The sequence below is a fragment of the Ramlibacter albus genome, assembly GCF_014297445.1.
Taxonomy (GTDB): Bacteria; Pseudomonadota; Gammaproteobacteria; order Burkholderiales; family Burkholderiaceae_C; genus Ramlibacter; species Ramlibacter albus.
On sequence record NZ_JACORU010000006.1, the window covers coordinates 220,387 to 276,958 of the forward strand.

Consider the following 56,572-nt stretch of genomic DNA (forward strand, 5'->3'; position numbering starts at 1 on the left):
GTGGGCACGGGCGCCGACATCGGCATCCACCCGAAAAGCGAGTGGAACAACCCGGAGCCGGAGATCGTGCTCGCGGTGAACAGCCGGGGCGAAACGAAAGGCGCGACGCTCGGCAACGACGTGAACCTGCGCGACTTCGAAGGCCGCAGCGCGCTGCTGCTCGGCAAGGCCAAGGACAACAACGCGAGCTGCGCGATCGGGCCCTTCATCCGCCTGTTCGATGCGCACTTCGGCATCGACGACGTGCGCCGCTGCGACCTGGCGATGAAGGTCGAGGGAACGGATGGGTTCGTGATGAATGGGTCGAGCTCGATTTCGAAGATCAGCCGCGACCCGCTCGACCTCGTCTCGCAGGCCATCGGCCCCAACCACCAGTACCCGGACGGCTTCGTGCTCTTCCTCGGCACGATGTTCGCGCCGGTGCAGGACCGCCGCGGCCCCGGCCAGGGTTTCACGCACGAAGTGGGCGACGTCGTCACCGTCACCACGCCGCTGCTGGGTACACTGGCAAACCGCGTCGACACCAGCGACCGCATCGCGCCATGGACGTATGGCACCTCCGCGCTCATGCGCGACCTCGCGCGCCGCGGCCTGCTCAACTGAAGGATCTTTTCATCATGACCACCACCCCCAGCGGCCTGCAATACGAAGACGAACTCATCGGCAGCGGCCCCGAAGCCAAGGCCGGCCAGAGCGTGCGCGTGCACTACACGGGGTGGCTGTGGGACAACGGCAAGCAGGGCGCCAAGTTCGATTCCAGCCGCGACCGCAACGACGCCTTCGAGTTCTCGCTCGGTGCGGGCATGGTCATCAAGGGCTGGGACGAAGGCGTGGCGGGCATGAAGGTGGGCGGCAAGCGCACGCTGATCATCCCGCCGCAGCTGGGCTACGGCGCGCGCGGCGCGGGTGGCGTGATTCCGCCGAATGCGACGCTGAAGTTCGACGTCGAGCTGCTCGAGACGCGCTGATCACATGCGCTGGAAGAGCGGCAGGTAGCTGCGGCTCACGACGAGTTTCTCGTCGCGGCCCTTGAGCTGCACTTCCCCGGCGTCGTCACGTTGCGTGAACTGCGCGACGCTGCGCAGGTTGACGATGGTGCTGCGGTGGATCTGGGCGAACTGCTGCTCGTCCAGCTCGTCGGCCAGCTCCTTGATCGACTTGCGGATCACCGCCTCGCCGCCCTGCCACACCACGAGCGTGTACTTGGCGTCGGACTTGAAGTAGACAACCTCGTCCACCGGGATCAGCCGCACGTTGCTGCCCACCGAAGCCTTGATCCACTTGAGGCTCTCGCGCGCCGCGCCGCCCATCCTCTCGCGCAACTGGCGCGCGATGGCTTCGAGCGTCGCGTCGAGGTCGCCCTTGTCGGCAGGCGCCGCGAGCCGCGTGCGCAAGCGCTGCACGGTCTCGGACAGGCGCTCCGGGTCGAGCGGCTTCACGAGGTAGTCCACCGCGCCGCGCGCAAAAGCTTCCACCGCATAGCGGTCGTACGCGGTGACGAACACGAGTTCCGCGCCCTTGCCGATCGCACGCGCCACGTCGATGCCGCTCATGCCGGGCATGTGCACGTCGAGAAACGCGATCTTCGGCTGGTGCTGCTCGAACAGCTGCAGCGCCTCCGAGCCGTTGCGTGCCTGCGCCACCACCTGCAGCTCGGGCCACAAGCGGCCGAGCAAGCCCGCGAGCCGCTCGCGCAGCAGCGGCTCGTCGTCGGCGATGAGGGCGGTGGGTGCTTGCATCACGCAGGCTGCGGGATCACGAGCTCGGCACGCAGGCCACGCGGCGAATGCTCGCTCAGCTCCAGCCGCGCCGTCTCACCGAAGAAAGCGCGCATGCGCGCGCGCAGGTTGGTCAGCCCCGTACCTTCGCTGGCCTTCTCGGACATGCCCACGCCGGTGTCGATCACGGCGATGCGCAGCACGCCGCCCTCGCCCGGCCCGGCGCGCACCTCGACGCGGCTCGCATCGACGTGCGGGTCCACGCCATGGTGGATGGCGTTCTCCACCAGCGTGAGCAGCGCCATCGGGGGAAACCTCATCGTGCGCAAGGCGGGGTCGATCTCCACGCTGAACGCCAGCCGGTCGGGCATGCGCATCTGCATCAGCTCGAGGTAAGCGCGCACGAGCTGCTCCTCGTCGGCCAAGGTCGCGTCGCCCTGCTGCAGGTGCGGCATCGCGGCGCGCAGGTAGGCAATCAAGCTGCGAAAGAGCGGCACCGCGCGCGGCGAGCCGCTCTCCACCAGCTCCTGCACGTTAGCCAGCGTGTTGAGCAGGAAGTGCGGCTGGATCTGCGCCGTGAGCAGTTGCAGGCGCGCGTCGGTGGCCTGCCGCTCCAGCGTTTCGCGCAGCAGCGCGATCTGCAGGGCCTGCGACTCGGCCTCGGCCTCGCGTTCGCGGTAGAGCGACCCCAGCGCCACCAGCAGGCCGATCACCATCGCCACCAAGGTCACGAGCACATACCCACGGACGTGGCTGTGCGAGCCGATGAATCGTTCGAAGCTGCCCCCGGCGGTGAAGAGCTGCACGAAGAGCGGCGCCAACACGGCGGCAACCGCAACGCCGACCACCTGCGCCACCCAGCGCGGCACTTTCTTCGGGTTGGTCGCGCCGGCGCCCTGGAAGGCCAGCAGCAGCGCCATGCCGACGAAGAGCGTCTCCCCGAACAGCTCGAGATAGGTGTTCTTGGTCAGCGGAATGAAAAGTACGGCCACCAGCGCGGCCGCAACCACCACCAGCGCGATGCGCCTGGGCGAAGGCAACCAGCGCCGGGGCCGCGAAGTCAAGACCGGGTTGGTCTTGGAGAAGATGGCTGCGGCATCGGCCATGGGTTGCACGATAAGTTGCTGGGCGGTTGGGGAAACCTGGATTGCGACGGAATGCGGATGGGTGCGATGAGTTGCGGCACGTTGGCATGGACCCCGGGTCAAGCCCGGGGTGACAGCCTGGCGGTCACCTCGATTTCGATTCGCATCCGCGGGTCGGCCAGGCCTGCCGAAATCATCATCGCGGCGGGGCGAACGTCGCCGAAGTACTTCTTCAGCACCGGCCAGGTCTCCGGGAACTCGTCGGCCTTGGGCACGACGTAGGTGACGCGCACCACGTCCGCCATCGAGGCGCCGGCCTGCGCCAGGGCCGAGTCGATGTTCTTCAGGCACTGCTCGGCCTGCGCCACGATGCCCTCGGGGATCGTCATCGTCGAATAGTCGAAGCCGGTCGTGCCCGAGACGAACACCCATTCGCCGTCGACCACGGCCCGCGAGTAGCCGATGTCCGCCTCGAAAGTCGACCCGCTGCTGATCAGACGCCTTGTCACCTCTGCCACCTCCTGGCCCACGACTCTAGCGGTACCCGGGCCGCATTGCACACATAACTGATGGCGTGGTACCAGCCGGCCAGCATGAGCAGCTCCACCAGCTGCGGCTCGCTCCAGTGGGCGGCGAGCTGCGCCCAGAGCTCGTCACCGACATGGGCGGTGTCGTGCAGCTCGTCCACCATTTGCACCAGCAGGCGGTCGCGCTCGGTGAGTGCGGTGTCGTCGGCGTCCGGGTCGGCAACCGCTTCGACCTGCGCGGCCGTGAAGCCGGACGCCTCCGCGAAGGCAGCGACATGCACGCCCCACTCGTACTCGGCGCCGCAGCGGGCACAGACGCGGTCGATCACGACCTCGCGGTCGCGCAGCGGCAGCGTCGCCTTGCGCGAAAGCAGGTAGCCGCCCCATCCAGCGCTGCGTTCGGCCAGCACCGGGTTCTTCGCGAGCACGCGGAAGAGCGCGAGGATGTTGGGCGCGCCGGGCGGCGTCATCTTCGCCAGGAGTGCCTGCAGCTCGGTGTCGAAGGGCGGCTCGAGCGGTGCGATGCGGGGGGTCGGGTCCATGGGGGTCCTCTCGGTGGCTGTGGGTGGCGCTACGGATTGCGTAGCGTTCGGCCAGTCTATCGCTACGCAATCCGTAGCGGCAGTCGCAGCCGCGACAACGCCTGCGCCTACAATCGCGGCCGATGACTTCCCCCCCCTTGCCCGGCAAGCCGGTGCGCGGTTCACGCACCGGCCGCCCTGTGATGGCGCTGCTGGACCTGCTCGGCCGCCGCGGCACGCTGCGCCTGCTCTGGGAGCTGCGCGACGGCCACGGGCAGAGCTTCCGGCTGCTGCGGGACAGCGCCGACGGCATGTCGCCCTCGGTGCTGAACGACCGGCTCAAGGAGCTGCGGGAAGCGGGCATCGTCGAGCTGGGCGAGAGCGGCTACGGGCTCACCCCCGCCGGGCTCGAACTCGTGAAGCACCTCAAGCCCCTGAACCGCTGGGCCGAAGCCTGGCAAGCCCAACCCAAGCAGTAGCGCGCGCGATTACGCCGGAAACGAATTCCCTGCCTTGAAAAGGGCTACGGCGCCCCCACGTCTTCGCCGGACCCGAGATTCCCAAGACAAAAGATGGCAGATACCCCCCAGAACGACACCGCTCCGCTGCAGGCGGAAGACGCGCCCCCCTCCGTCCCTGAGCTGGAGGCCGGCCTGGCCCAGACGCAGGCCGAGCTCGCCGAGGCGCAAGCCAAGGTCACGGAGCTCAACGACCAGTACCTTCGCTCGCAGGCCGAGATGCAGAACATCCGCCGTCGTGCGGAAGACGAAGTGGCCAAGGCGCGCAAGTTCGCCGTGGAAAGCTTCGCCGAGAGCCTGCTGCCCGTGTGCGACAGCCTCGAAGCCGGCCTTGCGATCAAGGACGCCACGCCCGAGCAGATCCGCGAAGGCGCCGAAGCGACGCTGCGGCAACTGAAGAGCGCGCTGGAGCGCAACCGCGTGGTCGAGATCAACCCGGCCGCGGGCACGAAGTTCGACCCGCACCAGCACCAGGCCATCTCGATGGTCCCTGCCGAGCAGGAGGCCAACACGGTCGTGAGCGTGCTGCAGAAGGGCTACCTGATTGCCGACCGTGTGCTGCGCCCCGCGCTGGTCACGGTCTCGTCCGGCAAGGCTTGAAAGCCAACAGCTTATCCACAAGTAACGAACAACATTCCCCAGGAGAAATCAACATGGCCAAGATCATCGGCATCGACCTCGGCACGACCAACTCGTGCGTTGCCATCATGGAAGGCAACAACGTCAAGGTGATCGAGAACAGCGAAGGCGCGCGCACCACGCCTTCCATCGTGGCGTACCAGGAAGACGGCGAGATCCTCGTCGGCGCTTCCGCCAAGCGCCAGGCAGTCACCAACCCCAAGCACACCTTCTACGCCGTCAAGCGCCTCATCGGCCGCAAGTTCACCGAGAAGGAAGTGCAGAAGGACATCGAGCTGATGCCCTACAAGATCGTCGCCGCCGACAACGGCGACGCGTGGGTGGAAGAGCGCGGCAAGAAGCTCGCGCCCCCGCAGATTTCCGCCGAGACGCTGCGCAAGATGAAGAAGACCGCCGAGGACTACCTCGGCGAGGAAGTGACGGAAGCCGTCATCACGGTGCCCGCGTACTTCAACGACAGCCAGCGGCAAGCCACCAAGGACGCCGGCCGCATCGCGGGCCTGGACGTCAAGCGCATCATCAACGAGCCCACCGCGGCGGCCCTGGCCTTCGGCCTGGACAAGCACGGCAAGGGCGACCGCAAGATCGCGGTGTATGACCTCGGCGGCGGCACGTTCGACATCTCGATCATCGAGATCGCCGACGTCGACGGCGAGAAGCAGTTCGAAGTGCTGTCCACCAACGGCGACACCTTCCTCGGCGGCGAGGACTTCGACCAGCGCATCATCGACTACATCGTCACCGAGTTCAAGAAAGAGCAAGGCGTCGACCTGAAGAACGACGTGCTCGCCCTGCAGCGCCTGAAAGAGGCCGCCGAGAAGGCGAAGATCGAGCTGTCCAACAGCACGCAGACCGACATCAACCTGCCGTACATCACGGCCGATGCGTCGGGCCCGAAGCACCTGAACATCAAGCTCACGCGCGCCAAGCTGGAGTCGCTGGTCGAAGAGCTCATCGCCCGCACCATCGAGCCGTGCCGCATCGCCATCAAGGACGCCGGCGTGTCGGTCAACGACATCCAGGACGTGATCCTGGTGGGCGGCATGACGCGCATGCCCAAGGTGCAGGAGAAGGTCAAGGAGTTCTTCGGCAAGGAGCCGCGCAAGGACGTCAACCCCGACGAGGCCGTGGCCGTCGGCGCCGCCATCCAGGGCCAGGTGCTCTCCGGTGAGCGCAAGGACGTGCTGCTGCTCGACGTCACCCCGCTGTCGCTCGGCATCGAGACGCTCGGCGGCGTGATGACGAAGATGATCAAGAAGAACACCACGATCCCGACCAAGTTCGCGCAGACGTTCTCCACGGCCGACGACAACCAGCCGGCCGTGACGATCAAGGTGTTCCAGGGCGAGCGCGACATGGCCACCGGCAACAAGCTGCTGGGCGAGTTCAACCTCGAGGGCATCCCGCCCGCCCCGCGCGGCCTGCCGCAGATCGAAGTGACCTTCGACATCGACGCCAACGGCATCCTGCACGTGAGCGCCAAGGACAAGGGCACCGGCAAGGAGAACAAGATCACCATCAAGGCGAACTCGGGCCTTTCCGAAGCCGAGATCGAGAAGATGGTGAAGGACGCCGAGCTCAACGCGGCCGACGACAAGAAGAAGCTGGAACTCGTGCAGGCGCGCAACCAGGGCGAAGCGATGGTTCACCAGATCCGCAAGAGCCTGACCGAGTACGGCGACAAGCTCGATGCCGGCGAGAAGGACAAGATCGAGGCCGCGGCCAAGGAGCTGGAAGAGACGCTCAAGTCCGAGGACAAGGAAGCGATCGAGGCCAAGACCACCGCGCTGATGACGGCGAGCCAGAAGCTTGGCGAGAAGATGTACGAGGCGCAGCAAGGTGCTGCGGGCGCCGCCGGTGCGGCGCCGGGCGGCGACGCGGGCGCCCAGGCACAGTCGAAACCGCAGGACGACAACGTCGTCGATGCGGAAGTGAAGGAAGTCAAGAAGGGCTAAGGGCGAACGCTCCAGCCGGCCGCGTTCAGCCCGAAAGGGTTGGCGCGGCTTTGTCGCTCATGGTGTACTGAACAACGATGGCCACGAAAAGAGACTACTACGAGGTTCTCGGCGTCCCGAAGAACGCTTCGGAAGACGAGATCAAGAAGGCTTATCGCAAGCTCGCGATGAAGCACCACCCTGACCGCAACCAGGGTGATTCTGCCAAGGACGCCGAGGCGAAATTCAAGGAAGCGAAAGAGGCGTACGAGATGCTCTCGGACGCCGAGAAGCGCGCCGCGTACGACCAGTTCGGCCACGCCGGCGTGGACCCCAACATGCGCGGCGGCGGCGGCCCCGGCGCGGAAGGCTTCGGCGGATTCGCGGAGGCCTTCGGCGACATCTTCGGCGACATCTTCGGCCAGGGCCGTGCGGGCGGCGGCGGCCGTGGCGGCCGGCAGGTCTACCGCGGCGCGGACCTCTCGTACGCGATGGAAGTCACGCTGGAGGAAGCGGCCAAGGGCAAGGACGCGCAGATCCGCATCCCCTCGTGGGACGAGTGCGAGACGTGCCACGGCACGGGCGCCAAGCCCGGCACGCAGGCCAAGACCTGCACGACCTGCCACGGGCAAGGCGTGGTGCAGATGCGCCAGGGCTTCTTCAGCGTGCAGCAGACCTGCCCGCACTGCCGCGGCACCGGCAAGATCATCCCGGAGCCCTGCACCACGTGCCACGGCCAGGGCCGCGTGAAGAAGCAGAAGACGCTGGAGGTGAAGATCCCCGCGGGCATCGACGACGGCATGCGCATCCGCAGCGCCGGCAACGGCGAGCCCGGCACCAACGGCGGGCCGCCCGGCGACCTGTACATCGAGATCCGGCTGAAGAAGCACCCGATCTTCGAGCGCGACGGCGACGACCTGCACGTCGTGGTGCCCGTGAGCATCGCGCGCGCGGCGCTCGGCGGCGAGATCGACGTGCCCACGCTCGACGGCAAGGCCGCCATCGACATCCCCGAAGGCACGCAGGCGGGCAAGCAGTTCCGGCTGCGCGGCAAGGGGATCAAGGGCGTACGGTCGAGCTATCCGGGCGACCTGTATTGCCACATCTCGGTCGAGACGCCGGTCAAGCTCACCGAACACCAGCGCAAGCTGCTGCGCGAGCTGGACGAGTCGCTCAAGAAGGGCGGGGCGAAGCACTCGCCGGGTGAGGAGAGCTGGGCGGACAAACTGAAGAGCTTCTTCAACGCGTGATTACAAGAAGAAACCACGACTGACAAATCCGGGTTACCTGCGGCCCCGACAATCCCTCCCCTAGGCCGGCGTATTAAGAACAAATGCCGGCGGCGGTGAGCCTGCGGCTCGTTGCGACTGTTACCGCAGTCGCTCTGGGAGCCAGCGCGCAGGCCTGGAGGACCCATGAAGCAGCAGTTTCGCCCGAGCGCGATGGCGCTCGCGCTCGGCGCCGCGATGGCGGCGCTGGGCTGGCACGGGCATGCCCGGTCGCAGCCTGCAGGCGCGACCGCCGTGCACGGCCAGGCCAACATCCAGCAGCAGGGCAGCAACCTGCTCGTGACCACGCGCAATGGCGTGGGCACGCAGCACTCGGTGATCGACTGGCGCAGTTTCTCCGTGCCGGCGAACAGCACCACGCGATTCGAGCAGCCGAACGCGGCGAGCACGTCGATCAACCGCGTCACGGGCGCGGACCCCTCCTCCATCCACGGGCGCCTCAGCTCCAACGGGCGCGTCGTGCTCGTCAACCCGAACGGCGTGACGGTCGGTGCGGGTGCGGTGGTGGACACCGCAGGCTTCACGGCGTCCACGTTGTCGATGTCCGATGCGGACGCGCGTGCGGGGCGCATGCGCTTTACGAACAACGGGTCCGCCGGTGGCATCGACGTCGAAGGCCAGGTGCTCGCGCGCGGCGGCGACGTGGTGCTGGTTGCACCGCGCGTGTCGACGGGCGCGCAGGCGCTCGTGCGTGCGGACGACGGTGCCGTGATCCTCGCCGCGGGGCAGAAAGTCGAAGTCACCGGGCGCGGCCTCGAAGGGATTCGCCTCGAACTGAAGGCACCCGCGGACCGCGTGGTGAACCTCGGCACGCTGCAGGGCGATGCGGTGGCGATCTTCGCGTCGCAGCTGCAGCACAGCGGCTTCGTGCGCGCGACGCGCTTCGAGATCAATGGCACGTTGCAGCTTGCCGCGCCGCTGCCGCTGGAGCAGGGGAACTCGGGTGGCAACTCCGGGGGCAGCAACTCGGGCGGCGGCAACTCGGGCGGCAACTCCGGCGGGAACAATGCAGGTGGCAACGGGAACGGCGGCGGCAACAGCGCCGCGCCTGCGCCCGCGCCTACAGCGGCACCGACACCGGCACCGACACCGGCACCAACGCCGGCACCTACTCCCGCCCCCACGAATGCACCGGCGCCGAACACGGTCATCCCGGTGGGCGGCTCCGAGTCCGGGGACGCGAGCAACACGAGCGTCATCCTGATCGTGCACGGCAATGGAAACGGTAACGGTGGCAACGTTGCCAACGGCAATGGCGGCAATGGCGGCAATGGCGGCAATGCCGGCGGTGGCGGCAACGGCAACGCCAACGGCAATGGCAATTCCGCGTCGCCATCGCCCGCGCCGACACCTGCGCCGGCCCCCTCCCCGGCACCCGCGCCTGCAACCGCACCCGCGCCGACGCCGGGTGGAGGTAACGGGAATGGCAACGGGAATGGCAACTCCGGCACGACAACCACGACCGGAAACGGGAATGGCAACGGCAACGGCAACGGCAACGGCAACGGCAACGGCAACGGCAACTCGGGCAATTCGGGCAATTCGGGCAACTCGGGCAATTCGGGCAATTCGGGCAATTCGGGCAATTCGGGCAATTCGGGCAATTCGGGCAATTCGGGCAATTCGGGCAATTCGGGCAATTCGGGCAATTCGGGCAATTCGGGCAACTCGGGCAACTCGGGCAACTCGGGCAACTCGGGTAACAGCAACGCGGGCGGCAACGGCAACAGCAACTCTGGCAATGGAAACGCCGGTGGCAATGGCAGCGGCAACTCTGGGAACAGCAACGCTGGCGGCAACGGCAACTCTGGCAACGGCAACGGCAACTCTGGCAACAGCAACGCCGGCGGCAACGGCAGCGGCAACTCTGGGAACAGCAACGCTGGCGGCAACGGCAACGGCAACGGCAACGGCAACGGCAACGGCAACGGCAACTCCGGCAACAGCAACGCCGGTGGCAACGGCAGCGGCAACTCGGGCAACAGCAACGCCGGTGGCGCCTCGAGCACACCGGTCGTAGCCGCTTCGACGCCTGCACCGGCGCCGGTCGCCGTCGCGCCCGCGCCCGCTGCAACACCTGCCGCAGCGCCAGCGCCCGTCGCTTCGCCGAGCCCGGCACCCTCTGCTGCGCCCAGTCCCGCCGTTTCCACGCCGACGCCCGCGCCCGCGCCGGCACCAACGGTCACGGTGGTCATTCCCGCAACGAACATCACGCCATCGATGCTCGCAGCCGCAGTGAAGGCCGTCGACGTCTCGCAGATGGTTGCGCCCGCGATCACGCCGGCGCAGGTGATGGACCTGTCGCGGCAGCAGGAGCGCTTCGCGTCCGCGGCCTTCACCGCAACGAGTGAGCTGGCGAAGAAGAAGAGCGAGGACGACAAGGCAACGCAGTCGGGCACGTCGCCGACCGGGCTGCCGAACATCTGCGTCGTGCGCTGACGCGGCCGAACGTCCGCCGCAGGAGGGGGGAACCGTTTCCTCCCCTTTTGTCACATACGGCCAAGGGATAACCTTTTTATTCAAGGAAAGGCTCTCGCGCTGCCTTGCTGTCGGCCCGCGCGGGAGGTGTCCGATGGCTGTAGCGAGTCTCGAAGAGCTGTGCGCGGGCTTGTGCGAAATCCTCGGTGTGCCGCCGCCGCGGCTGGGCATCGACGAGCACGGGCGCGTCGCATTCCACGTGGTGCTGCGCGGCGTAACCGTGAACCTGGTGCATTGCCCGCAGTCCGAACCCGAGCACGTCTTCGTGCTGTTCGACATGGGTCCCGTTGGTAGCGAGGGCCCGTCCGCGATCGGCGAGCTGCAGGCATTGCTCGCGTCCAATTACCAGTTGCTGAGCACCCATGCGCCGGTCGTCAGCCGCAACCCCGAGACGGGGGACGCGGTACTGCAGTACGTGTACCCGCTCTTCCGCGCGACGTCGTCGGGCGTCCACGCCCTGATCGATGCCGGCGTCGACTGGGTGTCGAACTGGCGCGTGCAGTCAGAAGAGCCTTCATCGAGTTGCGAAGCGGCGCCAGGCGACGTACCGCTCGCCATGCTCAACCTCGCCTGAAACCCGTTTCACCCCAAGGTAGAACCCATGCTTCCCCAAACCCCACGCTCACCGGGCGCCGCGTCAGGCAGGGCCGCTTCGACCGACGCCCCCGAACCCACATACGAATCGAAGGCGGCCCAATCCTCCCCGACGAACCAGGTCGGCGCCGGCCCCTCGGGTCGCAATGTGCCCCGCGCTGGTGGCGCCTCCAGGCACTTCTTCCCACCCAACATCGACGGCGACAGGGCTTCCCCGCCGCAGCAACGCGGCCGCGACGACACATGGCGGCAGCCGTCGCCCCACGAGATGGCCTATATCAGGAAGGAAGCACGCGCCGGGCTCGGCCACTCGGCTTCGTCCCTGGACGTCCCGCGGCCCGCCCATGAAGCGCCGGACACCGGCTCCGACTCCGACCTTCCCATGTCACTGCAGCGCCCCTCGCCGCCCTCCTCTCGCACGCCGAGCGCCGAGGCTGCAGGTGAGTCGCCAGACCGTTCGCCTTCGCTGGGCGAAGCAAGCTTGAGCGTTCGGATCGACGCGGAAAACTCGCGCACACCTTCCCCAGCCGGCAGCAAGAGCCCGGCGGCGCGGTCGAAGTCGGCCTCCACCATGCAAGCCCTGACCGCAAGGACACGAGAGGCGCTGGGCGGTCGCAGGGAGACCAAGGAGCACAAGGGCGACAGTGGGAGCCCGGAACCGGCGCGGCGCAACAGCCTGATGGTGCCGGGGAAGCTGGAGCGGCAAGGGGGGCAGCGCGATATCAATACCTCGAAGAAGCCGGGGTTGTTCCACAGGATGAAGGACGCGGTGACGAGCAGGCACGCCCCCAACACGCCTCAGAACGCCGCCGCTCGCGTGGATGCGGTGGATGCCGTCATCAGGAACCCGGTTTCACTTGCCGAAGCGGGCCGCGGCATGAACCTGGTCGACAGGACCCGATTGAACTTCGCCGCCGACTGCGCGCGCTTCAAGGATGCGAACGGCCCCAGAGACAGGAGCGTCGAGTTCACCAGGATATTCGCGAAGTACCTCGCAACGGACGAGCAGTACGGAATGCTTTCGCTGCCGAATATTGCGAAGACCGACCTGCAGAGCCTGCGCGACGCGTGGACTGCCCACCAGGGTGAGGGCGTTCCCGACGTCCCGGCGGAGCGGCTCTTCGCCATGTTTGACGATGCCCGCAAGTGCTCATCCGACGCACTGGCGAGAGCCGCGGCCCGCGCCGCCGACTCCAGGCAAAGCAGCGGGATCAAGGTCGCTGCCGTCCCCCACGCCCCGGCGCGCGCCGGAATGTGGGAACAGCGAATGGCGAGCTACGAAAGGGACAAGACGGGCGGCCCCGTGGACACCGGTGACGATGGGACCAACTACCGCAATCTCGATTCGGTCCTCGAGAGCAGCATCGGTCGCGACAACCTCTTCAGGTGCATGTGCAGGCAATTCTCCCCCGAGGGCCTGCTCTTCCTCGAGTTCTGCGAATCCGTCCACGGTGCGAAGAACAAAGTGGAAGCCTTCATGCAGGGAAAGGAGACGTTCCTTTCAAACGAAAAGACCACCCAGTTCCGGATGAACTTCGCAGCGGAAGAGCTCGAGCGCAAATTGATGAATGCGTTCGACGATCTCAGAGCCACCAGCCCCGATGCAGCCGACTACGGCGATAAGCTGCAGACGTTCGAGCTTGAACTCACGCGGGCCGCTGAGGAGAACAGGCGTCTCATCGAGACAAACTACATGCGCGGCGGTCAGCTTCACGCCCTTGTTGAAGGGGCGCGCAGGGGGAGCGCGAGCTGAGCGGTCAGGATCAGAACAACGAACCCTGCCCCTCGCACTCCGCCGGCGGCCGGAAGTCCCGCGAGTGCAACTCCACCCGCTCCTGGTTGAACCCCAGCCGCTTCACCGCCTTCTTGAACCGCTGCGCCAGCAGCTCCGCCCAGATGCCCTGCCCCTTCATGCGCGTGGCGAAGTCCGCGTCGTAGTCCTTGCCGCCACGCAGGTCGTGCACGCGCGCCATCACGCGCTCGGCGCGGTCGGGGTAGTGCACCTGCAGCCATTCCTTGAAGAGCGGCGCCACCTCCCAGGGCAGCCGCAGCACGTGATAGAACGCGCTGCGCGCGCCGGCCTCCCACGCGGCCTCCAGCACCTGTTCCATGTCGTCGGTGAGGAAGGGGATCTGCGGCGCGAGGCTCACGCCGCAGGGCACGCCGTGTTCCGCGAGCGTCTTCAACAGCCGCAGCCGGCGATGCGGCGCCGCCGCGCGCGGCTCCAGCCTTCGCGCAAGGTCCGCGTCGAGCGTGGTGATGGTCACGTAGATCGCCGCCAGCCCCTGCGCCGCCATCGGCGCAATGAGGTCGAGGTCGCGCTCGACACCGCTCGATTTCGTCACCAATGAGAACGGGTGGTTCGTTTCGCGGAACAGCTCGATCACCTGCCGCGTGAGCTTCAACTCGCGCTCCACCGGCTGGTAGCAGTCCGTCGCCGTGCCGATGGCGATCATCTCCGGCTTGTACGACTTGCGCCCGAGCTCCTTGCGCAGGAGCGGCGCGATGTTTCGCTTGGCGATGATCTTCGTTTCGAAGTCGAGGCCGGGGGAGAGGTTCAGGTAGCTGTGGGTGGGGCGGGCGTAGCAGTAAACGCACCCATGCTCGCACCCCCGATACGGATTGATCGACTTGTCGAAATACACGTCCGGCGAGTCATTGCTGGTGATGATGCTGCGCGCGTCCTCCCAGATCACCTCGGTCTTCGGCGGCGCATGCTCGCCCTGCTCGAGCGTGCCCCAGCCGTCGTCGAAGGCGCCGCGCGCGACGCTCTCGAACCGGTGGGCCAGGCGCGACGCGGCGCCACGGCCCTTGATGGCCTCCAGGGGCAACCGCACTTCACTCATTGCGCCGCCGGGCCGCCCCAAGGCGCAATAGCCCCCTCGGGGGGCAGCGGAGACACGAAGTGCGGAGCGTGGGGGCCCATTGACGCCATGATACTGGATAAATAACCAGTGTGCGCTTGGGCATTTTGCCTAAGGCCGGGACGGATATTCCGTACGGGTCGGCCCGCGCCGGGTGGTGTCATACACCCCATGCAAACCGCACCGCCCTTGCCCCGCGTCCTGGTCGTCGACGACACACCCGACAACCTGTTCCTGATGAGCGCGCTGCTCGAGGACGTGTACCAGGTGCAGACCGCCGACAACGGCCCCGCGGCGCTGGCGATGGCGGCTTCGGACACGCCGCCGGACATCATCCTGCTGGACATCATGATGCCCGGCATGGACGGCTACGACGTGCTGCGCCGCCTGCGCCAGGACCCTGCGACCGCGGGCATCCCGGTCATCTTCCTCACCGCGCTCACCAGCATCGAGGAAGAGCAGTTCGGCCTGGACCTCGGCGCCGTCGACTACATCACCAAGCCGATCAGCCCGCCCGTGCTGCTGGCGCGCGTCAACACGCACCTGGAGCGCAGCACCAACGCGCGCCGGCTGCAGGCGCTGTCCGAAAAGCTCGGCCGCTACCTCGCGCCGCAGGTGTACCGCTCGCTCTTCGACGGCACGCGCGACGCCGAGATCCGCACGCACCGCAAGAAGCTCACGGTGTTCTTCTCCGACATCAAGGACTTCACCGCCGTCACCTCGAAGTGGCAGCCGGAGGACATCACCTTCCTGCTGAACAACTACTTCTCCGAGATGTCGAAGATCGCCGCGGAGTACGGCGGCACGCTCGACAAGTTCATCGGCGACGCGATGCTGGTGTTCTTCGGCGACCCCGACACGCACGGCGAGAAGCAGGACGCGCTGGCCTGCGTGCGCATGGCGCTCGCGATGCAGCGGCGCATGGCGGAGCTGCAGGTGATGTGGCGCGAGCTCGGCGCCGACAAGAGCTTCCAGTTCCGCTGCGGCATCAACACCGGCTGGTGCGACGTGGGCAACTTCGGCAGCGACCTGCGAATGGACTACACGATCATCGGGACGGAAGTGAACAAGGCCGCGCGCCTCGAACAGGCCGCGGAGCCGGGCGGCGTGCTGATCTCGCGCGAGACCTGGCAACTGGTGCGCGACGAAATCGTCGCGGAGGAGCAGTTGCCCGTGCAGGCCAAGGGCTTCAGCGAACCGCTGGCCGCCTACTCGGTCATTGCCGAACGCGAAAGCGGCGCGGCGCGCAAGGTGTTCCAGTGGGAGCGCCTGGGCATGCGCGTGCTGGCCGACGTGGGCCGCACGGCCGCCGCACACTGAGGAGGACGGGACGGTGGTGGAACTCGACATGGACCTCACCGAGCCGGGCGACGCGCCGGCGGAGGCGCTGATCGCCGACGGGTGCATGACCGAAGGCGACGCGCTGCGCCAGGAGCTGCGCACGACGTGGAGCGAGATCGAGTCCCTGCGCGATGAACTCGCCGCCAGCCGCGCGCGCGAAGCGCTGCTCGCCGCCACGCTCGAATCCACCGACGACGGCATCATCGCCTTCCGCTTCGGCCAGCCGGGCTACTTCTACAACCGCGCCTTCGTGAAGATGTGGAACCTGCCGCCCGAGCGCATGGCCGGCATGGGCCGCGAGGAGATGACCGCGCTGCAGGCCGCGCAGGTGAGCGAGCCCGACGCGCTGGTGTCGCACCTGCAGGACTACGACCCGGAGGCCGAGCACTTCAGCGTGGTCGAGCTCAAGGACGGCCGCATCCTGGAGCGCTTCGCGCGACCGCAGCGCATCGACGGCCGCAGCGTCGGCCGCGTCATCAATTACCGCGACGTCACGCAGCGCGACCGCGTGCAGCAGAAGCTGATGTTCAACCACGTGGTGGTGGAAAGCTCCGGCCCGATGCTGTGGGTGGACCCCGCCACGCGCGCCGTGCTCTACGCCAACCGCGCCGCCTGCGAGCTCCTGGGCTACCGCCACAAGGAGATCGTGCTCTTGACGGTCGCGGACTTCGACGCCAACTTCACCGCGGCGTCCATCGCGCCCATCGAGCGCGAGCTGCGCGAGACGCGCAAGCCGGTGAGCTTCCACACGCGCTACATCCGCAAGAGCGGCAGCGAGCGCGAGGTGGACGCCACGGTCTCGCTGGCCGAGGACGGCGACCGGGCGATCTACATCGTGAGCTTCAAGGACATCACCGAGCAGCGCGCGGCCGCGCGCGAGAACCGCCGCCAGCGGGCGCTGCTCGAGGGGATGTTCAACTCGATCCCGGACAACATCGTCTACAAGGACGTTAACGGCACCTACCTCGGCTGCAACGAGGCCTTCGCGGCGCTCGTCGGCTGCGCGCCGGTGGACGTGGTGGGCCGCAAGGCGGAGGACCTGTTCCCGCCGGGCCTGGCCGCCTCGGTCGAGGCGAAGGACCGCGAGGTGATGGAGACGCAGCAGAAGAAAGCCGCCGAGGAGTGGGTGACCTACCCCGACGGCACCGAAGCGCTGCTGGAGATCGTGCGCAGCCCGCTGCGCGACGGCGGCGGCCGCATGCTGGGCGTACTGGCCGTGGCGCGCAACATCACGCACCGCAAGCAGCAGGAGCAGGAGCTGCGCCACGCCAAGGAGATCGCGGAGGAGGCCACGCGCATGAAGTCGGACTTCCTGGCCAACATGAGCCACGAGATCCGCACGCCGATGAACGCCATCATCGGCCTGTCGCACCTGGTGCTGAAGACCGAGCTGTCGGCGCGCCAGCGCGACTACCTGCAGAAAGTGCAGTCCTCGGGGCAGCACCTGCTGGGCATCATCAACGACATCCTCGACTTCTCGAAGGTGGAGGCGGGCAAGCTCACGCTGGAGGAGGCGGAGTTCGAGATGCCGGACTTGCTCGGCAAGCTGGCGGACGTGGTCTCGGACAAGTGCGAGGCCAAGGGGCTGGACCTCGTCTTCGACCTCGCGCCCGACGTGCCGCGCAAGCTGCTGGGCGATTCGCTGCGCATCGGGCAGGTGCTGATCAACTACACCAACAACGCGATCAAGTACACGGAGCGCGGGCAGGTCGAAGTGGGCGTGCGGGTGCTGGAGCGCACGGCGCAAGGCGTGGTGCTGCACTTCCGCGTGGCCGACACGGGCATCGGGCTCACGCAGGACCAGATGGGGCGGCTGTTCCAGAGCTTCTCGCAGGCGGACTCCTCGACGACGCGCCGCTACGGCGGCACGGGCCTGGGCCTGGCCATCGCGAAGAAGCTCGCGGGCCTGATGGGCGGTGAGGTCGGCGTCCGGAGTACCTTCGGCGCGGGCAGCACCTTCTGGTTCACGGCACGGCTTCGGCTGGTGGCCGCCGCGCAGCAGCCGGTGGCACAGCCGCTCGACTTCACGCTCACGACGTCCGCGGCGCCGCTGGAGGCCGTCACGAGCGCCCGAGTGCTGCTCGTCGAAGACAACGAGATCAACCAGGACGTCGCCCGCGAACTGCTGCAGGACGCCGGCTTCACCGTCGACGTGGCCGACAACGGCCGCATCGGCGTGGACATGGCGCTGGCCGGCCACTACGACCTCGTGCTCATGGACATGCAGATGCCCGTGATGGACGGCATCGAGGCAACGCGTGCCTTGCGCGAGCAGGCGCGCTTCGCCAACCTGCCGATCCTCGCGATGACGGCCAACGCGCTGGCGCGCGACCGCGACCGTTGCCTCGACGCCGGCATGAACGACTTCATCAGCAAGCCGATCGAGCCGCAGCAGCTGCAGCGCGCGGTGCGCAAGTGGCTGCGCGCGACCGTGCGGCCGCGGGCTGCCGCGCCCGCGGTGGATGCCGACGGCTTGCCGGTGGTGCCCGGGCTCGACGCGGCCCTGGGCCTGAAGCGGATGATGGGCAAGACGGCCCTGTACGAGAGCATGCTGGCGCGCTACGCCGATGGCCAGCGCGACGTGCCCGTTCAGCTGCGCGCGGCACTCGCGGCCGGCGACACGGCCACGGCGCAACGGCTGGCCCACACCTCGAAGGGCGTCTCGGCCACCATCGGCGCGATGCAGGTCGCCGCGGCCGCGGAGGCGCTGGAGCACGCCCTGCGCGACGGCTGCGAGACGCAGCGCGCGCTTGCACTCACCGACGCCTTCGAATCGCAACTGCGCCCGCTGGTGGAAGCCCTCACGGCGGCACGGCCCCGCTGAGCGTTGGCACAATGGCGGGGTGGACACCCTGCTGCTCTCGCGCCTCCAGTTCGCGGCCAACATCAGCTTCCACATCCTCTTTCCCACGGTCAACATCGCGCTGTGCTGGTTCCTGGTGTACTTCCGGGCGCGGCGCTGGGAAGAGGCCTATTACCTCTGGACCAAGATCTTCGCGCTGACCTTCGCGCTCGGCGTGGTGTCGGGCATCACCATGAGCTTCCAGTTCGGCACCAACTGGCCGGGCTACATGGAGAAGGCGGGCAACATCGCGGGCCCGCTGCTCGGCTACGAGGTGCTGACGGCCTTCTTCCTCGAAGCGACCTTCCTCGGGATCATGCTGTTCGGGCGCAACCGTGTGTCCGAGCGCATGCACCTCTTCGCGACACTGATGGTGGCTGGGGGGACGACGCTCTCGGCGTTCTGGATCCTCAGCCTGAACTCGTGGATGCAGACGCCCACGGGCTACACCATGATCGACGGCAAGCTGCATGCGGCCAGCTGGCTGCAGGTGATCTTCAACCCGTCGTTCCCGTACCGGCTCGTTCACAAGCTTCTGGCGTCGACGCTGACGGTGTCCTTCCTCATTGCCGGGCTCTCCGCGTGGCAACTGCTGCGGGGCACGGCCAACACCGGCACGCACCGTGCGCTGCGCACGGGCGTGATCGCTGCAGCCGTCGCGATCCCGCTGCAGATCCTCGCCGGCGACATGCACGGCCTGAACACGCTGGAGCACCAGCCCGCCAAGATCGCTGCCATCGAGGGCATCTGGCACACCGAGAAAGGCGCGCCGCTCACTCTCTTCGGCTGGCCGAACGAGAAGGAGAAGCGCACCGACTTCGCCGTGCAGGTGCCCAAGCTCGCGAGCCTGATCCTCGCGCACGACATCGACGCGGAGCTGAAGGGGCTGAACGAGTTTCCCGACGCGCATCCGCCCGTGGCGCCGGTGTTCTGGAGCTTCCGGGTGATGGTGGGCATGGGGGTGCTGATGCTCGCGGTGTCGTGGTACTCGGCGTGGCGGCTGTGGCGGCGGCATGAAGGTGACTACCCGCGCCACGTCCTGCGGCTGCTGGCCTCGATGACGTTCGCCGGGTGGGTCGCGACGCTCGCCGGCTGGTACGTCACCGAGATCGGGCGGCAGCCCTTCCTCGTCTACGGCTTGCTGCGCACCGCCGACCTTGTCGCGGACCATCCGCCCGCGATGGTGCTGTCTACGCTTGTGGCCTACCTCGCCGTCTATGCGTTCCTGCTGATCGCGTACGTGCTGGTGCTGATGTACATGGCCGAGCATCCGGCCATGCCGACGCCCGACACACCGCAAAGCCCGAAGGCGGCAGCACCGATCGGAGGCCCCGCATGACGTTCGAAGAAGCGCTGCCCCTCGTGTTCATGGCTGTGATGGGCCTCGCATTGCTCGCTTATGTGGTGCTCGACGGCTATGACCTCGGCGTCGGCCTGCTGCTGCCGTTCGCGAGCGACGAGCAGAAGGACGTGATGGTCTCCAGCATCGGGCCGTTCTGGGACGCCAACGAGACCTGGCTCGTGCTGGGCATCGGCGTGCTGCTCGTCGCTTTCCCGCGCGCGCATGGCATCGTGCTGTCGGCGCTGTACCTGCCGGTGGCCGTGATGCTCATCGGCCTGATCCTGCGCGGCGTGTCGTTCGACTTTCGCGTGAAGGCGCGCGCGGCGCACAAGGGTCTCTGGAACCGGCTCTTCTCCATCGGCTCGCTGCTCGCCGCAATGGCGCAGGGCTGGATGCTGGGCAGCTACCTCACGGGTTTCGATTACGGCACATGGTCGCTGCTGTTCAGCCTCGGCATCGCGGTCACGCTGCCGACGGCGTACGCGGTGCTCGGGTCGGGCTGGCTGGTGATGAAGACCGAAGGCGAGCTGCAAGCCAAGTCCATCGCGTGGGCGCGCAAGCTGCTGTGGCCCATGGGCGCTGCCCTCGTCGGCATCTCGCTCGCCTCGCCGCTCGTGAGCCAGACGGTGTGGAACCGCTGGTTCGCGATGCCGCAGTTCATCGGGCTGCTGCCGATCCCCCTCGCGTGCATCGCGGCTTTCTACGCGGCGTTCCAGGTGGTCCGCAAGCGCGAGATCGTGGCCGCGGGTTATGGCTGGGTGATCTTCGCGAGCACCGTGCTCGTGTTCGTCATGGCCTTCCTCGGCCTCGCGTACAGCCTCTACCCTTACATCGTGATCGACCGCCTCACCGTCTGGCAGGCCGCCAGCGCGCACGAGTCGCTGGTGTTCATCTTCGTGGGGGTGGCAATCACCCTGCCCGCGATCATCGTCTACACGGTCTACATGTACCGCGTGTTCTGGGGGAAGGCAAAAGCCCTGTCGTACGTCTAGGCCGCTTCGAGCGCCGGCGCGAGGCGCTCGCGCGCCGCGTCGTACTCGCGCTTGAGCTTCGCGACGAATTGGGCGGCCGTGGTGACTTCGCTCACCACGCCGATGCCCTGCCCGCAACCCCAGATCTCCTTCCAGGCCTTCGGCTTGCTGCCCTCGCCGCCGCCGAAGTTCATCTTCGTGGGGTCGCTCTCGGGCAGGTTGTCGGGATCGAGGCCCACCTTGCGGATGCTGGGGGCGAGGTAGTTGCCGTGCACGCCTGTGAAGAGGCTGGAGTACACGATGTCGTCGGAGTTGCTCTCGACGATGCACTGCTTGTACTCGTCGCTCGCGCGCGCTTCCTGCGTGGCGATGAAGGCCGAGCCGATGTACGCGAAGTCGGCGCCCATCGCTTGCGCCGCGAGCACCGCACCGCCGGTGGCAATGGAGCCGCTCAGTGCGAGCGGGCCGTCGAACCACTGTCGGATTTCCTGCACCAGCGCGAACGGGCTCTTGATCCCCGCGTGGCCGCCCGCACCGGCCGCCACCGCGATCAGGCCGTCGGCGCCTTTCTCGATCGCCTTGTGCGCGAACTTGTTGTTGATGATGTCGTGCAGCACGACGCCGCCATAGGAATGGATCGCCTCGTTCACGTCCGTGCGCGCGCCCAGCGACGTGATGATGATCGGCACCTTGTACTTCACGACCATCTCCATGTCGTGCTCGAGCCGGTCGTTGCTCTTGTGCACGATCTGGTTGATGGCGAAGGGCGCGGCGGGCTTGTCCGGGTTGGCGCGGTTGTAAGCGGCCAGCGTCTCGGTGATCTCGTGCAGCCACTCGTCCAGCTGCGCGGCCGGACGCGCGTTCAGCGCGGGCATGCTGCCCACGATGCCGGCCTTGCACTGCTCGATCACCAGCTTCGGGTTGCTGATGATGAAGAGCGGCGAGCCGATGACAGGGAGCGCGAGGTTGCGCAGGGCGGCGGGGAGTTTGGACATGGGCTCGATTTCAGCAAAAAAGCACGACCGTTCGTGTCGCGGAGTTGTCACCCCGGGCTTGACCCGGGGTCCAGCCTCAGAAGGCCTCTTGGGGCAGCGCCATCACGCTGTCGGCGCCGTCGACGATCGCATCGCGGGCCGCGGGCACGCGCGTGAGGATGTGGTCGGCATAGAAACGCGCGGTGGCGACCTTTGCCTTCATGAAGTCCACGTCCTCGCCCTTCGCGGCGAGGTCCTCGGCCGCCATCAGCGAACGCGCGAGCTGCCAGCCGGCCACGAGGTTGCCCGTGAGCAGCAGGTACGGCACGGAGCCGGCAAACGCCGCGTTCGGCGACGCCTTGCCCTGCTGCGCGATGAACGCGACGACGTCGAGGAAGGCCTTGCGCGCGGCGCCGAGGCGCTTGGCAACCGCCTTCGCATCGGCGCTGCTGCGCCTGGCGAGCTCGCCTTCGGTCTTCTCGACCTGCGCCGCGATGGCCTGCGCCGTCTGCCCGCCGTCGCGCGCCGTCTTGCGGCCCACGAGGTCGTTGGCCTGGATCGCCGTCGTGCCTTCGTAGATGGTGAGGATGCGCGAGTCGCGGTAGTACTGCGCCGCGCCGGTCTCCTCGATGAAGCCCATGCCGCCGTGCACCTGCACGCCCAGCGACGTGACTTCCAGCGACATCTCGGTGGAATAGCCCTTCACCAGCGGCACGAGGAACTCGTAGAACGCCTGGTTCTGCTTGCGCACTTCCGCGTCGGGGTGGTGGTGCGCGGCGTCGTAGGCGGACGCAGCGACCGTCGCCATCGCGCGGCACCCTTCGGTGAGCGCACGCATGGTCATCAGCATGCGGCGCACGTCGGGGTGGTGGATGATCGTCGCCGACGCATTCACCGAGCCGTCGACGGGACGCGACTGCACGCGCTCCTTCGCGAACGCGGCGGCCTTCTGGTAGGCGCGCTCCGCAACCGCGATGCCTTGCACGCCGACGGCGTAGCGCGCGGCATTCATCATGATGAACATGTACTCGAGGCCGCGGTTCTCCTGGCCCACGAGGTAACCGATGGCGCCGCCCTTGTCGCCGTATTGCAGAACGGCAGTCGGCGAAGCCTTGATGCCCAGCTTGTGCTCGATGCTCACGCAGTGCACGTCGTTACGCGCGCCGAGCGAGCCGTCCTTGTTGACGAGGAACTTGGGGACCACGAACAGGCTGATGCCCTTCACGCCCTCGGGCGCGCCGGGGATGCGGGCCAGCACAAGGTGGACGATGTTGCCGCCGTAGTCGTGCTCGCCGTAGGTGATGAAGATCTTGGTGCCGAAGACCTTGTACGTGCCGTCCGGCTGCGGCTCGGCGCGCGAGCGCACCATCGAGAGGTCGCTGCCGGCCTGCGGCTCGGTGAGGTTCATCGTGCCGGTCCACTCGCCGCTCACGAGCTTCTCGAGGTACGTGGCCTTCAGTTCATCGGAGCCCGCGGTGAGCAGAGCTTCGATGGCGCCGTCGGTGAGCAGCGGACACAGCGCGAAGCTGAGGTTGGCCGAGTTGAGCATCTCGCCGCACGCCGCGCCGATGGTCTTCGGCAGGCCTTGCCCGCCGAAATCCGTCGGGTGCTGCAGGCCTTGCCAGCCGCCCTCCGCATACTGCTTGTACGCGTCCTTGAAGCCGGGCGTCGTGGTGACCACGCCGTCCTTCCACGAGGAAGGCTGCAGGTCGCCCGCGACGTTGAGCGGCGCCACCACGCCTTCGTTGAACTTCGCGCATTCCTCGAGCACCGCCTGCGCGGTCTCGAAGCCGGCTTCCTCGAAGCCGGGCAACTGTGCGATCTGGTCGATGCCCGCGAGGTGGCGGATGTCGAACAGCATGTCCTTGACGGGGGCGCGGTAGCTCATGGCTGGCCTCAGAGTGCTTTGATCAGCTCGGGAACTGCGGTGAAGAGGTCGGCTTCGAGGCCGTAGTCGGCCACGGAGAAGATCGGCGCTTCCGGATCCTTGTTGATCGCGACGATCACCTTCGAATCCTTCATGCCGGCCAGGTGCTGGATCGCGCCGCTGATACCGCAGGCGATGTACAGCTGCGGCGCGACGATCTTGCCGGTCTGGCCGACCTGGAAGTCGTTGGGCGCGTAGCCCGCGTCGACCGCGGCGCGCGACGCACCGATAGCGGCACCCAGCTTGTCGGCCAGCGGCTCCAGCACTTCGTGGAACTTCTCGCTGGAGCCGAGCGCGCGGCCGCCGGACACGATGATCTTGGCGGCGGTGAGCTCGGGGCGGTCGCTCTTGGCGATCTCCTGGCCGACGAAGCTCGACTTGCCGCTGTCGGCGACGGAGCTGGCGCTCTCGACGCTCGCGCTCCCGCCGGTGGTGGCTGCCGGGTCGAACGCCGTCGTGCGAACGGTGATCACCTTGATGGCGTCGCTGCTCTGCACCGTGGCGATCGCGTTGCCGGCGTAGATCGGGCGCTCGAACGTGTCGGCGGCATCCACCTTCGTGATGTCGCTGATCTGCGCGACGTCCAGCTTCGCGGCCACGCGCGGCGCGACGTTCTTGCCGGCCGCAGTCGCGGGGAACAGGATGTGCGAATAGTTCTGCGCGATGGCCAGCACCTGCGCGGCGACGTTCTCGGCGAGGCCGTGCGCGAACTGCGCGCCGTCGGCGTGGATCACCTTGGCCACACCCGCGATCTGCGCGGCGGCCTTGGCGGCTTCACCGGCGTTCTCGCCGGCGACCAGCACGTGGACGTCGCCGCCGCAGGCCAGAGCGGCCGTGACGGTGTTGAGGGTCGCGCCGCGGATGTGCGCGTTGTCGTGTTCGGCAATGACGAGGGATGCCATCTCAGATCACCTTGGCTTCAGTCTTGAGTTTCTGCACGAGGGTGGCCACGTCGGGCACCTTCACACCGGCGCTGCGCTTGGGCGGCTCAGTGACTTTGAGGGTCTTCAGGCGCGGCTTGACGTCCACGCCCAGGTCCTCGGGCTTGACGGTGTCCAGTTGCTTCTTCTTGGCCTTCATGATGTTGGGCAGCGTCACGTAGCGCGGCTCATTGAGGCGCAGGTCGGTCGTCACCACGGCAGGCAGCGAGACGGAGATCGTCTCCAGGCCGCCATCCACTTCGCGCGTGACGTTCGCCTTGCCGTCGGCCACTTCGACCTTCGAAGCGAAGGTGGCTTGCGGCAGGTCCGCGAGCGCGGCGAGCATCTGGCCCGTCTGGTTGGCGTCGTCGTCGATCGCCTGCTTGCCCAGGATCACGAGGCCGGGCTGCTCCTTGTCGACCAGCGCCTTGAGCAGCTTGGCGACGGCCAGCGGCTGCAGCTCTTCGTCGGTCTGCACCAGGATCGCTCGGTCCGCGCCGATCGCCATCGCCGTGCGCAGCGTCTCCTGGCATTGAGCGACGCCGCACGAGACGGCGATCACCTCGGTGACCACGCCCTTTTCCTTCAGGCGGACGGCCTCCTCGACGGCGATCTCGTCGAAGGGGTTCATGGACATCTTGACGTTGGCGATGTCCACACCCGTGTTGTCCGACTTGACTCGGACCTTCACGTTGTAGTCCACCACGCGCTTGACTGCGACGAGGGCCTTCATGCTGGGGAGCTCCTGGGGATTGACGTTTACGTAAACTGGAATTCTAGGGCGGCGGCCGCCCAAAAAATCGAACGACCGTTCTATTTTAGGATTATAGGGTTCGAAATTCGCCGACCGCGCGGTTGGTGAATCCGGGTAAGTCAGGACCGTGACACGCGAACCCGCGACTTACAGTCCTTGCGAACCTACAAGGAGTTGCCCGGATGAAGAAGACTCTCGCCTGCGTGGCCCTGGCCGCCGCTTTCGCGGCCCCGGCCGGCGCCCAGACCGTGCTGACCGCGTCGAGCTGGGTGCCGCCCACGCACGCGCTGACCCTGGCGCAAGCCGAGTGGTGCGACCTGCTGGCCAGGAACACCAACGGCAAGGTCAAGTGCAACCTGCTGCCGCGCGCGGTGTCGGCGCCCCCCGGCACTTTCGACGCGGTCAAGAACGGCCTGGCCGACCTGTCGTTCACGGTGCACGGCTACACGCCCGGGCGCTTCGTGCTGCCGCAGATGGCGGAATTCTCGTTCCTGGGCGACAGCGCCGAGCCGCTGTCGGTGGCCTTCAACAAGGTGGCGATGAAGTACCCGCAGTTCAACCAGGAGCACCAGGGCGTCAAGGTCATCGCCTACTTCACGCACGGCCCCGGCATCATCTTCAACACCAAGCGGCCGATCACGAAGGTGGAAGACCTGCAGGGCCTGAAGTTCCGCGTGGGCGGCGGCATGGTCAACGAGATCAGCAAGGCGCTGAACATGAACGTCACGCTCAAGCCCGCGCCCGAATCGTACGAGCTGCTCTCCGGCGGGGTGATGGACGGCACGCTGTTCCCGGCGGAGTCCACCGAGTCGTTCAAGATCGACAAGATCATCCGCCATGCCACCACCTTCCCCGGCGGGCTGTACAACACCAGCTTCATCTTCTTCATGAACCAGGCCAAGTACGACAAGCTGTCGCCGGACGAGAAGAAGGCCGTGGACGCGATCTCCGGCGAGACCGCCGCGCGCATCATCGGCCGCCACTGGGACAAGGTGGACCGCCGCGCCTACGCGCTCATGCAGGCCAACGGCGTGCAGGTGACCAAGGCCGACGCGAAGTTCGTGGCCGACGTGAAGGCCAAGACGGGTGCGCTCGAAGCCAAGTGGGTGAAGGACGCCGAGGCCAAGGGCCTGAAGGACGCCGCCAAGGTGCTGGCCGAATTCCGCTCCGAGATCGCGAAGCAGCAGAAGTAATCGGCACCGCCCTCGGTGGTACAAAGGGCGGCACCGCGGGTGCCGCCTTTCTTTTTTGAGCAACGATGAAGAAAACCCTTGAACTGCTTTGCGGCGCCCTCTCGGCGGCGGCCCTGTTCGCGATCATGACGCTCACGTTCTTCGACGTGATCGGCCGCAAGGTCGCCGACAACTCGATCCCCGGTTCGCTGGAGATGACCGAGATGCTGATGGTCGTCGTGATCTTCGCCGCGCTGCCGCTGGTGTCGCTGCGCGAGGAACACGTCGAGTTCGACTCGCTCGATCCCTACCTGCCGGATTGGCTGCGGCGCGCGCAGTCCGTCGTGGTGCACCTGCTGTGCGGCGCGGTGCTCATCGCCCTGGGCTGGCTGATGTGGCGCACCGGCGGCGCTTTCCTGCAAAGCGGCGAAACGACGGCGCAACTGAAGGTTCCGAAAGCACCTTTCCTGTACGGCATGGGCGTGCTGTGCGCCGCGACCGGGGTGGTGCACCTGCTCCTGATCGGGCGCCCGCCCGCGGAGAAGATGGAAGGCGAAGGGGTCGCGTTGTGACCGAAGCGCTCATCGGCTTTGCCGCGATCTTCGCGCTCGCGATCATCCGCGTGCCGCTGGCCTTCGCGATGGGGCTCGTCGGCTTCGGCGGCATCGCGTACACCCGCGGCCTCGACCCCGCACTCGCCAGCACGGCGCAGGTCGTCTACGAAACCGGCTTCGCCTACACGCTGTCGGTGATCCCGCTGTTCATCCTGATGGGCAACTTCGTGGCGCGCGCGGGGCTCGCGCACGAGCTGTTCGAGGCGGCGTACGCATTCATCGGCCACGTGCGCGGCGGCCTCGCGCACGCAACCATCGCGGCGTGCGCGGGCTTCGGCGCGATCTGCGGCTCGTCCATCGCCACGGCGGCCACCATGAGCAAGGTGGCCTACCCGTCGATGAAGAAGCTGGGCTACAGCGACTCGCTTTCCACCGGCGTCATGGCCGCGGGCGGCACGCTGGGCATCATGATCCCGCCGTCCACCATCATGGTGATCTACGGGATCATCACCGAGACCAACATCGGCAAGCTGTTCGCGGCTGGCGTGCTGCCCGGCATCCTGACGGCCGCCCTGCTGATGGCCGGCGTCGTGGTGACCACGTCGCGCGACCCGGAGCATGCGCCGCCCGGCGAGCGCATGAGCTGGCCGCAGCGCTGGCGCGCGCTGCGCGGCATCTGGGGCGTGGTGCTGCTGGTGCTCATCGTGCTGGGCGGCATCTACGGCGGCTTCTTCACGGCCACCGAAGGTGCAGGCTTCGGCGCCGCGGGTGCCTTCCTGTTCGCGCTGCTGCGCGGGCGGCTCACCTTCCGCAGCACCTTCGAAGTGCTGGTGGAATCGGCGCGCACCACCGCGATGCTGTTCACGCTGCTGATCGCGGCGAGCCTCTTCGCCAACTTCGTCAACTTCACGACGATGCCGGGCGACCTGAAGGAGTGGATCACGCACCTGGGCCTGTCGCCCACGATGGTGGTCGTTGCCATGATGGGCATCTACGTCGTGCTCGGCACCGTGATGGAGGAGCTGACGATGGTGCTGCTGACCATCCCCCTCTTCTTCCCGATCGTCACCAGCCTCGGGTTCGACCCGGTCTGGTTCGGCGTGCTGATCGTGATGATCGTGCAGATCGGCCTGATCTCGCCGCCGGTCGGCATGAACCTGTTCGTGCTCAACGCGCTCCTGCCGGGCGTGGGGCTGGGCAACATCTTCCGCGGCTGCTGGCCGTTCGTCGCGGTGATGATCGTGGTGCTGGGGCTGCTGATCGCCTTCCCGCAGCTGTCGCTGTGGCTGCCGTCGCTGATGAAGTAGGCGGCTTCAGCGCTGCGCCCGTGGCGTGATACTGCCCCGCTGCTGCTGCTCCATGTCTTCGAGCTCCACTTCGGCCGCGTCGCGGATGGTGCGGAAGATGCCGGCATTCGCGACGCAGCTTCGCTTGAGCAAGCCGTCGGGCGGCAGGCTGCGGTATTCGGTGGCGACCCACTGCACGGCACGCGCCTTCGCGCCGGCGAGGATCGCCGCCTTGCGGCCCTCGGCACGCGCGCGTTCGAGCGGCGACGCCAGCGTCATTGCCCACGAGAACAGCGCCTCGGGGTTCATGGGCTCGGCGCGCGTGTAGTCGCTGCACCAGCCGTCGGCCAGCTCCTGCAGCACGTAGATGGAGCCGACGAGCTCGCCGAGGCGGTCGATCACCTCGGCGTCCGTGTTCGCATGCGCAACCGGCGCGCCAAGGAGCGCGCTGGCGGCAAGGAAGGCGGCAAGCCGGCGCATCGCCGCAGGATACGACTGCCGCCGCGTCAGGACAAGACGCGCACGACGCGCTGCGGCGTGGGCAGCTCGATGCCCGCCTCGCGCAGGCCCTTGAGGATGGCGACGTTCACGTCGCTCTTGACGTTGCCCTGGCCGTTCTGCGGGTCCTGGATCCAGAATTGCAGCTGGTATTCCAGCCCGTCGGTGCCGAAGCGCGCGAGCCGCACCGCCGGCGCCGGGTCCGCGATGACGCGCGGCGTGCTTCGGGCGGCGGCGAGCAGCAGTTGCTCGATCTGCGCATGGTCGGCGTCGTTGCCGACGGTCAGGTCGGTGGTGACCAGCACGCGCGGGTCGGCCAGCGACAGGTTCTCGATGCGCTCGGTGATCAGCTTCTCGTTCGGCACGATCGACTCGCGGCCGGTCAGCGAGCGGATGAGCGTGTAGCGCGTCTTGATGTCCGCAACGACGCCCTCGAAGTTGTCCACGCGCACCGTGTCGCCGATGCGCACGCTGCGCTCGAACAGGATGACGAAGCCGCTCACGTAATTGGCCGCGAGCTTCTGCAGGCCGAAGCCCAGGCCCACGCCCAGCGCGCCGCCCAGCACCGACAGCGCGGTAAGGTCCACGCCAACAGCCGAGAGCGCCAGCAGCACGCCCACCAGCAGCAGGCCCGCGCGGATCGCGCTGGCCACCACCTTGCGAAGCGACAGGTCGTCGACCGCGTCCTGCAGCACGCGCTTCTCGATCGCCTTGGAGATCCAGAGCGTGAGCACCAGCACGACGCCGCACGAGAGCACGCCCTGCACGATGGCCAGCAGGCTCACCTTCGCCTTGCCGAACATGAAGTGGATGTCGTCGAGCTCGTTCGTGACCACGGGCAGCAGGCCCACGATCCAGAGCACGGCGGCCAGCCACGCCAGCCACGAGAAGAGCCGCTCGACGACGCGCGCCACGCCCGAGTGCGGGAAAGCGACCGTCGATACGCGCGCAAGGAAGCGGATGCCGGCAAGCGAAACGAGGATGGGCAGCGCGATGCGCAACAGCGCCACGGGCTGCACCGTCTGCATCGCGACCTTCGCCACGTAGACCAGCGCGAGCGCGAGCAAGGGGAACAGCAGCCCGTCCACGATGCCGCGGCCGAACCACACCGAGTCGTCGCTGCGCTTGCGCCCGAGCAGCCAGGCCGCGCCGAAGGCGATGCCCAGGCAGGCCAGCAACGCCGCGATCTCCCACGGCATGCCCGGGTGGCCCAGGTCGCGGGCCAGCCTGTCGAGTTCCGTCATGTCACCAGTTCGGCTTGCGCTTTTCGGTGAAGGCCCGCACGCCTTCCTGCGCGCAGCCGTCCATCATGTTCGCGGCCATCGTCTGCCCGGCCAACTGGTAGGCCGCTTCGATGCCCATCTCGCGCTGGCGGTAGAACAGCTCCTTGCCGATGGCCAGCGCGGTGCGCGGCTTGGCGAGGATGCTCGTGACGAGCTTCTCGACTTCGTCATCGAGCTGCGCGGCGGGCACCGCACGGTTCACGAGCCCGCGCGTGACGGCTTGCTGCGCGCTGATGAAGTCACCCGTCACCAGCATCTCCATCGCCTGCTTGGGCGCCACGTTGCGCAGCAGCGGCACGCTGGGCGTGGAGCAGAACAGGCCGAAGTTGATGCCGCTGACGGCAAAGCTCGATTCCTCCGAAGCCACCGCGAGATCGCACTGCGCGACCAGCTGGCAGCCCGCCGCCGTCGCCATGCCCTGCACGCGCGCGATCACCGGCACCGGCAGTTTCTGGATCGCCATCATCACGCGGCTGCAGCGCGCGAACAGGTCCTGGTAGTAGGCCAGGTCGGGCTGGGCGATCATTTCCTTGAGGTTGTGGCCCGCGCTGAAGGCCTTGCCTTCGGCGCGCAGCACCACCACGCGCACGCTCTCGTCGGCCTTGAGGCGGTCGAACGCGCCTTGCAGCGCACCCAGCATCTCCTCGCCCAGCGCGTTGAAACTGCGCGGGGTGTTGAGCGTGAGGGTGACGACGCCGCGGGCGTCTTTGCTTTCGACGAGGACGGGTTCGTTGTTCATGGCTGCATTCATCGCTGCATTCATTGCTGCACGTTCACAAGTCTGCCAGCACGCGCAGGTGCGCTTCGACGCTGCGGGCCAATGCCCCCAGGTTGTAGCCGCCTTCCAGGCAGGAGACGATGCGGCCCTGCGAATAGCGCGCGGCGATGTCCTTGAGCTGCTGCGTGATCCACTTGTAGTCGTCTTCCACCAGCCCGAGCTGGCCGAGGTCATCCTCGCGGTGGGCGTCGAAGCCCGCACTGATGAAGATCATTTCCGGCTGGAATTCGTGCAGGCGCGGCAGCCACTTGTCCTCCACCAGCGCGCGGATCGTGTCGCCCTTGGTGTACGCCGGCACCGGCACGTTGACCATGTTGGGCGCCGGGTTCATGCCGCTGTACGGGTAGAAGGGGTGCTGGAAGATGCCCACCATGAGCACCCGCTCGTCGCCCGCGAGGATGTCCTCGGTGCCGTTGCCGTGGTGCACGTCGAAGTCCACAACGGCCACGCGCTTCAGGCCCTTGCGCTCCAGCGCATACCGCGCCGCGATTGCCACGTTGTTGAAGATGCAGAAACCCATGGCGCGCGCGCGGGTGGCGTGGTGCCCGGGCGGGCGGACGGCGCAGAAGGCGTTCTCCAGCTCGCCGTCGATCACCGCGTCGGTCGCCGCCAGTGCCGCGCCGGCGCCGCGCAGGGCGGCGTTCCAGCTGTACGGGTTCATGGCCGTGTCGGGGTCGATGTAGAGGTAGTCGCCGCCGCCGGCCTGCTGCTGGTCGCCCAGTTCGTCGGCCAGGCCGCGGATGGAAGCCACGTGGCTGCGTTCGTGGGCGAGGACCAGTTCGCTCGCGGGGGCCAGGGGCGCTTCGCGGCGGTCGAGGGCGTCGCCGACGCCGGAGGCCAGCAGCCGGTCTTCGATGGCGTCGAGGCGCTCGGGGCACTCGGGGTGGCCGCGGCCCATTTCATGGCGACGGCAATCGGGATGGGTGAAAAAGCCGGTCTTGCCCACCGTTGTCTCCGTTAATCTACCCGCATGGAAGCACAACAAAAACTGAAAGCGCTCCTCGGCCAGCTTAACACGGTGATCGTCGGCAAGCCGGCCCAGGTGCGGGACTGCGTGGCCTGCCTGCTGGCCGGCGGGCACCTGCTGATCGAGGACGTGCCGGGCGTCGGCAAGACCACCCTTGCCCATGCGCTGGCGCGCGCTTTCGGGCTGCAGTTCTCGCGTGTGCAGTTCACGGCGGACCTGATGCCCAGCGACCTTTCCGGCGTGTCCATTTACGACCGCGGCAAGGAGGGGTTCATCTTCCACCCGGGCCCCATCTTCGCGCAGGTGCTGCTGGCCGACGAGATCAACCGGGCGAGCCCCAAGACGCAGAGTGCGCTGCTCGAAGCCATGGAGGAAAAGCAGGTCACCGTTGAGGGCGAGACGCGTGCGCTGCCCTCGCCTTTCTTCGTGATCGCGACGCAGAACCCGCACGACCAGCTGGGCACTTTCGCGTTGCCGGAGTCGCAGCTGGATCGGTTCCTGATGCGGATCTCGCTGGGTTACCCGGACCGTGCTGCCGAACGCGAGTTGTTCAACGGTGTGGACCGGCGGGACATGATCGAGCACCTTGGCAATTCGCTGTCTTCGATCGAGCTCGTTGCTTTGCAGCAGCAAGTTCTGGCCGTGCATGCAGCTGACCCACTACTCGATTACGTTCAAGACCTGGTTGCTGCCACTCGCACGGGGCGGTGGTTCCTGCAAGGCCTTTCTCCTCGCGCGGGGATTGCGGTGATTCGTGCTGCGAAGGCGCAGGCTTTGCTGTCGGGTCGTGACTACGTTGCGCCTGATGATGTCCAGGCGATTTTTCCCCAGACTGTGGCGCATCGGTTGATCCCTGTTGGGGATGCGGGGCGCGGTCCTATCGAGCAGGTGCGTGCGATGTTGGAGTCGGTGGCTTTGCCGTGAATCCAAATTGGGGTCAGATTCCAATTTCCCGGTTCGTTGAGAGCTGCGCTCTTCGACCTCGGCCGGCAAATCCGCGCGTGGGCAGGCTGGGAATCTGACCCCAATTTCAAATGATCACCGCAGCCCTTCACCCCTTCGGCTACGTCAGGAAACGCTTCCGCCAGTGGTGGCAAGGTAGGCTGCCATTCACCGACACGATGACGCTCACCCAGCGCAACGTGTACATCCTCCCCACCCGCCCCGGCTTCATGCTCGGCGCGACGCTCCTCATCCTGCTGGTCTCCTCGATCAACTACCAGTTGAACCTCGGCTACCTGCTCACGTTCCTGCTCGCAGGCAGCGCTGTCGTCGGCATGCACGTGTGCCACGCCACGTTGCGCGGCCTGACGCTGAACCTCATGCCCCCCGACGCCCAGTTCGCGGGTTCGAGCGCGATGCTCTCCGTGGTGCTCACCAACCTGAGGCGCAGCACACGCCACGGCATAGGACTCGCGGTACTCGACGAAACACACGACGACCGATGGACCTGGACCGACGTCCCCGCGCAAGGCGCAGCCACCGTGCACGTCGCATTCAAGCCCGAAAGGCGTGGCCTGCATCGCGTGCCACCGCTCACCGCCGAGACGCGCTTCCCCTTGGGCACCTTCCGCGTGTGGACTGTCTGGCGCCCCGCGGCCGAAGTCCTCGTCTACCCTGCCCCCGAACTCTTTCCCCCGCCCCTACCCCCAGGCGAGCCACGCTCCGGCGGCCTTTCAGTTGCACGCGTGCAAACCACAGGCGAATTCGAAGGCGTGCGCGCCTACCGCCGCGGCGACCCGATGAAGATGATCGTCTGGAAGAAAGCCGCCAAATCGCCGGAGCTCGTGAGCCGCGACACCATGTCCGCGCAGCGGTACGAACTCTGGCTGGACTACGCGCAGGCCGGTGCCCCGGAGAAGGAGCACCGCCTCTCGCGCCTGGCCGCGTGGGTGCTGCAGGCCGACAAGCTGGGCCAGGACTACGGCCTGCGCCTGCCCGGCCAGCAGGTGGAGCCCGCGACCGGCGAAGCGCACAAGCGCCGCTGCCTGGAGGCCCTGGCCCTATGCTGAGCACAGCCCGCTCCCGCATCGCCGCCTTGCCGCGCGACACGCGCGACACGCTGTTCCTGCTCGCCGTCATCGGCTGGGTGATGGTGCCGCACATCGGCAACCTGCCGTGGTGGTGCAGCGCGCTCGCGGCCGGCGTGCTGCTGTGGCGCGGCGTGCTCGCGGTGCGCAACCGCCCGCTGCCCGGCAAGGCATGGCTCGTGGGCCTGTTGATCGTGACGGCTGCGGCCACCTTCCTCACCCACCGCACGCTCTTCGGCCGCGACGCGGGCGTCACGCTCATCGTCGTGCTGCTGGCCCTGAAGACCCTGGAGCTGCGCGCGCGACGCGACGCCTTCGTGGTGTTCTTCCTGGGCTTCTTCACGATGCTCACCAACTTCTTCTTCTCTCAGTCGCTGCCGGTGGCCGCCGCGATGATGCTGGGGCTGCTGGGCCTGCTCACCGCGCTGGTCAACGCGCACCTGCCCGTGGGCAAACCCCCGCTCGCCGAAGCCGCGAAGACCGCCGGCTGGATGGCGCTGCTCGGCGCGCCGATCATGGCGGTGCTCTTCGTGCTGTTCCCGCGCTTCGCGCCGCTGTGGGGCATCCCCGGCGACGCGATGACGGGCCGCAGCGGCCTGTCATCGACGATGCAGGTCGGCAGCGTCGCCAAACTCGCGCTCGACGAGACCATCGCTTTCCGCGTGCGCTTCGAAGGCCAGCCCCCCGCTCCCGCCACGCTGTACTTCCGCGGCCCGGTGCTCTCCGCCTTCGACGGGCGCGAGTGGCGCGAGATGGTCCCGCGCCTCGGCCAGCGCTACCCGATGTCGTACTACACGGCCCCGCAACTGGTGGTGTCCGGCGAGCCGGTGCGATACGAGGTGACGCTGGAGCCGCACAACCGCAACTGGCTGATGACGCTGGACGTGCCGCAGCGCCCGCCCGAGGTCCCCGGCTACGAGACGCTGATGACGAGCGAGCTGCAATGGCTCACCAGCCGCCCGGTGACCGACCTGCTGCGCTACCGCGCCGAAAGCTACACCGAATTCCGCAGCGGCCCTGCGCAACTGACCACGGTGCTGCCGGAATACCTCGAGCTGCCGCCCGGCTTCAACCCGCGCACGCGCCAGCTCGCCGGGCAGATGCGCGCGGCGGCGGGCGGCGACCCCACCGGCTTCATCGACGCCGCCCTGCAGCGCCTGACGTCCGGCGGCTACGAGTACACGCTGGAGCCCGGCGTGTACGGGCTGCATTCGGCCGACGAGTTCTGGTTCGACCGCAAGCAGGGTTTCTGCGAGCACATCGCCTCGGCGTTCGTCATCCTCATGCGCGCGGGCAACGTCCCGGCGCGCATCGTCACCGGCTACCAGGGCGGCGAGCTGAACAACGTGGACCGCTTCTGGACCGTGCGGCAAAGCGATGCGCATGCGTGGACCGAGGTGTGGCTGGCCGGCCGCGGCTGGGTGCGCATCGATCCCACGGGGGCCGTCTCGCCGGGCCGCACGGGCTCGTTCCAGCGGCTGATCCCACCGCAGGGCGTGCTGGGCGCCGCCGTTGCCACGATCAACCCGACGCTCGCCGCCAACCTGCGCGCCGCGTGGGAAGCGCTCAACAACAGCTGGAACCAGTGGGTGCTGAACTACACGCAGAGCAAGCAGCTGGACCTGCTCAAGGACATCGGCTTCACCTCGCCCACGTGGGAAGACCTCGCCTATGTGCTGCTCGGCGTGGTCATCGTGGTGGCGCTGCTCGGCGCGGCGTGGAGCTACTGGGAACGCATCCAGCATGACCCGTGGCTGAGGCTGCTCTCGCGCGCCCGCCGGCGGCTGCGCAAGGCCGGGCTCGATGTGCCGGAAAGCGCCCCGCCCCGGAAAGTTGCGAATCTTGTCACAGCAAGGTTCGGCCCGGATGCGCGACGATTGAGCGACTGGCTGCTGGAGCTGGAAGCGCTGCGGTATTCGCGCGCGCGCCCCGGCAGCCTCGCCGCCCTGCGGCAGCAATTCCGGCAGTTGCCATGGCCTACCTGACCCGAACACTCCTCGCCCTCATTCTCTTCGCCGCCGTCTCCGCCTTCGCTGCCACGCCGCAGCGCGGCACGCCCTATGCCCAGCGCGACGACGCGATGCAGTTCGCCGAGGAAGTGGCCGAGCGCCACAAGCTCGACGTGCGCTGGGTGCGCCGCGCGCTCGCGCGCGCCGAGAAGCTGCCCGTTGTCGCCAGGCTCGTGACACCGCCGCCCACCGGCACGCCCAAGAACTGGCGCGTGTACCGCAGCCGCTTCATCGACCCGGTGCGCATCGCGGCCGGCGTGCGCTTCTGGCAGGAGAACCAGGCGACGCTGGAGCGGGCCGAAAAGGAATTCGGCGTGCCGGCGGAGATCGTGGTCGGCATCGTGGGCGTGGAGAGCATCTACGGCCAGCAGATGGGCAACTTCCGCGTGATCGATGCCCTGGCGACGCTGGCATTCGATTTCCCCGAGTCGCACCCGCGCGCGGCCGAGCGCGCGAAGTTCTTCCGCGGCGAGCTGGAGCACTTCCTCGCGCTGCACGGCACCGCGAAGTCGGACCCGCTCAAGCCGAAGGGCAGTTATGCCGGCGCGATGGGGATGCCGCAGTTCATGCCGTCGAGCCTGGTGCGCTGGGGCGTGGACTATGACGGAAGCGGCGCCATCGACCTGGCGCGCAGCACCCCGGACGTGATCGGCTCGGTGGCCAACTACTTCAAGGGCTTCGGCTGGACGCCCGGCATGCCCACGCACTACCCGGTGCGCTTCGACCGCGACAAGCTCGACCTCGAGGCCCTGCTCGCGCCGGACATCCTGCCGACCTTTACCGCGGCAACGATGCAGGCCAAGGGCGTCGTGCTCGAAGGCGAGGCGGCGCAGCACAAGGGCCCGCTCGCGCTCGTCGAACTGCAGAACGGCGGCGAGGCGCCCGACTACGTCGCGGGCACCGAGAACTTCTACGTCATCACGCGCTACAACTGGTCCAGCTATTACGCGATGGCCGTCATCGAGCTGGGGCGGGAAGTGAAGCAGGCGCTGGCCGCAGCGAGGAGGACTTCATGAGCGTAACCCTCGCGTCCTGGCGGCGCATGTGGGGCGAGCTGGGCGTGCCCACGCCGGACGAGCTGCTCTTCCGGCGGCTGGTTGCGGCGTGGAGCGAGCCGTGGCGGCACTACCACTCGCTGCAGCACCTGCGCGAATGCCTCGAGTTGCTGGACGCGTCGCGCGACCTCGCTTGGCGCCCCGCCGAGATCGAGATGGCCCTGTGGTTCCACGACGCCGTCTACGAGCCGCGCCGCGACGACAACGAGGCGCGCAGCGCCCAGTGGGCGCGCGAAGCCGCCGTGGCCGCGGTGCTGTCACCGGGCGCGACCGAGAGCATCTGCACGCTGGTGATGGCGACGAAGGACCACGCACCCTCGACGGACTGCGACACGCAGTTGCTGCTGGACATCGACCTCGCCATCCTCGGTGCCGCACCCGCGCGGTTTGCCGAATCGACTACCCAGGTGCGCGAGGAATACGCGCACGTCCCCGAGCCACAATGGCGCGAAGGCCGCGCGCGCGTGCTGCAGTCGTTCCTGGACCGCGAACAGATCTACGGCACGCCGCAGTTCCGTGCCGCTCGCGAGCAGCGGGCACGCGAGAACCTCGCGGCGTCGCTGCGCACCCTGGCTGGCCCAGCCACCGGGGCCTGGCGCCGCTCGGGCGGTAACTCGACCTAGCCCTTACTGCAGGATGCTGTTGTACTCGCGCCCGCGCCGCTGCGGCTCGCGGTGCACCATGCGCCGCACGACCGAGCCCGCGAGCGAGCCGATGAAGGCGACGCCGAACACCACGACCAGCGCGGCGAAGCCCGCACCGAACCACCACGCGAGCCCCGCCGAGCCCCAGGTGTTCGCCAGCAGCATGCCGAGCCCGGTGAGCATCAGCAACGCGATGGCGATGCGCAGCACCACGCCGGACGGCACCCACAGGCCGATCACGAATCCGGCGATCGCGAGGCCCATCCAGAAAGCAGTTGAGATGTCCATGCGTGCAGTCTCGGACGGCACGCGGCGCGCGTTTGTAAGCGGCTCGCGCTGAGCCACGCCGGATTGCGCCTCGGGGCCGTGGAACCGGTTACGACTGTTGCAGCAGGTTCTCGAGCGCGCGCACGACACGGCCGGCCTGCGTGGCCCGCGGCTCGGTGAAGCCGCGCCGGAAGAGCCGCAGCGTGGGGTACCACGGCGAGTCCTCGCGATCCATCAGCCATCGCCAGTCCGCATTGGGCGCGAGCATCACCCAGCCCGGCTTGCCCAGCGCGCCTGTGAGGTGGGCGATCGACGTGTCGACGGTGATCACGAGGTCGAGGTTCTGGATCATGGCGGCACTGTCGCCGAAGTCGCGCCAGTCGGCAGTCAAGTCGACGAGGCGTTCTTCGCCGGGGTCGATGTCCGTGTACTCGCCCCCGTCCGACTTCTGCAGGCTGAAGCACTGCACGCCGGGCATGCCGAGCAGGCCCTGCAGGTTGCTCAGGTACATGGCCCGGTTGCGGTTGTTCATCTGGTTGGTGTAGCCGCACCACGCGAGGCCCACCTTGAACTTGCCGGACCACGGCGACAGCTTCTCGGCCCACTCGGCCACCTTCTCCTGCGGCGCGCGCAGGTAAGGCACTTCGGCCGGGATCTGCTCGATCTTGTTGGTGCCGTAGTGCAGCGGCAGCTCCAGCAAGGCCGCGTGGTAGTCGGCCTGCAGGTCGCGGCCGGGCGCCAGGCAGATGAAACCGGGGATGCTCGATTCCAGCAGCGGCACCAGCTCCGCGGGCACGATGCCGTACACCGTGGCGCCGTCGGCCTGCAGCATGGGGATGTAGCGCGCGAACTGCAGGACGTCGCCGAGGCCCTGCTCGGCATACACCGCGATGCGCTTGCCCGCGGGCGGCTGCACGGTGGGGCCCTGCCATTCCAGCTCGCTCTGCCAGAACGGCGGGCGCTGGATGCGGTCCACGTCCTTCCAGCGCTTGGCGTAGTAGCGCCAGCCTTCGTGCAGCCGGCCGTCCTGCAGCAGCGTGAAGGCCAGGTCCAGCTCGGCCAGGTGGAAGCCGGGCTTGAGGTCCAGCGCGCGGCGCAGCTGCACCTCGGCTTCCTGCACGCGGTTGAGGTTGAGAAGCGCACTGCCGAGGATGCGCACGGCGAACGGGTGGTCCGGGTCCGCGTTGACGGCCTTCCACGCATGCGTGAGCGAGCCGTCGAAATCGCCGAGGCGCCACAGGACGCCGGCGAGGTCCACGTGCGCTTCGAGGAAGTTGGGGTCGAGCCCGATCGCCTCGCGGTATTTTTCGACGCAGGCTTCGAGCTCGCCGGTCTGCTCCAGGCAGAAGGCGTAGTGCAGCACGGTGACCCGGTCGCGCAGGCCCACGTCGTGGTACAGGCGCTTGTAGACAGGCAGCGCCTGTGCGTACTGCTTGGTGCCGAGCAGCAGGTCGGCCAGCATGGGCAGCGGCTCGGGGTCCTGCGGCGCGATGCGCTGGGCGTCGCTGATCCACGCGATGGCCGTGAGCGCATCGCCCGCGCCCGCGCACGCGCGCGAGAGGCCGTAGCGCGCGGCCAGCGACGACGTGTCCGCGCGCAGCGCCTGCGCGAAGATGTTCAGCGCCTCATGGAAACGCCCTGCCATCAGCAGGGCGTCGCCCTGTTCGAGCAAATTCATGTAGTCGGAATGAGGTAATCCCGGCTGATTCTCGCACCGAGGTCGTTCACGCGGTCCAGGAACTGCGTGAGGAACGCGTGCAGCCCGTTCGAAAGGATCTCCTCGATGTGTCCGTACTGCAGCTCCGCGCGCAGCTTGCCGGCGCGGCGCTGCGTTTCCGAGGACGGGTCACTACCGACCATGTGGAGGTTCTGCACGACCTCGTTCATGCTGGCGTGCAGCGAGCGGGGCATGTCAGGGCGCAGGATCAGCAGGTCCGCCACGCGCTCGGGCTTGATGACGTCGCGGTACACCTTGCGGTAGATCTCGAAGCCGGAGACGCTGCGCAGGATGGCGCTCCAGTGGTAGAAGTCGTACTCCTGGTCCTTCTCGCTGGCGGCGCCGAAGAAGTCGCTCTGCACCGCGTGGAACTTCACGTCGACGAGGCGCGCCGTGTTGTCGGCGCGCTCGAGGAAGGTGCCCAGCCGCATGAAGTGCAGTGCCTCGTCCATCAGCATCGTGCCGACCGTCACGCCGCGAGACAGGTGCGAGCGGAACTTCACCCACTCGAAGAACTGCCCGGGGTCGCGCTCGAAGTCGCCGCTGCGGATGCGCCGGTTCACTTCCAGCCAGGTCTGGTTCTGCGTCTCCCACGCCTCGGTGGTGAGCGAGCCGCGCACCGCACGCGCGTTCTCGCGCGCGGCGCGCAGGCAGGAGATGATGGAAGACGGGTTGCCCTCGTCCTTGACCATGAACTCCATCACCTGCCGCGGCATGATCTCGCCGTGCTTGGTGGTGTAGGCGGGCATCAGCTCGCTGATCGACAGCATGCCCTGCCAGCCCACCTGCGCGACGGCGGCGCTCTGCGGCAGCAGCGAGGTCTGGTAATTGACGTCGAGCATGCGCGCGGTGTTCTCCGCGCGCTCGGTGTAGCGCGACATCCAGAAGAGGTGGTCGGCGGTGCGTGAGAGCATGGTCAGACCTCCAGCACCCAGGTGTCTTTCGTCCCGCCGCCTTGCGACGAGTTGACGACAAGCGAGCCTTCCTTCAGCGCGACGCGCGTCAGGCCGCCGGGCACCATCTGCACCTCCTTGCCCGAGAGCACGAAGGGGCGCAGGTCGATGTGGCGCGGCGCGATGCCCCGCTCCACGAACGTGGGGCAGCTCGAAAGCGACAGCGTCGGCTGCGCGATGTAGCCCGACGGATTCGCTTCGATCGCCTTGCGGAAGTCCTCGATCTCCTGCTTCGTCGCGGCCGGGCCCACCAGCATGCCGTAGCCGCCGGCGCCATGCACCTCCTTGACCACCAGGTCCTTGAGGTTGGCGAGCACGTAGCCGAGCGAGTCGCGGTCGCGGCACATGTAGGTCGGCACGTTCGAGAGGATCGGCTTCTCGCCCAGGTAGAACTCGATCATCTTGGGCACGTACGGGTAGATCGACTTGTCGTCGGCCACGCCCGTGCCGATGGCGTTGCACAGCGCGACGTTGCCCGCGCGGTAAACGTTGAGCAGCCCCGCGCAACCGAGCGTGGAGGTGGGCCGGAACGCCTGCGGGTCGAGGAAGTCGTCGTCCACGCGGCGGTAGATGACGTCCACGCGCTTGGGCCCGCGCGTCGTGCGCATGTAGACGAAGCTGTCCTTGACGAACAGGTCCTGCCCTTCGACCAGCTCCACGCCCATCTGCTGCGCGAGGAAGGCGTGCTCGAAGTACGCGCTGTTGTACATGCCGGGCGTGAGCACCACCACCGTCGGGTCGTCCGTGGTGGAGGGGGCCGATGCGCGCAGCGTCTCCAGCAGCAGGTCCGGGTAGTGCATCACCGGCGCGACGCGGTAGCTGGAGAACAGGTCCGGGAAGAGCCGCATCATCATCTTGCGGTCTTCCAGCATGTAGCTCACGCCGCTGGGCACGCGCAGGTTGTCTTCCAGCACGTAGTACTCGCCCTGGCCCGACGCGTTGGGCGCCCGCACGATGTCGATGCCCGCGATGTGCGAATAGATGTTGTTGGGCACCTTCACGCCCTTCATTTCAGGGCGGAACTGGGCGTTGCCCATGATCTGCTCCATCGGCACGACGCCGGCGCGGATGATCTCCTGCTCGTGGTAGACGTCGTGGATGAAGCGGTTGAGGGCGTTGACGCGCTGCACGAGGCCGCGCTCCATCATCGTCCACTCGTCATGCGGGATGATGCGGGGGATGAGGTCGAAAGGGATCAGGCGCTCGGTGCCGGCGCCGTCCTCGTCCTTGGCGCCATAGACGGCAAAGGTGATGCCGACCCGGCGGAAGATCATCTCCGCCTCTTCGCGGCGCGCCGCCATGGCCTCCTGCTGCTGGCGCCCCAGCCAGTCCGCGTAGGTGCGGTAGTGCTCGCGCACGCCCTGGACCTGGGACTGGCTCATGCCCCCCATGGACTGGGCCTGGAACTGCATCGGCCCGTCCGGCACCTGCGCGAACATCTCATCGAATCTGTGCATGGACGATGGTTTTCAAGTCTCCGTGACACAGGATAGCAACTTCCGGGCCCTTGTTGCGCAGGTTCATGGCACCTTGTGGTGCCAATAGCGCTGCGCCACCGCCCGCTCGCACGAGATTTCCCCCGGCTGCTGCGAGCGCCAGCGCGCGGCGCCGCACTGCGCCGAGCCGACGACCGCGATGCCCCGCTCGTCGTAGCGCGCCAGCACCGGGGGCGCGGGGTGGCCGAAGCGGTTGCGGTAGCCGGCCTGCACGAGGGCAACCGCCGGGCGGACCGCATCGAGGAAAGGCTCGCTGGACGACGTCTTGCTGCCATGGTGCGGCACGAGCAGCAGGTCGGCCGGCTGCAGCGTCGGCGCAAGCCGGAGCTCCTGCGCCTTCTCGATGTCGCCGGCCAGCAAGGCCGATGCGCGGCCGTTGGAGATGCGCAGCACGCAGCTCAGGGCATTGGGGCGTGGCGTTTCGGCGTAGTCCTCCGCGCGCGGGTGCAGGAACTCGAAAGTGACGCCATCGCGCCGCCAGCGCTGGCCGGCTTCGCAGCGTGTGGCGGGGCGCAGCTGCTGCAGCTCGTGGCCCGGTTCGATCGAGCTGAGCAAGGCCGCGGCCGGCTGCATGGCCAGAATCGCGGCGGCACCGCCCGTGTGGTCGGTGTCGCGGTGGCTCAGGACCAGTTGGTCCACGCGTTCGCCGAAGGCGCGCAGCAGCGGCACGATGACGCGGTGGCCGGCGTCGGACTCGGCGCTGTAGCGGGGGCCGGCGTCGTACACGAGGGTGGAGGTGGCTGTGCGGACGATCACCGCGTTGCCCTGCCCGACGTCGGCGGCCAGCAGCTCGAACTCGCCTGCCGGCGGCCGCACGGGCTGCCAGAGCGCGACCGGCAGCATCAGCGGCAGGCCCAGCGCGCGCAGGGCCGGCGGCAGCCGCATCGCCAGCATGGCGCCCCCGACCACACCTGCGATGCCGGCCCACAGTGGTGCGGCGGGCACCGAGAGGGTGGCAGCGGGCCAGGCAGCCAGCCACTGCAAGGCGGACGCGAGCGCCTGCACCGCGAGGGCGGCGGCGTCCCAGGCGGGGGCGATCAGCACGCCGGCCATGGCCAGCGGCGTGATGACCAGCGTCACCCATGGGATCGCAAAAAGGTTGGCGGCGAGGCCCACCACCGACACCTGGCCGAAAAGCAGCAGCGAGAGCGGGCTGAGTGCGGCGGTCACCACCAGCTGCTCGCGCACGAGCCGCATCGCCCGGGAACCCTCATGGCCGGTGCCGCTGGCGAACAGCACGCCCACCGCAACGAAACTGAGCCAGAAGCCGGCCTGCATCAGCGCCCACGGGTCGAGCGTGACGACGACCGCGCAGACCAGCAGCCACATCATGGGCCATGGCCACGCACGCCCGCCAAGGCGCAGCAAGGCGACGGTTGCGAGCATCCACACCGTTCGCTGTGCGGGGATGCCCCAGCCGCTGAAGAGGGCGTAGGCCGCTGCGAGCCCGGTACCCGCCAGCAAGGCCGCATGCTGCGCGGGCAACGCGAGGCAAAGTCGCGCGCTGCGCCGCCACGCCCATGTTACGAGCGCCGCCGCGGCCCACGCGAACATCGTGATGTGCAGCCCGGAGATGCTCATGAGGTGCGCGACGCCGGTGGCGCGGAACACGTCCCAGTCGGCGCGCTCGATCGCCGCCTGGTCGCCGACGACGAGCCCCGCGAGGATGCCTGCTACGCGCCGGTCGGCCACGCGCTCGAAGATCGCATCACGCACCGCGTGGCGAGCCTGCTCCACCGGGTGGCGCCACGTCGCGCCGACGCGCCGCGCCTCGCGGACGTAGCCCGTGGCCTGCACACCCTGCTCCCACAGCCACAGCTCGTAGTCGAAGCCGTGCGGGTTGAGGTTGCCGTGCGGTGCCTTCAGGCGCGCGGTGAGCAGCCAGCGCTCACCGGGGCGGGGGTCGGCGGCGCCGTCGTACCAGCCCAGCTGGAGCAGCGGGGGCAGTTTATCGGTGGCATGCTCCACCTCGAGGCGGAAGCGCACGCCGAGCTCGTTGCGCTGCGGCATCGCGGCGACGATGCCGGTGACCTCGATGTCGCGGCCTTCGAGCGCCGGGTCGAGCGCGTGCGATTGGTAGGCGCACGCTCGCCAGCCGGTCACCGCGAAGGCGAGGGGGATGACGAGAAATGCCGCCGCCCGGTGCCGCCTGAAGATGGACGCTGCGACGAGGCTCGCCGCGGCCATGCCCGCGTAAACCCACCACGCCCACAGCTCCCGCTGCTGCAGCTGCAGCACCGGCCCCATCACCGCGCCCGCGAGCACGGCCGCCAACCCTCCCCGCATGATCCCCATCGGCGCTCAACGCCCGGGGCCGCGGCGGCGCCGACAGACGGGTGGCTAGTTGGCGGCCAGCTTGCGCTCCTTCACCACGGTCGCCCAGTGGACGTCCTCGCTCTTGAGCGCCTTGCTGAAATCACCAGGCGTGTTGCCCACCGGCCGCATGCCCTGCACGTACAGGCGCGCCTTGATCTCGGTCTCGCCGAGCACGCGCACGGTGTCGCGGTGGATGCGGTCGAGGACGGCCTTGGGCGTGCCGGCCGGCGCGAACAGGCCGAACCAGCCGGTGCTCTGCAACTGCGGCAGCCCCGCCTCCGCCGTCGTCGGCACGTCGGGCAGCAGGGGCGAGCGCTTGTCGCTCGTGATCGCCAGCGCGCGCAGGCGGTCCTTGCCGACCAGCGCGGACGCCGCGGCGAAGTTGCCGACCATGAGGTCGATCTGGCCGGCCATGAGGTCGTTGTACGCCACGGCCTCGCCGCGATACGGGACGTGCTTGATCTCGGCCTTCGCGACGTGCGCGAAGTTCTCCCCCGCCATGTGCACCTGGCTGCCCACGCCGGCGGAACCGAAGTTGAGCTGCCCCGGCTTGTCGCGTGCGGCCTGCACCAGTTCCTTCAGCGTGCGGTAGGACGACTTGTCCGGCACCACCACGAGCATCGGCCCCTGCGCCACGTTGGTGATCGGCACGAGGTCCCTGTACGTGTCGAAGGGCATCTTCTTGTAGATGTGCGGGTTGATCGCGACGGAGCCCGACGCGAACAGCAGCGTGTAGCCGTCGGCGGGCGACTTGACGACCATCTCCGCCCCGAGGTTGCCGCCGGCGCCGGTCCGGTTCTCGATGACGACCGGCTGCTTCCACAGGTCGGACAGCTTCTGGCCCACCATCCGCGCGACGACGTCGGTGGAGCCGCCGGGCGCGAACGGGACGACGAACTTCACCGGCTTGTTCGGCCAGGCGTCCTGCGCGAAGGCGGGCGCCACCAGCATGCATGCGCAGGCCGCGGCCAGCAGGTGGAGGGTGAAACGACGCGTTGCCATGGATGCTCTCCTTCGAACTGCAGGGTTGCAAAAAACCTTCCGGTGCGCCTCGGGGCTTACCCGTGACGAGCCAGCACGCGCAGCACGCCGGTGGCCACGACGTCGCCGACACGCACAATCGATTCGCTGGTGAGGCCTGCCACGTGCGGCGTGAGCAGCAGGTTGGGCACGCCGTCGAAGTGCGGCGCGGCCCGCAGCGGCTCCTGCGCGAACACGTCGAGGGCCGCACCGCCGAGGGCACCGCTGCGCAATGCAGTGGCAAGCGCAACTTCGTCGACGATGCCGCCGCGGGAGGTATTGATGAGGACGGCGCCGCGTTTCATGCGCCCGATGCGCGAGGCGTCGAAGAGGTTCCGCGTGGACTCGGTGAGCGGCACGTGCACGCTCACCACGTCGGAGTTCGCGAGCAGGTTGTCCAGCGGCACGGAGCCGGCGATCGCCGGGTCGTGCGCGAGCAAGGTCATGCCGAGTGCGTCGGCCAGCTCGCCGGTGAGGCGGCCGATCGCGCCGTAGCCGACGAGGCCGAGGACCTTGCCGGAAATTTCACGGCCGTTCGAGAGCGGGTCGCGCGGCCACTGCCCCGACGCCACGGCTGCCGTCGACGAGTAGGCGCCGCGCAGCAGCAGCATCGCGGCGGCAATCACGTATTCCGCGACGCTGCGGGCGTTCGCGCCGGTCGCGGGGATCACTTCGATGCCGCGAGCGCCGCAGCCTTCGACGTCGATGTTGTCCAGCCCCACGCCGAGCCGGCCGACCGCCTTGCAGTTGCCAAGCGCGCCCAGCAGCTCGCCGCGCACCTGCGTGCGGTTGCGCACCACGAGCGCCTTCGCTTGCGGCGCCAGCGCAAGGACGCGCGCCGGGTCGTCGACCAGCTTCGGGTCGTACGTGACTTCATGCGCCTCGCGCAGCCGCGCGAGCCCCCCTTCGTCCATGAACTCGGTGACGACGATCAAGCGCGAACCTCCGTTTTCTGGCCGACGGCCTTGAGCGCATCGAGCAGCAGGTCGGCGAGGTGCCCGCGCGGCGTGTCGCGCGGCACCAGGATGCCCAGGCGCCGCGACAGCGGCGGCTTGCCGAAGGGCAGCGTGCGGATCGTGCGCGGGAACTGGTTCTTCACTTCGCGTGCCGGCACGATCGACGTGCCCAGGCCGTTGGCCACCATCGCGATCACGCCTTCGAGGTTGTCGATCTCCATCACGGAGCGCACGTCGATCTTGCGGCGCGTGATCTCCCGGTCGATCATCTGGCCGACACGCGCGCCGCGGTTGAAGCGCACGTAGGGCGTGTTCTCCAGCACCGCCTTGTCGGTGGTGCCGGTGGTGCCGCGATGCGTGATCACCACCAGGGGTTCGTCCATGAACGGCTTGAACTCGAGTTCCGGGCGCACCGATTCCGGCTCCGTGACGACCGCGACGTCGATCTGCCGGTGGTAGACGGCCTTCTCCAGCTCGTGCGTCAAGCCCGTGGTGACATGGAAGTCGATGCCGCGCCGCTGCTGCTGGATGCGCTTGAGCGCCAGCGGCAGCACGCCCGACACGCACGTGTGCACGGTACCCAGCTTGAGCAGGCCACCGCCGGCGTCGCGCTTGAGCCCTTCGCTCATGCTCTCCCAATGCGCGATCAGGTCGCGCGCGCGGTGCGTGAGCGCGAGGCCGCTGTCGGTGAGGATCGGCGGCCGGCGTGTGCGGTCGAAGATCGTCGTGCCCAGCTCGTCCTCCAGCGCCCGCATCTGCATGCTCACCGCCGACACCGACAGCCCGATGGCGGTGCCCGCCTCCGCGAAGCTGCCGCGGTCGGCAATGGCCACCAGCGTGTAAAGCGTCTTGACGTCCACTGCGCCTACATGACCTCGTTGTTGCGGTCGGTCGTCTCGCCGTAGCGCTGCAGCGCCGGCGTCTTCAGGCCGGCATAGAGCTTCTCGATGCCGGCGTTGATCGCCTCGTTGTGCTGCGCGAAGAGCGAATGGCCCGCGACGTCGCTCTCGACGATGAAGGGCCCGAAGTTCTCCACCTCGAAGACCCACATGGCCTGCGCGATGCCCAGCTCCTCGAGCCAGAACACGTCGCGCACCTTGCGGATGCCGCGACCCAGCAAGGCGCCCGTGCCGTAGCCCACCGTGGTGAGGTACACCGCGCCGCGTGGCGCGAGCACGTTCTTGTAATCGTCCGCCGGCATGCCGCCCTTGCCGATGATCAGGCGCGCGCCCGACTGGTCGATCCAGCGCGGCAACGACTTCGCGAAGCGGAAGCTGGCGGTGGCCGTCACCGCGCCGACGTTGTAGCCGCCCTTCCCGTCTTCGGCTGCGGCGGGCGAGCAATGGAAGTTGGCGTTGGAGAGCGCCGCGAGGTCCGGCACCGGCAGCGGCGCGCCCTCCTCCAGCACCTTGCGATAGACGCTCTCGCGCGCCGTATACACCACGCCGTTCAGGTACACCGCCGCACCGATCTCCAACTGCGCGATGTCCTCGGGTTTCGCGGGAAGGTCCAGGTGGAAGACCTTCATGCCGTCTTCGTCTACGCGTTGTTCCATTCGACCGTCTCCCTGCGCATGTAGGGCGTGAACCATTGCGGGTCCGTGCGGTACTCGATCTCGCCGCCGGGGTGGATGCGCGCCGTGGCCCGGCGCGACGAGAGGCAGAAGCAGTGCAGGCTGATCGGCATGCCGCCGGTGTGCGTGTAACCCACCTCGATGTGGCAGTCCACCACCATCGAGCTGCCGACGAAACCCATCGCGCTCATGCCGATGGAATTACCCAGGTCCTTGAGCTCCATCTCGAGGGCCGCGATCTTCGGGTCGGGGTTGCGGTTGCCGACGGTGCGCAGGCAGGCAGCCTGCTTGCCGAGGTTCATGCACGTGTCCTTGGAGCCGCCCAGGCCGATGCCCACGATGGCCGGCTGGCACGCAAGGCCGCGCTTGCCGAACTGGATCAGCGTGTCCAGCACGAAGCGCTTGATGCCGTCGATGCCGTCGCCGGGGAACAGCATGCGGTAGTCGGTGCCGAAGAGGCCGCCCTTGTGCACGGTGGTGATGTCGATCCAGTCGGCGTCCGGCTCGAAGGTCCATTCGACCTCGGGCGCGTTGATGCCGACGTTGTTGTTGTGGTCGGTGCGCCAGAGCGGGTGCACGCGGTTCGGCCGCAGCGGGATCGCCGTGGTGGCATCGGCGGTGGCCTTGCGCAGCACGCGCTCGATGGCGGTGAAGCCGTTCTCGATGGAAGCCTCGTTGCCGACCTTCACGTAGTAGCGCGGCACGCCGGTGTCGGCGCACATCGGGCGGCGGTCCTCGGTGGCGGCGTCCCAGTTGTCCTGCATGGCCTTGATCACGAAGCGCGCGAGCTTGCCGGTCTCCTTCTTCTGCGCTTCCAGGATGCCGAGCTTGTAGTCCTCGGGGATGTCGATGGCCGCGCGCTTCATGATCTCGAAGGCGGCCTCCTCGACCTTGCGGATGGGGATGCGGTTCACGGCACTATTCCTTCAGCAGCGTCTCGCCGGGTTTCACGATGTCGAATTTCACGGGCACCATTTCGAGCGTCACTTCTTCGCCGGCGGCGGCCACGCGCGTGTAGCAGCTCGAATGCAGGTCGCCTGTCTCGGGGAAGTCCTCGCGGAAGTGCGCGCCGCGGCTGTCCTCGCGCGCGATGGCGGAGACGGTGATGACGCGCGAGACATCGACCAGGCTTTCCATGTTCAGCCAGTCGTGCCAGGTGAGGTTGAAGCGGCGGTCGCCGTCCGGCACGCCTTGCGCCATGAGTGCGACGCGATGCGCGGCGATGTCGTCCAGCGCGCTGGTCATGTCGGCCTGGTTGCGCAGCACGCCGACCTTGTCCCACATCGTCTGCGAGAGCGCGTCGCGCAGCTCGTGGATGCGCGCGGCCGGTCGCGAGAAGGGATACTCGGCCCGCTCGATGCCGCGGTCGATGACGCGCGTGTCGGGGTCGCGCCAGCGGCCCTCGCGCGCCACGAACGCAGCCATCGAGTCGCCGGCTATTCCGCCGAAGACGGTGGAATTCGCAACCCCGTTGCCGCCGAGCCGGTTGGCGCCGTGCACGCCGCCGCAGTCCTCCCCGGCGGCGTAGAGGCCGGGCGATGCGGTCGACGCATCCACTTCGAACTCGACACCGCCCATCAGGTAGTGCGCCGTCGGCACGATCTCCACGCGGCCGCCCGCGAGGTCGAAGCCGCAGTCCTTGCAGCGGTTCACCATGCCGGGGAATTGCTTGGCCACCTTCTCGGGGCCGAGGTGCTTCATCTCGATGTAGATGCCGCCCATGGGCCCGGTGCGGCCCGCACGCATCTCGGCGTAGATGCCCCGGCTGACCACGTCACGTGTCGCGCGTTCGCCCTTCGGGTCGTAATTCGCCATGAAGCGCTCGCCCGCGCCGTTGAGCAGGTAGCCGCCCGCGCCGCGCAGGCCTTCTTCCAGCACGGTGCCGGTCATGCGCGTGTCGGGGCCGCCGAGCAACCCCGTCGGATGGAACTGCACCATCTCCATGTCGCGCAGCTTCAGGCCGTAGCGCAGCGCCATCGCGAGGCCGTCGCAGGTCTTGTCGCCGGAGGGCGTGTGGTAGCGGTACATCGTCGGGCCGCCGCCGGTGCCCAGCAGCACGGCCTTGGCCTGCACGAATCGGTAGATGCCGGTGCGCATGTCGATGAACAGCACGCCGGCGATGCCGGAGCCATCCGCCGCGGGGATCAGCTCGATCGCGCGATGCTCCTCCATCTCCTCGGCATCGACCGCGCGCACCTGCTCCATCAGCCGGTTGATGATCTCGATGCCGGTGAGGTCCGCCTTGTGCACCGTGCGGTCGAAGGTCTGGCCGGCGAAGGCCTTGCCGTGCAGCGTGCCGTCGGGGTTGCGGTCGAAGAAGCAGCCGACCTCGTTCTCCAGCTCCTGGATGCGCTCGATGGCGCCTTCGACGAGCCGCCACGCGAGGTCCTGCCGCGGCAGCCACTTGCCGCCCTCGATGGTGTCCATGAAGTGGCGCTCCACCGAGTCGCCCTTGTGCAGCGCCACGTTGTAGCCGCCCTGGACCATGCGGGTGCAGCCGCACTTGCCGAGGAGCCCCTTGACCGCGACTGTCACTTTCAACGCCGGGTTCGCCTTCTTCGCGTGCAGCGCGGCGAAGAGCCCGGCGCCGCCGGTGCCGAGGATCAGGATGTCCGTCTTGTGTTGTTCGATCCGCATGTCACACCACCCTGAGTGCGAAGAGCACGGCGATGCCGAGCGACAGCGCGCCGCCCCACGTCACCCACGACAGCCGGGCGCCACCCCAGGGCAGCAGTTCCAGCGCGAGCAGGCGCAGGCCGAAGAACATGTGCACCGACAGCAGCAGCACGAGACCCCATTCCCCGAACTTCACGGCGCCCATTTCGGAGAACTTGAGGAACGCGTCGAGGCGGCCCTGCTGGTCGAGGGCCATGCCGAGCACGTAGAAGTGGACCGGCAGGAAGAGGCCGAGCACGAGGCCCGACACGCGATGCGCGATCGAAGCCCAGAACCCGGCTTCCTTGTGCGAGGACCTCATGCGCCGAGCCCTCCGACGGCTGCTACGGCGCGCAGGCCCATGAGGAGCAGCACCACGCCGAAGACCGCTGCCACCGCGCTTGCCGCGGCGCGCGACAGGCGCAGCCACTCGATGAGGATGTTGCGCAGGCCGATCGGGACGTGCACCGCGACGGCCAGCACGAACAACCCGTAGAAGAAGATCCAGCCCCAGTTGCCCTGCGTACGAGCGAGGATCCCCTGCGCCGTGAGGCCCGCGCGCACGGCGTAAAGGATGACGCCAAGGTGCACCAGCACCAGCGGCGCCATCACCATCGCGCTGAGCCGCTGAAGGATGAACAGGCGCTGCTCCATCTCAATCCCGCTTGAGGAACTGCAGCAGCGCGTTTCGCTTCAGCCCCGCGATGCTTCCCGTGGGGCTCAGGTCCACCGGGCAATGCGATGTGCAGTTGCCGTGCGTGTGGCACGAATTGCAGCCTCCGCCTGCGGTGGCTTGCTTCAGCACACCCTTGCGGTCTGCATGCCGCTCGTCGTTGTACAAGGTCCACGCCCGGTTGAGCGCGGCAGGACCGAGGTAGTTTCTGTCCCAGCTCACCACATCGCAAGCCGCGTAGCACACCCCGCAATTGATGCACTCGATCGCCGCATCGGCCATCTTGCGCTGCTTCGTCTGAGGCGAAATGAGCGCCGGCGGATCGGCCCGCGTCGCCGTGCCCGCAAACGTGTTGCCCGCCTTGCGCCACTTGTCGAAGAACTCCTTCATGTCCACCACGAGGTCCTTGATGCGCGGCATGTTGCGCAGCGGCTCGATGGTGAGCGTGCCGCCCTCCTCCACGCGGCTGACATGGGTACGGCAGGTCCAGCGCGGCTTGCCGTTGACCGTCATGGCGCAGGAGCCGCACACGCCGACGCGGCAGGCGAAGCGGTAGGAGAGCGTCGGCTCCAGCGTTCGCTGCACCTCCGTCACCACGTCCAGCACCGTCTGGTTGTCGCGCCAGGGGACGGCATAGGTGCTGAACTGCGGCGACTCGGTGCCGCGGGAGATGCGCACGGTCAGCGTGCGCGCGTCGGTCGTCGGGCTCATGGCCCGCCCAGTCTATGACTTCAGGGATCCTGAATCAATACTAATTTGCTTTAGCTTTTTTGAACCATGACCCGCCGCACGGCGAAGGCATTGGCGGCCGCGTAGACGGCGAACGCCGCGGCAATCGCGACAAACAGCCCTTGCACGCCCGCCTCCAGCACCGAAAGCGCGACCCATCCGGCCGCCGCCGCAAAGACCAGCCGCGCGAAATTCCCGCCCACGGCCGGCAGCACCCGGCCGTACCCCTGGCAGGCGAAGTACAGCCCGATGCCGAACCCGTAGAGCGCGTAGCACGGCCCGACGATGCGCAGGTAGGCCACGCCGATGCGCACCGTTTCCTCGTCGCGCGTGAAGAGGTGCATCCACGCGTGCGGGAAGAGCGCGAAGGCCAGCCCGACCGCGCCGCTGAACGCGGCCGCCATCGCCGCGCCCTTCCACGCCGCGGCACGCGAACGCTCGTGCTGCTTCGCCCCCAGGTTGGTGCCCACCAGCGCCACGATGCCGGTGCCGATGCCGAAAGCGAGCGGGATGACGATGTACTCCAGCCGTGCGCCCATGCCGTAGGCGATGGCGGCATCCCTGCCTGCACGCCCTGCGAGCGCCGTGAGCACCACGACGGTGAGGTTGTTCACCACGACGTTGAGCATGCCCGGCACGCCGGCCCGCAGGAATTCGGCGATGTACGCCCACCGGAAGGCCATCGACTCGCGCCGGATGCGCACGACGCCGCCCGGCGCCTGCAGCCGCCACAGCAGGTAGACCGCCCCCGCACCGAAGCTCGTGACCAGCCCCCAGCCCGGCCCGGCCACCCCGAGCGCCGGCACCGGCCCCCAGCCGAAGATCAGCACCGGCGATAGCGCCACGTGCCCCACCACGCAAGCGAGGATGACGGCCGCCGGCGTCTTCATGTCCCCCGTGCCGCGCATCACGTTGCCGAGCAGGTTCATCGCCCAGATCGACACCGCGCCCGCGAAGATCACGTTCGAGTACGCCAGCGCCGCCTCCAGCACCGGCCCGCGCCCGCCCATGGCGCCGTAGATCCACCCGCCCAGCGGCAGCATCACGGCCGCGGAGAGCGCGCCGAGCCCCAGCGCCAGCCACAGTGCATGCGCGGCCAGCGCGTCGGCCTTGTCCCGGTCGCCGGCGCCCAATGAGCGGGCGACGGCCGACGACACCGCCTGCCCCATCCCGCTGGCGGCGCCGTGCTGCATCAGCATCACCCACGGGAACACGAGCGAGATGCCGGCCAGCGCGTCGAGTCCGAGCCGGCCGACGAACAGGCCGTCGAACGTGATCAGCCCGACGAAAGCCAGCAGGTTGAGGATGTTGGGGACCGCCAGGCGCAGCAGCGTGGGCGTGACGGGCGCCTGCAGCAGCATGCGCGTGCGGGGTGCGAGGGTCGCTGAGGCGGAAGCCGGGTCCATGGGCACTCCATTTCCGCGGACGGAAGGGTGCAGTGCTTGGGACGGGCTGTCCTTGGGTAACCGGGTGACCGCTAAACGAACCCGGCACAGGCATTCTAGTTGCTAGTATCGAGCCATGTCGATCCATGCCGCCCTGAACCACGTCACCCACTACAAGTACGACAGGCCGGTGCAGTTGGGACCGCAGGTCGTGCGCCTGCGCCCGGCGCCGCATGCGCGCAGCAAGGTCGTCTCCTATTCGCTGCGGGTGGAGCCGGCCAAGCACTTCATCAACTGGCAGCAGGACCCGTTCGCCAACTACCAGGCGCGGCTCGTGTTCCCGGAGAAGACCACCGAGTTCAAGGTGACGGTCGACCTCGTGGTCGAGATGGCGGTCTACAACCCGTTCGACTTCTTCCTCGAGCCGAGCGCGGACAAGTTCCCCTTCAAGTACGACGCCGAAGAAGCCGAGGAGCTGGTGCCCTACCTGGCGTGCGAGCCGCTCACGCCGCTGGTGAAGGCCTACCTGGAGAAGATCGACCGCACGCCCACGCCCACCATCGACTTCCTCGTGGCGCTCAACCAGCAGCTGCAGCGCGACGTCAAATACCTGATCCGCATGGAGCCCGGCGTGCAGACTCCGGAGCAGACGCTGGAGAACGCCAGCGGCTCGTGCCGCGACTCGGGCTGGCTGATGGTCCAACTGCTGCGCCGCCTCGGGCTCGCCGCGCGCTTCGTCTCCGGCTACCTGATCCAGCTGAAACCGGACGTGAAGGCGCTCGACGGGCCCAGCGGCACCGAAGTGGACTTCACCGACCTGCACGCGTGGTGCGAGGTCTACCTGCCCGGCGCGGGCTGGATCGGGCTGGACCCGACCTCGGGCCTGTTCGCGGGCGAGGGCCATATCCCGCTCGCCTGCACGCCGCAGCCGTCAGGCGCCGCGCCCATCGAAGGGCTGGTGGACGAAGCCGAGGTCGAGTTCGCGCACCACATGGCGGTCACGCGCATCTACGAATCGCCGCGCGTCACCAAGCCGTACACGGAGGAGCAGTGGGCCGACGTGCTCGCGCTGGGCGCCTCCGTGGACAAGCAGCTGCAGGCCTCCGACGTGCGCCTGACGATGGGCGGCGAGCCCACCTTCGTTTCCACGCTCGACCGCGACGGCGCCGAATGGAACACGGACGCGCTCGGCCCGACCAAGCGCGGCTACGCGACCGAGCTGGTGCACAAGCTGCGCGCGGAATACGGCGAAGGCGGCTTCCTGCATTTCGGCCAGGGCAAGTGGTACCCCGGCGAGCAGTTGCCGCGCTGGGCCCTGTCGATCTACTGGCGCGCCGACGGGCAGCCGTGCTGGCGGAACCCGAAGCTGTTCGCCGACGAGCGCGTGCCGGCGCGCTACACGGGCGAGGACGCGCGGCGTTTCATCCATCGGCTCGCGGCGAAGCTCGGCGTGACGGACAAGCACGTGCAGGCCGGCTACGAGGACGTCTTCTATTACCTGTGGCGCGAGCGCAAGCTGCCGGTGAACGTGGACCCGTTCGACTCGCGCCTGGACGACGAGCTGGAGCGCGTGCGCCTGCGGCGCGTCTTCGAGCAGAAGCTGGGCAGCGTCGTGGGCTACGCGATCCCGCTCGCGGCGGACGAAGGGCCGGCGCTCGCGGGCCCGAAGTGGGTGACGGGCCCCTGGTTCCTGCGCGACGACCGCATGTACCTGATCCCCGGCGATTCGCCCATGGGCTACCGCCTGCCGCTCGACTCGTTCCCGTGGGTGCGCAAGGGCGAGTACCCGTACCTGCACGAGCGCGACCCGTTCGAGCCGCGCGGGCCGCTGCAGGAGGTGCACACGCTGCGTGCGCGTTATGGCGCAACGCAAGAGGCGCCGCGCGTCATGCAGACGCCGGACCCCGCATGGAGCACGGGTACCCGCTCGGACATGGCCGCAGCCGCGTACGCGCCTGCCACCGGCGCCGCGGACGCGCTGAAGGCGCCGGATCGCTTCGAATCCGCCAGGGACATGATCCGCACCGCCCTGTGCGTCGAAGTGCGCGACCCGCAGCGCGCCAACGGCCCCAAGGCCGAGCGCGAGCACGGGGGCAAGAGCGGCCTGCTCTACGTGTTCATGCCGCCGCTGGCGCGCGTCGAGGACTACCTCGATCTCGTCGCCGCCGTCGAATCGACGGCCGAAGAACTGAAGGTACAGGTCATCCTCGAGGGCTACCCGCCGCCGCGCGACCCGCGCCTGAAGCTGCTGCAGGTCACGCCCGACCCCGGCGTCATCGAGGTGAACATCCACCCCGCCCACGACTGGAACGAATTGGTCGACCACACCGAGTTCCTGTACCAGGCCGCCTTCGAGTGCCGCCTCACCGCCGAGAAGTTCATGACGGATGGCCGCCACACCGGCACCGGCGGCGGCAACCACTTTGTGCTGGGCGGCGCCACGCCCGCGGACTCGCCCTTCCTGCGCCGGCCCGATTTGCTCGCCAGCCTGCTGCTCTACTGGCACAACCACCCTTCCCTCTCGTACCTGTTCTCGGGCCTCTTCATCGGCCCGACCTCGCAGGCGCCGCGCGTCGACGAGGCGCGCAACGACCAGCTGTACGAGCTGGAGATCGCCGTCAGCGAGATCGAGCGCACCAAGTCGGTCTACGGCGCGGCGATGCCGCCGTGGCTCGTGGACCGCACGCTGCGCAACATCCTGGTCGATGTCACCGGCAACACGCACCGCAGCGAGTTCTGCATCGACAAGCTCTACTCGCCCGACTCGACGACCGGGCGCCTCGGCCTGCTGGAGCTGCGCGCGTTCGAGATGCCGCCGCACGCGCGCATGAGCATCGTGCAGCAGCTGCTGATCCGCGCGCTCATCGCGCGCTTCTGGCGCGAGCCCTACCGCGCGCCCGTCACGCGCTGGGGCACGGAGCTGCACGACCGCTGGATGCTGCCCACCTTCGTGCTCATGGACATGCACGACGTCATCGCCGAGATGCGGCAGGCCGGCTTCGCGTTCGACCCCGCGTGGTTCGCGCCGCACTTCGAGTTCCGCTTCCCGCGCGTCGGGCACGTCGAAGCCTTCGGCATGGAGCTGCAGCTGCGCAACGCGCTGGAGCCCTGGCACGTGATGGGCGAGGAAGGCGCGGCCGGCGGCACCGTGCGCTACGTCGACTCGTCGCTGGAGCGGCTGGAAGTCAGGGTGACCGGCCTCAACGAGAGCCGCTACGCCATCACCGTGAACGGCAAGGCGCTGCCGCTGCAGCCCACGGGCACCGTCGGCGAGTACGTCGCGGGCGTGCGCTACAAGGCGTGGGCCCCGCCGTCCGC

50 protein-coding genes (2 of these 50 running past the window's edge) are annotated in these 56,572 nt (G+C 68.1%); 22 read left to right on the forward strand and 28 right to left on the reverse strand.

The features are described 5' to 3' along the window. Both H8R02_RS17585 and H8R02_RS17590 read left to right on the forward strand, forming a co-directional pair. Positions 1–603, forward strand: the 3' portion of a protein-coding gene (locus H8R02_RS17585; protein ID WP_187082761.1) for a fumarylacetoacetate hydrolase family protein. It extends 573 nt beyond the left edge of the window; the window shows 603 of its 1,176 coding nt (coding positions 574–1,176); its start codon lies beyond the left edge, outside the window; it ends in the stop codon at positions 601–603. A 14-nt stretch (positions 604–617) separates the two neighbouring features. Beyond that, positions 618–968 (forward strand): FKBP-type peptidyl-prolyl cis-trans isomerase, encoded by a 351-nt coding sequence (locus tag H8R02_RS17590; protein WP_187082762.1) that lies wholly within the window; start codon positions 618–620, stop codon positions 966–968. Here the strand turns inward: H8R02_RS17590 and H8R02_RS17595 are convergent, their stop codons facing one another. The 4 genes from H8R02_RS17595 to H8R02_RS17610 form a co-directional block, all read right to left on the reverse strand. Next, positions 969–1,739, reverse strand: coding sequence for a LytR/AlgR family response regulator transcription factor (locus tag H8R02_RS17595; protein WP_187082763.1), 771 nt, complete (start codon positions 1,737–1,739; stop codon positions 969–971). Then, entirely contained in the window at positions 1,739–2,824 is a 1,086-nt protein-coding gene (locus H8R02_RS17600; protein WP_187082765.1) for a sensor histidine kinase, read from the reverse strand. The genes H8R02_RS17595 and H8R02_RS17600 overlap by 1 nt, the downstream gene beginning before the upstream one ends. Positions 2,825–2,922: 98 nt before the next feature. Next, positions 2,923–3,312, reverse strand: coding sequence for a RidA family protein (locus tag H8R02_RS17605; RefSeq protein ID WP_187082767.1), 390 nt, complete (start codon positions 3,310–3,312; stop codon positions 2,923–2,925). Next, positions 3,309–3,872, reverse strand: a complete 564-nt coding sequence (locus H8R02_RS17610) for a carboxymuconolactone decarboxylase family protein (protein ID WP_187082769.1) — start codon at positions 3,870–3,872, stop codon at positions 3,309–3,311. The genes H8R02_RS17605 and H8R02_RS17610 overlap by 4 nt, the downstream gene beginning before the upstream one ends. Positions 3,873–3,994: 122 nt before the next feature. Here H8R02_RS17610 and H8R02_RS17615 point away from each other — a divergent pair, with 122 nt between their 5' ends. The 7 genes from H8R02_RS17615 to H8R02_RS17645 all read left to right on the forward strand — a co-directional run bounded on the left by H8R02_RS17615 (position 3,995) and on the right by H8R02_RS17645 (position 13,056). Continuing rightward, on the forward strand, positions 3,995–4,330 hold the full coding sequence (locus H8R02_RS17615; RefSeq protein WP_187082770.1) for a winged helix-turn-helix transcriptional regulator: 336 nt from the start codon (positions 3,995–3,997) through the stop codon (positions 4,328–4,330). Positions 4,331–4,423: 93 nt separating this feature from the next. Next, positions 4,424–4,969: a nucleotide exchange factor GrpE gene (gene grpE, locus H8R02_RS17620; protein WP_187082771.1), complete on the forward strand. Its 546-nt coding sequence runs from the start codon at positions 4,424–4,426 to the stop codon at positions 4,967–4,969. A gap of 53 nt (positions 4,970–5,022) precedes the next feature. Then, complete coding sequence (dnaK, locus tag H8R02_RS17625; protein WP_187082772.1) at positions 5,023–6,963, forward strand: molecular chaperone DnaK; 1,941 nt, start codon at positions 5,023–5,025, stop codon at positions 6,961–6,963. A gap of 77 nt (positions 6,964–7,040) precedes the next feature. Beyond that, a complete protein-coding gene (gene dnaJ, locus H8R02_RS17630; RefSeq protein WP_187082773.1) occupies positions 7,041–8,192 on the forward strand; it encodes a molecular chaperone DnaJ in 1,152 nt (383 codons plus the stop codon). Positions 8,193–8,357: 165 nt separating this feature from the next. Beyond that, on the forward strand, positions 8,358–10,670 hold the full coding sequence (locus H8R02_RS17635; RefSeq protein WP_187082774.1) for a filamentous hemagglutinin N-terminal domain-containing protein: 2,313 nt from the start codon (positions 8,358–8,360) through the stop codon (positions 10,668–10,670). Between the two features lie 133 nt (positions 10,671–10,803). Next, positions 10,804–11,283: a CesT family type III secretion system chaperone gene (locus tag H8R02_RS17640; RefSeq protein ID WP_187082775.1), complete on the forward strand. Its 480-nt coding sequence runs from the start codon at positions 10,804–10,806 to the stop codon at positions 11,281–11,283. A gap of 27 nt (positions 11,284–11,310) precedes the next feature. Beyond that, positions 11,311–13,056 carry a hypothetical protein gene (locus H8R02_RS17645; protein WP_187082776.1) on the forward strand — a complete coding sequence of 582 codons (1,746 nt, stop codon included), beginning with the start codon at positions 11,311–11,313 and terminating at the stop codon, positions 13,054–13,056. 10 nt (positions 13,057–13,066) lie between these two features. Here H8R02_RS17645 and H8R02_RS17650 read toward each other — a convergent pair whose 3' ends face one another. After that, complete coding sequence (locus H8R02_RS17650) at positions 13,067–14,149, reverse strand: PA0069 family radical SAM protein (protein ID WP_187082777.1); 1,083 nt, start codon at positions 14,147–14,149, stop codon at positions 13,067–13,069. A 189-nt stretch (positions 14,150–14,338) separates the two neighbouring features. Between H8R02_RS17650 and H8R02_RS17655 the strand changes: the two genes are divergently transcribed. The 4 genes from H8R02_RS17655 to H8R02_RS17670 are packed head-to-tail and all read left to right on the forward strand — an operon-like array spanning position 14,339 to position 20,684. Then, positions 14,339–15,487: an adenylate/guanylate cyclase domain-containing protein gene (locus H8R02_RS17655; RefSeq protein ID WP_187082778.1), complete on the forward strand. Its 1,149-nt coding sequence runs from the start codon at positions 14,339–14,341 to the stop codon at positions 15,485–15,487. 13 nt (positions 15,488–15,500) lie between these two features. Then, on the forward strand, positions 15,501–18,332 hold the full coding sequence (locus H8R02_RS17660; RefSeq protein ID WP_187082779.1) for a PAS domain S-box protein: 2,832 nt from the start codon (positions 15,501–15,503) through the stop codon (positions 18,330–18,332). A gap of 19 nt (positions 18,333–18,351) precedes the next feature. Next, entirely contained in the window at positions 18,352–19,689 is a 1,338-nt protein-coding gene (locus H8R02_RS17665; RefSeq protein ID WP_187082780.1) for a cytochrome ubiquinol oxidase subunit I, read from the forward strand. Beyond that, positions 19,686–20,684 carry a cytochrome d ubiquinol oxidase subunit II gene (locus tag H8R02_RS17670; protein ID WP_187082781.1) on the forward strand — a complete coding sequence of 333 codons (999 nt, stop codon included), beginning with the start codon at positions 19,686–19,688 and terminating at the stop codon, positions 20,682–20,684. Before H8R02_RS17665 ends, H8R02_RS17670 begins: the two co-directional genes overlap by 4 nt. Here the strand turns inward: H8R02_RS17670 and H8R02_RS17675 are convergent. The 4 genes from H8R02_RS17675 to H8R02_RS17690 all read right to left on the reverse strand — a co-directional run bounded on the left by H8R02_RS17675 (position 20,681) and on the right by H8R02_RS17690 (position 25,217). After that, complete coding sequence (locus H8R02_RS17675) at positions 20,681–21,658, reverse strand: NAD(P)H-dependent flavin oxidoreductase (RefSeq protein WP_187082782.1); 978 nt, start codon at positions 21,656–21,658, stop codon at positions 20,681–20,683. The two genes, H8R02_RS17670 and H8R02_RS17675, sit on opposite strands and share 4 nt — an antisense overlap. 76 nt (positions 21,659–21,734) lie before the next feature. After that, complete coding sequence (locus tag H8R02_RS17680; RefSeq protein WP_187082783.1) at positions 21,735–23,525, reverse strand: acyl-CoA dehydrogenase C-terminal domain-containing protein; 1,791 nt, start codon at positions 23,523–23,525, stop codon at positions 21,735–21,737. 8 nt (positions 23,526–23,533) lie between these two features. Beyond that, positions 23,534–24,466, reverse strand: coding sequence for an electron transfer flavoprotein subunit alpha/FixB family protein (locus tag H8R02_RS17685; RefSeq protein ID WP_187082784.1), 933 nt, complete (start codon positions 24,464–24,466; stop codon positions 23,534–23,536). 1 nt (position 24,467) lies between these two features. Then, positions 24,468–25,217: an electron transfer flavoprotein subunit beta/FixA family protein gene (locus H8R02_RS17690; protein ID WP_187082785.1), complete on the reverse strand. Its 750-nt coding sequence runs from the start codon at positions 25,215–25,217 to the stop codon at positions 24,468–24,470. A 203-nt stretch (positions 25,218–25,420) separates the two neighbouring features. Between H8R02_RS17690 and H8R02_RS17695 the strand changes: the two genes are divergently transcribed. The 3 genes from H8R02_RS17695 to H8R02_RS17705 all read left to right on the forward strand — a co-directional run bounded on the left by H8R02_RS17695 (position 25,421) and on the right by H8R02_RS17705 (position 28,271). After that, complete coding sequence (locus H8R02_RS17695) at positions 25,421–26,431, forward strand: TRAP transporter substrate-binding protein (protein ID WP_187082786.1); 1,011 nt, start codon at positions 25,421–25,423, stop codon at positions 26,429–26,431. A gap of 65 nt (positions 26,432–26,496) precedes the next feature. Beyond that, positions 26,497–26,982 (forward strand): TRAP transporter small permease, encoded by a 486-nt coding sequence (locus H8R02_RS17700; RefSeq protein WP_187082787.1) that lies wholly within the window; start codon positions 26,497–26,499, stop codon positions 26,980–26,982. Then, positions 26,979–28,271, forward strand: coding sequence for a TRAP transporter large permease (locus H8R02_RS17705; RefSeq protein WP_187082788.1), 1,293 nt, complete (start codon positions 26,979–26,981; stop codon positions 28,269–28,271). Before H8R02_RS17700 ends, H8R02_RS17705 begins: the two co-directional genes overlap by 4 nt. A gap of 6 nt (positions 28,272–28,277) precedes the next feature. On the opposite strand, the gene H8R02_RS17710 is transcribed toward H8R02_RS17705, so the two are convergent. Genes H8R02_RS17710 through H8R02_RS17725 form a run of 4 tightly spaced genes read right to left on the reverse strand, consistent with a single transcriptional unit; the run spans position 28,278 to position 31,755 of the window. Then, positions 28,278–28,730 (reverse strand): hypothetical protein, encoded by a 453-nt coding sequence (locus H8R02_RS17710; protein WP_187082789.1) that lies wholly within the window; start codon positions 28,728–28,730, stop codon positions 28,278–28,280. Positions 28,731–28,756: 26 nt separating this feature from the next. Next, positions 28,757–29,992 carry a mechanosensitive ion channel family protein gene (locus H8R02_RS17715; protein WP_187082790.1) on the reverse strand — a complete coding sequence of 412 codons (1,236 nt, stop codon included), beginning with the start codon at positions 29,990–29,992 and terminating at the stop codon, positions 28,757–28,759. A gap of 1 nt (position 29,993) precedes the next feature. After that, positions 29,994–30,782 carry an enoyl-CoA hydratase gene (locus tag H8R02_RS17720; protein WP_435531281.1) on the reverse strand — a complete coding sequence of 263 codons (789 nt, stop codon included), beginning with the start codon at positions 30,780–30,782 and terminating at the stop codon, positions 29,994–29,996. Between the two features lie 22 nt (positions 30,783–30,804). Then, on the reverse strand, positions 30,805–31,755 hold the full coding sequence (locus tag H8R02_RS17725; protein ID WP_187082792.1) for a histone deacetylase family protein: 951 nt from the start codon (positions 31,753–31,755) through the stop codon (positions 30,805–30,807). Between the two features lie 24 nt (positions 31,756–31,779). Here H8R02_RS17725 and H8R02_RS17730 point away from each other — a divergent pair, with 24 nt between their 5' ends. The 5 genes from H8R02_RS17730 to H8R02_RS17750 all read left to right on the forward strand — a co-directional run bounded on the left by H8R02_RS17730 (position 31,780) and on the right by H8R02_RS17750 (position 37,493). Beyond that, a complete protein-coding gene (locus tag H8R02_RS17730; protein ID WP_187082793.1) occupies positions 31,780–32,700 on the forward strand; it encodes an AAA family ATPase in 921 nt (306 codons plus the stop codon). Positions 32,701–32,810: 110 nt separating this feature from the next. Further along, positions 32,811–33,788, forward strand: coding sequence for a DUF58 domain-containing protein (locus H8R02_RS17735; protein WP_187082794.1), 978 nt, complete (start codon positions 32,811–32,813; stop codon positions 33,786–33,788). Beyond that, positions 33,782–35,791 (forward strand): transglutaminase TgpA family protein, encoded by a 2,010-nt coding sequence (locus tag H8R02_RS17740; protein ID WP_187082795.1) that lies wholly within the window; start codon positions 33,782–33,784, stop codon positions 35,789–35,791. Before H8R02_RS17735 ends, H8R02_RS17740 begins: the two co-directional genes overlap by 7 nt. Next, positions 35,779–36,831: a lytic murein transglycosylase B gene (gene mltB, locus H8R02_RS17745; protein WP_187082796.1), complete on the forward strand. Its 1,053-nt coding sequence runs from the start codon at positions 35,779–35,781 to the stop codon at positions 36,829–36,831. The genes H8R02_RS17740 and mltB overlap by 13 nt, the downstream gene beginning before the upstream one ends. Beyond that, a complete protein-coding gene (locus H8R02_RS17750; RefSeq protein WP_187082797.1) occupies positions 36,828–37,493 on the forward strand; it encodes an HD domain-containing protein in 666 nt (221 codons plus the stop codon). Before mltB ends, H8R02_RS17750 begins: the two co-directional genes overlap by 4 nt. Before the next feature lie 3 nt (positions 37,494–37,496). Here H8R02_RS17750 and H8R02_RS17755 read toward each other — a convergent pair whose 3' ends face one another. From H8R02_RS17755 to H8R02_RS17825, 15 genes are all read right to left on the reverse strand, one after another. Continuing rightward, positions 37,497–37,802, reverse strand: a complete 306-nt coding sequence (locus tag H8R02_RS17755) for a hypothetical protein (protein ID WP_187082798.1) — start codon at positions 37,800–37,802, stop codon at positions 37,497–37,499. 88 nt (positions 37,803–37,890) lie between these two features. After that, positions 37,891–39,459, reverse strand: a complete 1,569-nt coding sequence (locus tag H8R02_RS17760; protein ID WP_187082799.1) for a tetratricopeptide repeat protein — start codon at positions 39,457–39,459, stop codon at positions 37,891–37,893. Further along, positions 39,456–40,412 (reverse strand): alpha-E domain-containing protein, encoded by a 957-nt coding sequence (locus tag H8R02_RS17765; RefSeq protein ID WP_187082800.1) that lies wholly within the window; start codon positions 40,410–40,412, stop codon positions 39,456–39,458. Before H8R02_RS17765 ends, H8R02_RS17760 begins: the two co-directional genes overlap by 4 nt. A 2-nt stretch (positions 40,413–40,414) precedes the next feature. Next, complete coding sequence (locus H8R02_RS17770; protein WP_435531283.1) at positions 40,415–41,863, reverse strand: circularly permuted type 2 ATP-grasp protein; 1,449 nt, start codon at positions 41,861–41,863, stop codon at positions 40,415–40,417. Positions 41,864–41,971: 108 nt separating this feature from the next. Then, positions 41,972–44,233, reverse strand: a complete 2,262-nt coding sequence (locus H8R02_RS17775) for a DNA internalization-related competence protein ComEC/Rec2 (protein ID WP_187082915.1) — start codon at positions 44,231–44,233, stop codon at positions 41,972–41,974. A 54-nt stretch (positions 44,234–44,287) separates the two neighbouring features. Further along, positions 44,288–45,265 carry a Bug family tripartite tricarboxylate transporter substrate binding protein gene (locus tag H8R02_RS17780; protein WP_187082802.1) on the reverse strand — a complete coding sequence of 326 codons (978 nt, stop codon included), beginning with the start codon at positions 45,263–45,265 and terminating at the stop codon, positions 44,288–44,290. Positions 45,266–45,321: 56 nt separating this feature from the next. Next, positions 45,322–46,218, reverse strand: coding sequence for a hydroxyacid dehydrogenase (locus H8R02_RS17785; protein WP_290428119.1), 897 nt, complete (start codon positions 46,216–46,218; stop codon positions 45,322–45,324). Then, positions 46,215–47,099: a LysR family transcriptional regulator gene (locus tag H8R02_RS17790; RefSeq protein WP_187082803.1), complete on the reverse strand. Its 885-nt coding sequence runs from the start codon at positions 47,097–47,099 to the stop codon at positions 46,215–46,217. The genes H8R02_RS17785 and H8R02_RS17790 overlap by 4 nt, the downstream gene beginning before the upstream one ends. A gap of 5 nt (positions 47,100–47,104) precedes the next feature. Further along, positions 47,105–47,794, reverse strand: coding sequence for a fumarate hydratase C-terminal domain-containing protein (locus tag H8R02_RS17795; RefSeq protein WP_255429391.1), 690 nt, complete (start codon positions 47,792–47,794; stop codon positions 47,105–47,107). Beyond that, complete coding sequence (locus tag H8R02_RS17800; protein ID WP_187082804.1) at positions 47,779–48,726, reverse strand: fumarate hydratase; 948 nt, start codon at positions 48,724–48,726, stop codon at positions 47,779–47,781. The genes H8R02_RS17795 and H8R02_RS17800 overlap by 16 nt, the downstream gene beginning before the upstream one ends. Positions 48,727–48,730: 4 nt before the next feature. Then, a complete protein-coding gene (locus H8R02_RS17805; RefSeq protein ID WP_187082805.1) occupies positions 48,731–50,449 on the reverse strand; it encodes an L-aspartate oxidase in 1,719 nt (572 codons plus the stop codon). A gap of 1 nt (position 50,450) precedes the next feature. Further along, positions 50,451–50,789: a succinate dehydrogenase/fumarate reductase transmembrane subunit gene (locus H8R02_RS17810; protein WP_187082806.1), complete on the reverse strand. Its 339-nt coding sequence runs from the start codon at positions 50,787–50,789 to the stop codon at positions 50,451–50,453. After that, positions 50,786–51,121, reverse strand: a complete 336-nt coding sequence (locus H8R02_RS17815; RefSeq protein WP_187082807.1) for a succinate dehydrogenase — start codon at positions 51,119–51,121, stop codon at positions 50,786–50,788. Before H8R02_RS17815 ends, H8R02_RS17810 begins: the two co-directional genes overlap by 4 nt. A 1-nt stretch (position 51,122) precedes the next feature. Next, a complete protein-coding gene (locus H8R02_RS17820; RefSeq protein ID WP_187082808.1) occupies positions 51,123–51,851 on the reverse strand; it encodes a succinate dehydrogenase/fumarate reductase iron-sulfur subunit in 729 nt (242 codons plus the stop codon). A gap of 50 nt (positions 51,852–51,901) precedes the next feature. Next, a complete protein-coding gene (locus H8R02_RS17825; RefSeq protein WP_187082809.1) occupies positions 51,902–53,275 on the reverse strand; it encodes an MATE family efflux transporter in 1,374 nt (457 codons plus the stop codon). Positions 53,276–53,390: 115 nt separating this feature from the next. Here H8R02_RS17825 and H8R02_RS17830 point away from each other — a divergent pair, with 115 nt between their 5' ends. Next, on the forward strand, positions 53,391–56,572 hold the 5' portion of the coding sequence (locus H8R02_RS17830) for a transglutaminase family protein (RefSeq protein ID WP_187082810.1). 286 nt of this gene lie beyond the right edge of the window; 3,182 of the gene's 3,468 nt are visible here — the first part of the coding sequence; its start codon is at positions 53,391–53,393; its stop codon lies off the right edge, out of view.

What these genes read in the sequence shown, in the direction of transcription:
- H8R02_RS17590 (WP_187082762.1), top strand. Translation starts at nt 618, where the DNA reads ATGACCACCACCCCCAGCGGCCTGCAATACGAAGACGAACTCATCGGC.
- H8R02_RS17595 (WP_187082763.1), bottom strand. Translation starts at nt 1,739, where the DNA reads ATGCAAGCACCCACCGCCCTCATCGCCGACGACGAGCCGCTGCTGCGC.
- H8R02_RS17600 (WP_187082765.1), bottom strand. Translation starts at nt 2,824, where the DNA reads ATGGCCGATGCCGCAGCCATCTTCTCCAAGACCAACCCGGTCTTGACT.
- H8R02_RS17610 (WP_187082769.1), bottom strand. Translation starts at nt 3,872, where the DNA reads ATGGACCCGACCCCCCGCATCGCACCGCTCGAGCCGCCCTTCGACACC.
- H8R02_RS17615 (WP_187082770.1), top strand. Translation starts at nt 3,995, where the DNA reads ATGACTTCCCCCCCCTTGCCCGGCAAGCCGGTGCGCGGTTCACGCACC.
- grpE (WP_187082771.1), top strand. Translation starts at nt 4,424, where the DNA reads ATGGCAGATACCCCCCAGAACGACACCGCTCCGCTGCAGGCGGAAGAC.
- dnaK (WP_187082772.1), top strand. Translation starts at nt 5,023, where the DNA reads ATGGCCAAGATCATCGGCATCGACCTCGGCACGACCAACTCGTGCGTT.
- dnaJ (WP_187082773.1), top strand. Translation starts at nt 7,041, where the DNA reads ATGGCCACGAAAAGAGACTACTACGAGGTTCTCGGCGTCCCGAAGAAC.
- H8R02_RS17635 (WP_187082774.1), top strand. Translation starts at nt 8,358, where the DNA reads ATGAAGCAGCAGTTTCGCCCGAGCGCGATGGCGCTCGCGCTCGGCGCC.
- H8R02_RS17640 (WP_187082775.1), top strand. Translation starts at nt 10,804, where the DNA reads ATGGCTGTAGCGAGTCTCGAAGAGCTGTGCGCGGGCTTGTGCGAAATC.
- H8R02_RS17645 (WP_187082776.1), top strand. Translation starts at nt 11,311, where the DNA reads ATGCTTCCCCAAACCCCACGCTCACCGGGCGCCGCGTCAGGCAGGGCC.
- H8R02_RS17650 (WP_187082777.1), bottom strand. Translation starts at nt 14,149, where the DNA reads ATGAGTGAAGTGCGGTTGCCCCTGGAGGCCATCAAGGGCCGTGGCGCC.
- H8R02_RS17655 (WP_187082778.1), top strand. Translation starts at nt 14,339, where the DNA reads ATGCAAACCGCACCGCCCTTGCCCCGCGTCCTGGTCGTCGACGACACA.
- H8R02_RS17670 (WP_187082781.1), top strand. Translation starts at nt 19,686, where the DNA reads ATGACGTTCGAAGAAGCGCTGCCCCTCGTGTTCATGGCTGTGATGGGC.
- H8R02_RS17675 (WP_187082782.1), bottom strand. Translation starts at nt 21,658, where the DNA reads ATGTCCAAACTCCCCGCCGCCCTGCGCAACCTCGCGCTCCCTGTCATC.
- H8R02_RS17680 (WP_187082783.1), bottom strand. Translation starts at nt 23,525, where the DNA reads ATGAGCTACCGCGCCCCCGTCAAGGACATGCTGTTCGACATCCGCCAC.
- H8R02_RS17685 (WP_187082784.1), bottom strand. Translation starts at nt 24,466, where the DNA reads ATGGCATCCCTCGTCATTGCCGAACACGACAACGCGCACATCCGCGGC.
- H8R02_RS17690 (WP_187082785.1), bottom strand. Translation starts at nt 25,217, where the DNA reads ATGAAGGCCCTCGTCGCAGTCAAGCGCGTGGTGGACTACAACGTGAAG.
- H8R02_RS17695 (WP_187082786.1), top strand. Translation starts at nt 25,421, where the DNA reads ATGAAGAAGACTCTCGCCTGCGTGGCCCTGGCCGCCGCTTTCGCGGCC.
- H8R02_RS17700 (WP_187082787.1), top strand. Translation starts at nt 26,497, where the DNA reads ATGAAGAAAACCCTTGAACTGCTTTGCGGCGCCCTCTCGGCGGCGGCC.
- H8R02_RS17710 (WP_187082789.1), bottom strand. Translation starts at nt 28,730, where the DNA reads ATGCGCCGGCTTGCCGCCTTCCTTGCCGCCAGCGCGCTCCTTGGCGCG.
- H8R02_RS17715 (WP_187082790.1), bottom strand. Translation starts at nt 29,992, where the DNA reads ATGACGGAACTCGACAGGCTGGCCCGCGACCTGGGCCACCCGGGCATG.
- H8R02_RS17720 (WP_435531281.1), bottom strand. Translation starts at nt 30,782, where the DNA reads ATGAATGCAGCCATGAACAACGAACCCGTCCTCGTCGAAAGCAAAGAC.
- H8R02_RS17730 (WP_187082793.1), top strand. Translation starts at nt 31,780, where the DNA reads ATGGAAGCACAACAAAAACTGAAAGCGCTCCTCGGCCAGCTTAACACG.
- H8R02_RS17735 (WP_187082794.1), top strand. Translation starts at nt 32,811, where the DNA reads ATGATCACCGCAGCCCTTCACCCCTTCGGCTACGTCAGGAAACGCTTC.
- H8R02_RS17740 (WP_187082795.1), top strand. Translation starts at nt 33,782, where the DNA reads ATGCTGAGCACAGCCCGCTCCCGCATCGCCGCCTTGCCGCGCGACACG.
- mltB (WP_187082796.1), top strand. Translation starts at nt 35,779, where the DNA reads ATGGCCTACCTGACCCGAACACTCCTCGCCCTCATTCTCTTCGCCGCC.
- H8R02_RS17750 (WP_187082797.1), top strand. Translation starts at nt 36,828, where the DNA reads ATGAGCGTAACCCTCGCGTCCTGGCGGCGCATGTGGGGCGAGCTGGGC.
- H8R02_RS17755 (WP_187082798.1), bottom strand. Translation starts at nt 37,802, where the DNA reads ATGGACATCTCAACTGCTTTCTGGATGGGCCTCGCGATCGCCGGATTC.
- H8R02_RS17760 (WP_187082799.1), bottom strand. Translation starts at nt 39,459, where the DNA reads ATGAATTTGCTCGAACAGGGCGACGCCCTGCTGATGGCAGGGCGTTTC.
- H8R02_RS17765 (WP_187082800.1), bottom strand. Translation starts at nt 40,412, where the DNA reads ATGCTCTCACGCACCGCCGACCACCTCTTCTGGATGTCGCGCTACACC.
- H8R02_RS17770 (WP_435531283.1), bottom strand. Translation starts at nt 41,863, where the DNA reads ATGCAGTTCCAGGCCCAGTCCATGGGGGGCATGAGCCAGTCCCAGGTC.
- H8R02_RS17775 (WP_187082915.1), bottom strand. Translation starts at nt 44,233, where the DNA reads ATGCGGGGAGGGTTGGCGGCCGTGCTCGCGGGCGCGGTGATGGGGCCG.
- H8R02_RS17780 (WP_187082802.1), bottom strand. Translation starts at nt 45,265, where the DNA reads ATGGCAACGCGTCGTTTCACCCTCCACCTGCTGGCCGCGGCCTGCGCA.
- H8R02_RS17795 (WP_255429391.1), bottom strand. Translation starts at nt 47,794, where the DNA reads ATGGAACAACGCGTAGACGAAGACGGCATGAAGGTCTTCCACCTGGAC.
- H8R02_RS17805 (WP_187082805.1), bottom strand. Translation starts at nt 50,449, where the DNA reads ATGCGGATCGAACAACACAAGACGGACATCCTGATCCTCGGCACCGGC.
- H8R02_RS17810 (WP_187082806.1), bottom strand. Translation starts at nt 50,789, where the DNA reads ATGAGGTCCTCGCACAAGGAAGCCGGGTTCTGGGCTTCGATCGCGCAT.
- H8R02_RS17815 (WP_187082807.1), bottom strand. Translation starts at nt 51,121, where the DNA reads ATGGAGCAGCGCCTGTTCATCCTTCAGCGGCTCAGCGCGATGGTGATG.
- H8R02_RS17820 (WP_187082808.1), bottom strand. Translation starts at nt 51,851, where the DNA reads ATGAGCCCGACGACCGACGCGCGCACGCTGACCGTGCGCATCTCCCGC.
- H8R02_RS17825 (WP_187082809.1), bottom strand. Translation starts at nt 53,275, where the DNA reads ATGGACCCGGCTTCCGCCTCAGCGACCCTCGCACCCCGCACGCGCATG.